Annotated in this window: 58 protein-coding genes, 5 tRNA genes and 1 pseudogene (1 of these 64 cut by a window edge); 28 read left to right on the top strand and 36 right to left on the bottom strand. The window is 67.2% G+C overall.

Annotated features, from left to right (window positions below; all coding sequences use genetic code 11):
- Nucleotides 1–925 carry the 5' portion of a DHA2 family efflux MFS transporter permease subunit gene (locus H7I87_RS06015; RefSeq protein WP_031354254.1) on the bottom strand. 692 nt of this gene lie to the left of the window's left edge, so the window shows 925 of its 1617 coding nt (coding positions 1–925); its start codon is at nt 923–925; its stop codon lies beyond the left edge, outside the window.
- Between the two features lie 127 nt (nt 926–1052).
- Between H7I87_RS06015 and H7I87_RS06010 the strand changes: the two genes are divergently transcribed.
- Together H7I87_RS06010 and H7I87_RS06005 are read left to right on the top strand one after the other, a co-directional pair.
- Complete coding sequence (locus tag H7I87_RS06010) at nt 1053–1757, top strand: DUF2334 domain-containing protein (protein WP_023861912.1); 705 nt, start codon at nt 1053–1055, stop codon at nt 1755–1757.
- Between the two features lie 48 nt (nt 1758–1805).
- A complete protein-coding gene (locus H7I87_RS06005) occupies nt 1806–3473 on the top strand; it encodes an FAD-binding dehydrogenase (protein WP_011723726.1) in 1668 nt (555 codons plus the stop codon).
- Nucleotides 3474–3484: 11 nt separating this feature from the next.
- Here H7I87_RS06005 and H7I87_RS06000 read toward each other — a convergent pair whose 3' ends face one another.
- Nucleotides 3485–4123 (bottom strand): MBL fold metallo-hydrolase, encoded by a 639-nt coding sequence (locus H7I87_RS06000; RefSeq protein ID WP_009974914.1) that lies wholly within the window; start codon nt 4121–4123, stop codon nt 3485–3487.
- Here H7I87_RS06000 and H7I87_RS05995 point away from each other — a divergent pair.
- From H7I87_RS05995 to purQ, 3 genes are all read left to right on the top strand, one after another.
- Nucleotides 4100–4834 carry an ATPase gene (locus H7I87_RS05995; protein WP_179295676.1) on the top strand — a complete coding sequence of 245 codons (735 nt, stop codon included), beginning with the start codon at nt 4100–4102 and terminating at the stop codon, nt 4832–4834. The genes H7I87_RS06000 and H7I87_RS05995 overlap by 24 nt on opposite strands.
- A gap of 62 nt (nt 4835–4896) precedes the next feature.
- A complete protein-coding gene (purS, locus tag H7I87_RS05990) occupies nt 4897–5136 on the top strand; it encodes a phosphoribosylformylglycinamidine synthase subunit PurS (RefSeq protein ID WP_003875786.1) in 240 nt (79 codons plus the stop codon).
- Nucleotides 5133–5807, top strand: a complete 675-nt coding sequence (gene purQ / locus H7I87_RS05985) for a phosphoribosylformylglycinamidine synthase subunit PurQ (RefSeq protein ID WP_023900284.1) — start codon at nt 5133–5135, stop codon at nt 5805–5807. Before purS ends, purQ begins: the two co-directional genes overlap by 4 nt.
- Before the next feature lie 11 nt (nt 5808–5818).
- On the opposite strand, the gene H7I87_RS05980 is transcribed toward purQ, so the two are convergent.
- The 5 genes and pseudogenes from H7I87_RS05980 to H7I87_RS05960 all read right to left on the bottom strand — a co-directional run bounded on the left by H7I87_RS05980 (nt 5819) and on the right by H7I87_RS05960 (nt 9590).
- Nucleotides 5819–6280, bottom strand: coding sequence for a hypothetical protein (locus H7I87_RS05980; protein WP_033719295.1), 462 nt, complete (start codon nt 6278–6280; stop codon nt 5819–5821).
- Nucleotides 6281–6364: 84 nt separating this feature from the next.
- The gene (locus tag H7I87_RS05975) at nt 6365–7186 is read right to left on the bottom strand and encodes an Rv0792c family HTH-type transcriptional regulator (protein ID WP_023900282.1); all 822 of its coding nucleotides are present in this window, start codon (nt 7184–7186) and stop codon (nt 6365–6367) included.
- A 120-nt stretch (nt 7187–7306) separates the two neighbouring features.
- Nucleotides 7307–7773 (bottom strand): annotated as a pseudogene (locus H7I87_RS05970) (cupin domain-containing protein).
- 6 nt (nt 7774–7779) lie between these two features.
- Nucleotides 7780–8577, bottom strand: coding sequence for a family 1 encapsulin nanocompartment shell protein (locus H7I87_RS05965; protein ID WP_003875791.1), 798 nt, complete (start codon nt 8575–8577; stop codon nt 7780–7782).
- Nucleotides 8574–9590, bottom strand: a complete 1017-nt coding sequence (locus tag H7I87_RS05960; protein WP_162014686.1) for a Dyp-type peroxidase — start codon at nt 9588–9590, stop codon at nt 8574–8576. Before H7I87_RS05960 ends, H7I87_RS05965 begins: the two co-directional genes overlap by 4 nt.
- A 37-nt stretch (nt 9591–9627) precedes the next feature.
- Between H7I87_RS05960 and H7I87_RS05955 the strand changes: the two genes are divergently transcribed.
- Together H7I87_RS05955 and H7I87_RS05950 are read left to right on the top strand one after the other, a co-directional pair.
- Complete coding sequence (locus H7I87_RS05955) at nt 9628–10935, top strand: M18 family aminopeptidase (protein ID WP_033726588.1); 1308 nt, start codon at nt 9628–9630, stop codon at nt 10933–10935.
- A 19-nt stretch (nt 10936–10954) separates the two neighbouring features.
- Nucleotides 10955–11302 (top strand): VOC family protein, encoded by a 348-nt coding sequence (locus H7I87_RS05950; RefSeq protein ID WP_003875793.1) that lies wholly within the window; start codon nt 10955–10957, stop codon nt 11300–11302.
- On the opposite strand, the gene H7I87_RS05945 is transcribed toward H7I87_RS05950, so the two are convergent.
- Nucleotides 11303–11524, bottom strand: coding sequence for a hypothetical protein (locus H7I87_RS05945; RefSeq protein WP_003875794.1), 222 nt, complete (start codon nt 11522–11524; stop codon nt 11303–11305).
- Between the two features lie 128 nt (nt 11525–11652).
- Between H7I87_RS05945 and purL the strand changes: the two genes are divergently transcribed.
- The 5 genes from purL to purM all read left to right on the top strand — a co-directional run bounded on the left by purL (nt 11653) and on the right by purM (nt 17841).
- Nucleotides 11653–13950: a phosphoribosylformylglycinamidine synthase subunit PurL gene (gene purL / locus H7I87_RS05940; RefSeq protein WP_019685434.1), complete on the top strand. Its 2298-nt coding sequence runs from the start codon at nt 11653–11655 to the stop codon at nt 13948–13950.
- Between the two features lie 19 nt (nt 13951–13969).
- Nucleotides 13970–14620 carry an Rv0804 family intramembrane glutamic endopeptidase gene (locus H7I87_RS05935; RefSeq protein ID WP_023869771.1) on the top strand — a complete coding sequence of 217 codons (651 nt, stop codon included), beginning with the start codon at nt 13970–13972 and terminating at the stop codon, nt 14618–14620.
- 12 nt (nt 14621–14632) lie between these two features.
- Nucleotides 14633–15022: a sterol carrier family protein gene (locus tag H7I87_RS05930; RefSeq protein WP_023861906.1), complete on the top strand. Its 390-nt coding sequence runs from the start codon at nt 14633–14635 to the stop codon at nt 15020–15022.
- Between the two features lie 137 nt (nt 15023–15159).
- Nucleotides 15160–16686 (top strand): amidophosphoribosyltransferase, encoded by a 1527-nt coding sequence (gene purF, locus H7I87_RS05925; RefSeq protein ID WP_003875798.1) that lies wholly within the window; start codon nt 15160–15162, stop codon nt 16684–16686.
- A gap of 60 nt (nt 16687–16746) precedes the next feature.
- Nucleotides 16747–17841, top strand: coding sequence for a phosphoribosylformylglycinamidine cyclo-ligase (gene purM / locus H7I87_RS05920; protein ID WP_003877203.1), 1095 nt, complete (start codon nt 16747–16749; stop codon nt 17839–17841).
- Between the two features lie 79 nt (nt 17842–17920).
- On the opposite strand, the gene H7I87_RS05915 is transcribed toward purM, so the two are convergent.
- Nucleotides 17921–18106 (bottom strand): DUF3073 domain-containing protein, encoded by a 186-nt coding sequence (locus H7I87_RS05915; protein ID WP_003875800.1) that lies wholly within the window; start codon nt 18104–18106, stop codon nt 17921–17923.
- A 146-nt stretch (nt 18107–18252) separates the two neighbouring features.
- Entirely contained in the window at nt 18253–19347 is a 1095-nt protein-coding gene (gene ygfZ, locus H7I87_RS05910) for a CAF17-like 4Fe-4S cluster assembly/insertion protein YgfZ (protein ID WP_063967016.1), read from the bottom strand.
- Between the two features lie 110 nt (nt 19348–19457).
- Between ygfZ and H7I87_RS05905 the strand changes: the two genes are divergently transcribed.
- The gene (locus H7I87_RS05905; protein WP_023861904.1) at nt 19458–20327 is read left to right on the top strand and encodes an aminodeoxychorismate lyase; all 870 of its coding nucleotides are present in this window, start codon (nt 19458–19460) and stop codon (nt 20325–20327) included.
- A 271-nt stretch (nt 20328–20598) separates the two neighbouring features.
- Here the strand turns inward: H7I87_RS05905 and H7I87_RS05900 are convergent, their stop codons facing one another.
- The 7 genes from H7I87_RS05900 to lmeA form a co-directional block, all read right to left on the bottom strand.
- Complete coding sequence (locus tag H7I87_RS05900) at nt 20599–21261, bottom strand: heme-binding beta-barrel domain-containing protein (RefSeq protein WP_009974934.1); 663 nt, start codon at nt 21259–21261, stop codon at nt 20599–20601.
- A gap of 145 nt (nt 21262–21406) precedes the next feature.
- Nucleotides 21407–21709 (bottom strand): DUF1416 domain-containing protein, encoded by a 303-nt coding sequence (locus tag H7I87_RS05895; RefSeq protein ID WP_003877205.1) that lies wholly within the window; start codon nt 21707–21709, stop codon nt 21407–21409.
- A 1-nt stretch (nt 21710) separates the two neighbouring features.
- Nucleotides 21711–22544, bottom strand: coding sequence for a sulfurtransferase (locus tag H7I87_RS05890; protein ID WP_003875806.1), 834 nt, complete (start codon nt 22542–22544; stop codon nt 21711–21713).
- A 36-nt stretch (nt 22545–22580) separates the two neighbouring features.
- A complete protein-coding gene (locus tag H7I87_RS05885; RefSeq protein ID WP_023861903.1) occupies nt 22581–23051 on the bottom strand; it encodes a DUF4395 domain-containing protein in 471 nt (156 codons plus the stop codon).
- A gap of 103 nt (nt 23052–23154) precedes the next feature.
- Nucleotides 23155–23244, bottom strand: coding sequence for an Ms5788A family Cys-rich leader peptide (locus H7I87_RS29140; protein ID WP_354000754.1), 90 nt, complete (start codon nt 23242–23244; stop codon nt 23155–23157).
- A 29-nt stretch (nt 23245–23273) separates the two neighbouring features.
- The gene (locus H7I87_RS05880; protein WP_009974936.1) at nt 23274–23693 is read right to left on the bottom strand and encodes a thioredoxin family protein; all 420 of its coding nucleotides are present in this window, start codon (nt 23691–23693) and stop codon (nt 23274–23276) included.
- Nucleotides 23690–24502: a mannan chain length control protein LmeA gene (gene lmeA / locus H7I87_RS05875; protein ID WP_003875809.1), complete on the bottom strand. Its 813-nt coding sequence runs from the start codon at nt 24500–24502 to the stop codon at nt 23690–23692. Before lmeA ends, H7I87_RS05880 begins: the two co-directional genes overlap by 4 nt.
- 174 nt (nt 24503–24676) lie before the next feature.
- Here lmeA and H7I87_RS05870 point away from each other — a divergent pair, with 174 nt between their 5' ends.
- The 6 genes from H7I87_RS05870 (at nt 24677) to pstB (ending at nt 30493) form a co-directional block, all read left to right on the top strand.
- Nucleotides 24677–25465: a winged helix-turn-helix transcriptional regulator gene (locus H7I87_RS05870; RefSeq protein ID WP_023861901.1), complete on the top strand. Its 789-nt coding sequence runs from the start codon at nt 24677–24679 to the stop codon at nt 25463–25465.
- On the top strand, nt 25462–26412 hold the full coding sequence (gene mshD, locus H7I87_RS05865; RefSeq protein ID WP_033726579.1) for a mycothiol synthase: 951 nt from the start codon (nt 25462–25464) through the stop codon (nt 26410–26412). The genes H7I87_RS05870 and mshD overlap by 4 nt, the downstream gene beginning before the upstream one ends.
- A gap of 161 nt (nt 26413–26573) precedes the next feature.
- Nucleotides 26574–27698, top strand: a complete 1125-nt coding sequence (gene pstS, locus H7I87_RS05860) for a phosphate ABC transporter substrate-binding protein PstS (RefSeq protein ID WP_063967015.1) — start codon at nt 26574–26576, stop codon at nt 27696–27698.
- Between the two features lie 51 nt (nt 27699–27749).
- Nucleotides 27750–28793 (top strand): phosphate ABC transporter permease subunit PstC, encoded by a 1044-nt coding sequence (pstC, locus tag H7I87_RS05855; protein WP_003877208.1) that lies wholly within the window; start codon nt 27750–27752, stop codon nt 28791–28793.
- Nucleotides 28790–29704: a phosphate ABC transporter permease PstA gene (pstA, locus tag H7I87_RS05850; RefSeq protein ID WP_009974941.1), complete on the top strand. Its 915-nt coding sequence runs from the start codon at nt 28790–28792 to the stop codon at nt 29702–29704. The genes pstC and pstA overlap by 4 nt, the downstream gene beginning before the upstream one ends.
- 12 nt (nt 29705–29716) lie before the next feature.
- Nucleotides 29717–30493 carry a phosphate ABC transporter ATP-binding protein PstB gene (pstB, locus tag H7I87_RS05845; protein WP_003875815.1) on the top strand — a complete coding sequence of 259 codons (777 nt, stop codon included), beginning with the start codon at nt 29717–29719 and terminating at the stop codon, nt 30491–30493.
- A gap of 186 nt (nt 30494–30679) precedes the next feature.
- On the opposite strand, the gene phoU is transcribed toward pstB, so the two are convergent.
- From phoU to H7I87_RS05820, 5 genes are all read right to left on the bottom strand, one after another.
- Nucleotides 30680–31348: a phosphate signaling complex protein PhoU gene (gene phoU / locus H7I87_RS05840; protein ID WP_023900272.1), complete on the bottom strand. Its 669-nt coding sequence runs from the start codon at nt 31346–31348 to the stop codon at nt 30680–30682.
- 58 nt (nt 31349–31406) lie between these two features.
- Nucleotides 31407–33419, bottom strand: a complete 2013-nt coding sequence (locus H7I87_RS05835) for an LCP family protein (protein WP_196243694.1) — start codon at nt 33417–33419, stop codon at nt 31407–31409.
- Nucleotides 33420–33717: 298 nt separating this feature from the next.
- The gene (gene dusB / locus H7I87_RS05830) at nt 33718–34851 is read right to left on the bottom strand and encodes a tRNA dihydrouridine synthase DusB (RefSeq protein WP_023861898.1); all 1134 of its coding nucleotides are present in this window, start codon (nt 34849–34851) and stop codon (nt 33718–33720) included.
- Between the two features lie 6 nt (nt 34852–34857).
- The gene (locus H7I87_RS05825) at nt 34858–35880 is read right to left on the bottom strand and encodes an acyl-ACP desaturase (protein WP_003875819.1); all 1023 of its coding nucleotides are present in this window, start codon (nt 35878–35880) and stop codon (nt 34858–34860) included.
- A 184-nt stretch (nt 35881–36064) separates the two neighbouring features.
- On the bottom strand, nt 36065–36679 hold the full coding sequence (locus H7I87_RS05820; protein WP_023861897.1) for a TetR/AcrR family transcriptional regulator: 615 nt from the start codon (nt 36677–36679) through the stop codon (nt 36065–36067).
- Nucleotides 36680–36828: 149 nt separating this feature from the next.
- On the opposite strand from H7I87_RS05820, the gene H7I87_RS05815 reads away from it, so the two are divergent.
- Nucleotides 36829–37821, top strand: coding sequence for an oxygenase MpaB family protein (locus H7I87_RS05815; RefSeq protein ID WP_084047292.1), 993 nt, complete (start codon nt 36829–36831; stop codon nt 37819–37821).
- Between the two features lie 16 nt (nt 37822–37837).
- Here the strand turns inward: H7I87_RS05815 and H7I87_RS05810 are convergent, their stop codons facing one another.
- Genes H7I87_RS05810 through H7I87_RS05800 form a run of 3 tightly spaced genes read right to left on the bottom strand, consistent with a single transcriptional unit; the run spans nt 37838 to nt 39076 of the window.
- Nucleotides 37838–38044 (bottom strand): hypothetical protein, encoded by a 207-nt coding sequence (locus H7I87_RS05810; protein ID WP_023861895.1) that lies wholly within the window; start codon nt 38042–38044, stop codon nt 37838–37840.
- A gap of 53 nt (nt 38045–38097) precedes the next feature.
- Complete coding sequence (locus tag H7I87_RS05805) at nt 38098–38499, bottom strand: ArsR/SmtB family transcription factor (RefSeq protein WP_024636831.1); 402 nt, start codon at nt 38497–38499, stop codon at nt 38098–38100.
- 43 nt (nt 38500–38542) lie between these two features.
- A complete protein-coding gene (locus H7I87_RS05800; RefSeq protein ID WP_170925556.1) occupies nt 38543–39076 on the bottom strand; it encodes a nucleoside deaminase in 534 nt (177 codons plus the stop codon).
- A gap of 54 nt (nt 39077–39130) precedes the next feature.
- Between H7I87_RS05800 and H7I87_RS05795 the strand changes: the two genes are divergently transcribed.
- Entirely contained in the window at nt 39131–40027 is an 897-nt protein-coding gene (locus tag H7I87_RS05795) for an SAM-dependent methyltransferase (RefSeq protein WP_023861892.1), read from the top strand.
- Between the two features lie 53 nt (nt 40028–40080).
- On the opposite strand, the gene H7I87_RS05790 is transcribed toward H7I87_RS05795, so the two are convergent.
- A tRNA-Lys gene (locus H7I87_RS05790) sits at nt 40081–40156 on the bottom strand.
- Between the two features lie 124 nt (nt 40157–40280).
- Here H7I87_RS05790 and H7I87_RS05785 point away from each other — a divergent pair.
- The 3 genes from H7I87_RS05785 to H7I87_RS05775 all read left to right on the top strand — a co-directional run bounded on the left by H7I87_RS05785 (nt 40281) and on the right by H7I87_RS05775 (nt 40562).
- Nucleotides 40281–40353, top strand: a tRNA-Glu gene (locus H7I87_RS05785).
- A gap of 29 nt (nt 40354–40382) precedes the next feature.
- Nucleotides 40383–40459: transfer RNA gene (locus tag H7I87_RS05780), tRNA-Asp, on the top strand.
- Nucleotides 40460–40485: 26 nt separating this feature from the next.
- Nucleotides 40486–40562, top strand: a tRNA-Phe gene (locus H7I87_RS05775).
- Nucleotides 40563–40594: 32 nt separating this feature from the next.
- On the opposite strand, the gene H7I87_RS05770 is transcribed toward H7I87_RS05775, so the two are convergent.
- The 5 genes from H7I87_RS05770 to H7I87_RS05750 form a co-directional block, all read right to left on the bottom strand.
- Nucleotides 40595–41752 carry a tyrosine-type recombinase/integrase gene (locus tag H7I87_RS05770; RefSeq protein ID WP_041787011.1) on the bottom strand — a complete coding sequence of 386 codons (1158 nt, stop codon included), beginning with the start codon at nt 41750–41752 and terminating at the stop codon, nt 40595–40597.
- Nucleotides 41753–41983 carry a helix-turn-helix transcriptional regulator gene (locus tag H7I87_RS05765; RefSeq protein WP_041787012.1) on the bottom strand — a complete coding sequence of 77 codons (231 nt, stop codon included), beginning with the start codon at nt 41981–41983 and terminating at the stop codon, nt 41753–41755.
- A 10-nt stretch (nt 41984–41993) separates the two neighbouring features.
- Nucleotides 41994–43340 carry a hypothetical protein gene (locus H7I87_RS05760; protein WP_014379116.1) on the bottom strand — a complete coding sequence of 449 codons (1347 nt, stop codon included), beginning with the start codon at nt 43338–43340 and terminating at the stop codon, nt 41994–41996.
- Nucleotides 43337–43759: a hypothetical protein gene (locus H7I87_RS05755; RefSeq protein WP_041787013.1), complete on the bottom strand. Its 423-nt coding sequence runs from the start codon at nt 43757–43759 to the stop codon at nt 43337–43339. Before H7I87_RS05755 ends, H7I87_RS05760 begins: the two co-directional genes overlap by 4 nt.
- A gap of 99 nt (nt 43760–43858) precedes the next feature.
- Entirely contained in the window at nt 43859–44653 is a 795-nt protein-coding gene (locus H7I87_RS05750) for a GntR family transcriptional regulator (RefSeq protein ID WP_014379118.1), read from the bottom strand.
- 78 nt (nt 44654–44731) lie between these two features.
- On the opposite strand from H7I87_RS05750, the gene H7I87_RS05745 reads away from it, so the two are divergent.
- Nucleotides 44732–45160: an NUDIX hydrolase gene (locus H7I87_RS05745; RefSeq protein WP_041787014.1), complete on the top strand. Its 429-nt coding sequence runs from the start codon at nt 44732–44734 to the stop codon at nt 45158–45160.
- 68 nt (nt 45161–45228) lie between these two features.
- Here the strand turns inward: H7I87_RS05745 and H7I87_RS05740 are convergent, their stop codons facing one another.
- The 3 genes from H7I87_RS05740 to H7I87_RS05730 all read right to left on the bottom strand — a co-directional run bounded on the left by H7I87_RS05740 (nt 45229) and on the right by H7I87_RS05730 (nt 50025).
- Complete coding sequence (locus H7I87_RS05740; RefSeq protein ID WP_041787015.1) at nt 45229–45828, bottom strand: TetR family transcriptional regulator; 600 nt, start codon at nt 45826–45828, stop codon at nt 45229–45231.
- A 156-nt stretch (nt 45829–45984) separates the two neighbouring features.
- Complete coding sequence (locus H7I87_RS05735; RefSeq protein WP_041787016.1) at nt 45985–46875, bottom strand: alpha/beta fold hydrolase; 891 nt, start codon at nt 46873–46875, stop codon at nt 45985–45987.
- A 72-nt stretch (nt 46876–46947) separates the two neighbouring features.
- On the bottom strand, nt 46948–50025 hold the full coding sequence (locus H7I87_RS05730) for an MMPL/RND family transporter (protein WP_196766655.1): 3078 nt from the start codon (nt 50023–50025) through the stop codon (nt 46948–46950).
- 790 nt (nt 50026–50815) lie between these two features.
- Here H7I87_RS05730 and H7I87_RS05725 point away from each other — a divergent pair.
- Nucleotides 50816–51511, top strand: coding sequence for a TetR/AcrR family transcriptional regulator (locus tag H7I87_RS05725; RefSeq protein WP_014379124.1), 696 nt, complete (start codon nt 50816–50818; stop codon nt 51509–51511).
- A 433-nt stretch (nt 51512–51944) separates the two neighbouring features.
- On the opposite strand, the gene H7I87_RS05720 is transcribed toward H7I87_RS05725, so the two are convergent.
- Entirely contained in the window at nt 51945–52316 is a 372-nt protein-coding gene (locus H7I87_RS05720; protein WP_044059196.1) for a hypothetical protein, read from the bottom strand.
- 107 nt (nt 52317–52423) lie between these two features.
- Complete coding sequence (locus H7I87_RS29135; protein WP_014379125.1) at nt 52424–53893, bottom strand: rolling circle replication-associated protein; 1470 nt, start codon at nt 53891–53893, stop codon at nt 52424–52426.
- 173 nt (nt 53894–54066) lie between these two features.
- Between H7I87_RS29135 and H7I87_RS05710 the strand changes: the two genes are divergently transcribed.
- Together H7I87_RS05710 and H7I87_RS05705 are read left to right on the top strand one after the other, a co-directional pair.
- A tRNA-Phe gene (locus tag H7I87_RS05710) sits at nt 54067–54134 on the top strand.
- A gap of 929 nt (nt 54135–55063) precedes the next feature.
- The coding region (locus H7I87_RS05705) for an IS256 family transposase (RefSeq protein ID WP_264002611.1) at nt 55064–56206 on the top strand (1143 nt) is incomplete at its 3' end.

Here is a 56206-nt window from a genome sequence, read left to right as displayed (position 1 = left end):
CGAAGACCAGCATCGTCACGTTGGCGTGGGTGAGCACCGGATTGCGGAACAGCCGCAGGTCGATCAGCGGATGATCGGCGCGATGCCAGGCGTGCCCGACGAACCCGGCGATCAGCGTCAGCCCCATCGCCGCCGGTATCAGCACATGCCGGTCCGCGACGGTGCCGCGGCCGGGGATGGAGGACACCGCGAACAGGAACGTCGCCAGGCCCGGCGAGAGCAGCAGCACGCCCACGGCGTCGAAGGTCTCGGAGCGGGCCGGGTGATCGCGGGGAAACACGACGGCGGCCAGGGCGACGGTGAGCAGCCCGATCGGCACGTTGATCAAGAAGATCCACCGCCAACTCGAGGTGTCGATCAGCCATCCGCCCAGGATCGGGCCGCCGATCGGGGCGAGCAGCATCGGGATGCTCAGGATCGACATCAGCCGCCCGAGCCGCCGCGGCCCCGCTTCCCGGGTCAAGATCATGAAACCCAACGGCAGCAACATGCCGCCGCCGATGCCCTGAACCACCCGAAAGACGATGAGCTGCAAGATGTTTGCCGCTAGCGCGCACAGCAGCGAGCCCAGCATGAAGGCCAGCACCGAGCCGATGAACAGTCGTTTGGTGCCGAACCGGTCCGCCGCCCACCCGGTGATCGGGATGACGGTGGCCAGGGCGAGCGTGTAGCCGGTCATCGTCCAGGCCACCACGGCCTGCGAGGAGGAGAACTGGTCGATGAAGGTGCGCTGGGCGACGCTGACGACCGTGACGTCCAGGATCGCCATCACGGTGGCCAAGATGCACACACCGGAGATCCGCAGCAGCGCGGCGTCCAGCTTGTCGGGGTATTCCCGTTCGGTGGCGCCCGGCTGCCCGGTCGGGGCATGCGGCGGCGTTTTGGCCGCTGCGTACGGGGCCTCATCCATGGCGTTGCTTAGCATATCGAACAGACCGGATTCGCCGGCCCCGGCGGCCGCCAATTCGGTTATCGCGCTGGGTGAGCGCATATACGCCTGCTGTCTGCGTGTCCTTCACCATTCCGACACCTGAGATCGTCAAACTGCTGGTGTGTCTGGAAAATTGATCGTCTCCGTCTCGGGCATCGGCGAACGCACCCTGCCCGACGTCGAGGCGTTCTGCGCACAAATGGACGCCCGCAACGTGCCGGTGTCATTGCTGGTGGCTCCCCGGCTGTCCGGCGACTACCGGCTCGACCGCGACCCGCGAACCGTCGAATGGCTGACCGGCCGCCGGGCCGGTGGGGACGCCATCGTGCTGCACGGCTACGACGACGCTGCCACCAAGAAGCGGCGCGGCGAGTTCGCGATCCTGCGGGCGCACGAGGCCAACCTGAGGCTGATGGCCGCCGACCGGGTGCTCGAGCATCTCGGGCTGCGCACCCGGCTGTTCGCCGCGCCCGGCTGGGTGGTGTCACCCGGGGTCGTCAAGGCATTGCCGGGCAACGGATTTCGCTTGCTGGCCGACCTGCACGGGATCACCGACCTGGTCCGGCACAGCACCGTGCGCGCCCGCGTCCTCGGCATCGGCGAGGGCTTCCTCAGCGAGCCGTGGTGGTGCCGGATGGTGGTGCTGTCCGCCGAGCGGATCGCCCGCCGCCACGGCGTGGTGCGGGTGGCGGTCGCGGCTCGCCATCTCCGCAAACCCGGCCCGTTGCAGGCCATGCTGGACGCCGTCGACCTGGCCCTGATGCACAACTGCGAACCGACGGTGTATCGCTGGCGCCCCGACCGGGCCGCCCTGGACGCCGCCTGACCAAGCGAGTCGCTGCGCGCGGCGGCCGGGGCACTACCCTGGTCCGACATGAGCGATTCATCGGTGGCGGCTTTCGGCGCGGATGCCATTGTGGTCGGGGCCGGATTGGCGGGCCTGGTCGCCGCCTGCGAACTGGTGGACCGCGGCCTGCGGGTGCTCGTCCTGGACCAGGAGAACAGCGCCAACCTGGGCGGGCAGGCCTTCTGGTCGTTCGGCGGCCTGTTCTTCGTCGACAGCCCCGAGCAGCGCCGGCTGGGCATCCGCGACAGCCATGAACTCGCGCTGCAGGATTGGCTGGGCACCGCGGCGTTCGACCGCCCCGAGGACTTCTGGCCGCGCCAATGGGCGCACGCCTACGTCGATTTCGCCGCGGGCGAGAAACGCAGTTGGTTGCGTGCCCGGGGGTTGAAGCTTTTCCCGTTGGTCGGCTGGGCCGAGCGCGGCGGCTATGACGCACAGGGACACGGCAATTCGGTCCCCCGCTTCCACATCACCTGGGGTACCGGCCCGGCGCTGGTCGAGATCTTCGCCCGCCGCTTGCGGGATCGCTCGACCGTGCGTTTCGCGCACCGCCATCGGGTCGACGAACTGATCGTCGAGGGCGGCGCGGTGACCGGCGTCCGGGGCAGCGTGCTGGAGCCCTCCGCCGCGCCGCGCGGTGTCGCGTCGTCGCGAAACACCATAGCGCAGTTCGAGTTTCGCGCCGACGCGGTGATCGTGACCAGTGGCGGCATCGGCGGCAATCACGAGTTGGTGCGCAAGAATTGGCCGAAGCGGATGGGCCGCGTCCCCGAACAATTGCTCAGCGGTGTGCCGGCACATGTCGACGGCCGGATGATCGAGATCACCCAGCGGGCCGGTGCGCGGGTGATCAACCCGGACCGGATGTGGCACTACACCGAGGGCATCACCAACTACGAGCCGATCTGGCCGCGGCACGGCATCCGCATCATCCCGGGCCCGTCCTCGCTGTGGCTGGACGCCAACGGCAAGCGGCTGCCGGTTCCGCTCTACCCGGGGTTCGACACCCTCGGCACGTTGGAGTACATCACCAAATCGGGCTTCGACTACACCTGGTTCGTGTTGAACGCCAAGATCATCGAGAAGGAATTCGCGCTTTCCGGCCAGGAGCAGAACCCCGACCTGACCGGGCAGAGCGTGCGCGAACTGCTGCGCAACCGGGCGCGCTCCGGGCCGCCCGGACCGGTGCAGGCGTTCGTCGACCGGGGGGTGGACTTCGTCAGCGCGAATTCGTTGCGCGAGTTGGTGACCGCGATGAACAAGCTGCCCGACGTGGCGCCGCTGGACTACGCCACGGTGGAGGCCGAGGTCACCGCCCGCGACCGCGAGGTGGCCAACAGGTTCAGCAAGGACGGCCAGATCACCGCGATCCGCGCCGCCCGCGGCTATCTGGGCGACCGGCTGGGCCGGGTGGTGGCGCCACACCGGCTGACCGACCCGAAGGCCGGACCGCTGATTGCGGTCAAACTACATATCCTGACGCGAAAGACGTTGGGCGGCATCGAAACCGACCTCGCCTCGCGGGTGCTGGGCGCCGACGGCACCCCACTCACCGGACTGTACGCGGCCGGCGAGGCGGCCGGATTCGGCGGCGGCGGGGTGCACGGCTATCGCGCGTTGGAAGGCACCTTCCTCGGCGGGTGCATCTTCTCCGGCCGCGCTGCCGGTCGCGGCGTCGCCGACGACATCACCTAAGAGGCCGAGCGCTAGAAGGTGACGGCGTCCTCTTCGGGCAGCACCTGGAAGTCGGTGCTGGTCATCTCCGAGAGCCGGCCGTAGTAGATGCCGCGCGCGTCCGGGGCGATGATGCCCTGGTGGATGGGGACGGCGCGGGCGGGCGCCACGGCGCGCAGGTAGTCCACCGCCTCGGACACCTTCATCCACGGGGCCGCGGCCGGGGTGGCCAGCACGTCCACCGGCTCGTCGGGCACGAACAGCGCGTCGCCGGGATGCATCAACCGGGCGCGATGGCCGCCGTCGCCCACCAGAAACGAAATGTTCTCTATCACAGGGATTTCCGGGTGGATCACCGCATGTTTACCGCCGACCGCGCGAACCGTCAGCTCGCCGATCTGCAGCTCGTCGCCGACGTGCACCGCCCGGCAGGGTGCGCCCAGTTGGGCGGTGGTCTGTGGGTCGGCGTACAGCGCGGCATCCGGGTTACCCTCGAGCAATGCCGGCAGCCGGGTGGCGTCGATGTGGTCGGGGTGCTGATGGGTGATCAAGATGGCGGTGAGGCCGGTGATGCCCTCGAAACCGTGTGCGAAGGTACCGGGGTCAAAGAGCACTCGGGTGTGGTCGAACTCGGCAAGTAGGCACGAATGGCCGAAATGCGTCAGTTGCATATCTACGATTGTGCCTTGATGGACAAGCTGCCGATGCGCGTCTTCCTGGCCACCATGGTGGTCGCCGGCAGCTTCGCGGTTGCCCTGATCGTCGTCATGCCTGCGTACGGCGAGCCCGAGACCTGCCCGGGGATATGCGACCGGATCCCCAACACCGCGTGGATCGATCAGCATGCGGTGCCGCTGGATGCGGTGTACCACTGGCCCGCGCTCGCCGGTCAGGCGGCGCACACCACCGGCGCGGCGCCCGGCCCGCGTTTCCGGTTCGAGGAGCTCTGCGGCGCGCCGGCCCTGCCGCAGGACCCGCGCGACTCGGCGGTGGTGGCGCGTTCGACGGTTGCCCATCCCGACGGGCAGTGGCAGCTGCAGGCGCAGGTGCTGCACTGGCGCGGCGACACCGCCCACGGCGGCGCCGTCGCGGCCACGGTGTTCGGCAACGCCGTCGCCGCGCTGCGCGGCTGCCAGCAGCGCGCGCCGCAGGAATCGCCGTCGCTGACCAGCGACGAGCCGACCCGGATGGCCGCCGTGATCAGCGGCCCGGTGGTGATGCACACCTATCTGCTGGCGCACCCGGCCAGCAGCACCATCAGCGAGCTGACGCTGTGGTCGTCGGCGCCGCCGCAGACGCCGTGGCCGGCGATGGCGGACGACCCGGTGCTGGGCGCCATGAACGCGTCGTTGTGCGAGGCCTACATCGCCTCGTGCCCGTGATCCCGAGCTGCGCTTTCGCCGGTAGAGTTGGCGCGGAAAACGCCAACACAGGAGGAGCGCCGGTGGCCCGGGTGATCGTGAGTGTGATGCCCAAAGCGGAGATCTTGGACCCGCAGGGTCAGGCGATTGTCGGCGCACTGGGCCGGCTCGGGCATTCCGGGATCTCAGATGTGCGGCAGGGCAAGCGATTTGAGCTCGAGGTCGATGACAGCGTCGACGATGCGGCGCTCGCCGAGATCGCCGAAACGCTGTTGGCCAACACCGTGATCGAGGACTGGACGATCAGCCGGGAGACGCAGTGACCGCACGCATCGGGATCATCACCTTCCCCGGGACGCTCGACGACGTGGACGCCGCGCGGGCGGCGCGACGGGTCGGTGCGCAGCCGGTCAGCCTGTGGCACGCCGACGCCGACCTCAAGGGCGTCGACGCGGTGGTGGTGCCCGGCGGCTTCTCCTACGGCGACTATCTGCGGGCCGGGGCGATCGCCCGGTTCGCCCCGGTGATGGCCGAAGTCGTCGACGCCGCCCGCCGCGGAATGCCAGTGTTGGGTATTTGCAACGGTTTTCAGGTGCTCTGCGAGGCCGGGCTGCTGCCCGGCGCGTTGACCCGCAACGTGGGTCTGCACTTCATCTGCCGCGACGTGTGGCTGCGGGTGGCCTCGACGTCGACGGCGTGGACGTCGAGGTTCGAACCCGACGCCGATCTGCTGGTGCCGCTGAAATCCGGTGAGGGGCGCTACGTCGCCCCCGCCGACGTGCTCGACGAACTCGAGGGCGAGGGACGGGTGGTGTTCCGCTACCACGAGAACCTCAACGGTTCCCAGCGCGACATCGCCGGCGTCAGCTCCGCCGACGGCCGTGTGGTGGGGCTGATGCCGCATCCCGAACATGCCATCGAGGCGCTGACCGGGCCTTCCGACGACGGCCTGGGCCTGTTCTATTCGGTGCTGGACGGCGTGCTCGCCGGCTGAGCGCCGGGACGTCAGCCCGCGTCGCGCAGCAATGGTGCGTGCGCCGGCGGTGCGGCGGGGTTCAACTCCTCGAAGAGTTCGGTCGCGTCCGCGATCGTCTCGTCGAGAAAAGCGGCGAAATCGGTGAAGCCGACGCCGTTTCGGATCCATTGCGACTTGCGCGCCGTGACGCCGATCCGCTGCGGATCCGACGAACCGTGCACGATCGCGGTGACGCGCCGGCCCAGACGGTTCCACCGGTCGGAAAAGTGGGTCAGCCACGGGCGGTCGGACGCGGGGAAGTAGTACCCCGGGCTGACCCGGATGATCAACACGTCGTCGTGCGCGGGCGAAATCTCGAAGCGGACATGCAGCCGCCGCGGAGCGGCGGTGACGAAGAAGTATTCGCCGTCGTGGTGGCCGCGAAAATACCGCCGGCCGCGCGTGCGCAAGTAGCGCTCCACCAGGTTCGCGCAGCTCTGCTCGTTCGTCATGACGAACATGCTGCCGCCGGCGAATTTGCGGACGCTGGGAGCCAACCGGTGCGCCACCGAAGAATCTGTTGAGAATTCGCTGAGTCAGCCACTCCGCTCCACGATCCCGGCGCCGGGTCCGGGCACCGTGCGCGGCAGCGTGACCGAAAACCGGTACCGCTCCGGACGATAGTGGAATTCCACCACCTCGAGCGGGGTGTCGTCATGGCCGTAACTGGTGCGTTCGAGCACCAGCACCGGCGACCCCAACGGCAGATTCAGGGCGCCGGCCACTTCCACGGAGGCGCCGGCGGCGTGGATCTCGTAGCTGGCTCGGGCGATCGGGGTGTCGAGTCGCCGCTCCCACATGGTGTAGGTGCTTTCCATCGCCCGCCCGGTCTGCGTGTCGGTCGCGCTCTTCAGCAACGGTTCGACGGCCTTGCCCAACCCCGGCGGCAGGTAGGCGATCATCAGGGCCAGCGGCTGCTCGCCGTCGCGGAAACGCCGGTGCACGCAAAGGACTTTGGTCAGGTGCAGCGTTTCGGCGATGCGTTGCGGGGCGTCCTCGACGCGATGCGACAGCACGTCGACGTTCGGGGTGATGCCCGAGGCGGCCAGCACCTCGGTGATGGTGCGCACGCCGGGCCCGAGTTCCTGCTTGACCGGGTTGGCCACGAAGGTGCCCAGGCCCTGGCGGCGCACCAGCCAGCCCTGGCGTTCGAGCAGCCCGACCGCCGCGCGCACGGTGACCCGGCTCACCCGGGTGCGATCGACCAGCTCTCGCTCGGTGGGCAGCCGCGCACCGCGAGGCAGCCGCTGTTTGACGATGGCCGCCTTGAGCGCTTCGGCGAGCTGGGTGCTGGCGGGCACGCTGCCCCGGGAGATCCGCAGGTCGGCGGCGTCGAGGTCGAGCTGGTCGGGGACCACGAGATGTATTAAAACGTCTCATTTGCTGGCCGTAAAGCGCGAGCACCGCAAGCACGACCGCCGTCGCCAGCCGGGTAGGCGGAAATATTGGCGTACAACGGGTTTCGGGTCGCCGTGGCGTCAGTCGGGATCGGTCAGCGGATACAGCGCGGGCAGGTTGACCACGATGGCCTCCTGGGTGCTGCGCGCGATTACCACCTCGGCGGTGGTGTGCGGGTCGGGGTTTTCCTCCCGGTGCGGCAGGTAAGGCGGGATGAAGACGTAGTCACCGGGCGCGGTGGCGATGCGGACTTCGTGGACACCGTCGTGAAAGACGAACTCCGGGTTGCCGGTTCGCACATAGATCGCCGTCTCGGATTCGCCGTGGTGGTGGTTGTCCGACGCCGATCCGGGAACGCGTGCGTCTCACCCATCCACAGCTTTTCCGACCCGACCGAGTTGCCGGACAGCGCGGCGAAGCGCCGCAGGCCCTCCGACTGTGCGGTATCGGAGCTGAGCTGTGACGCCTTGACGTGATACACGCGGTTGCGCGCGACGTGCGGTGTCGCGTCGTCGAAGTCCGGGTGAAATCCGTCCGCGGTGGCCATTGGTTCTCACGAGGTGAGCGGGACGGCGGCCTCGGCGGTGTAGCACAAGAAGGTCAGCGTCTCCTGCAGGTACAGCTGCACGGTGTCCGCGTCGTGACTGGTGTAGCCGATCGACACGTCGGTCCCGAGTTGCAGGTCGAAGTCGCCGCCGCGGGTGGTCAGCACGAAAGCACCGTCGATGGCCGGCGCCCAGATGATGTCGCCGGGAACCAGCCGGTCGATGTGTTCGAGGATCGGATAGCCGTGTTCGGTGGTCTCGCTGACCTTGGTGTAGACGTCGGCGGACAGCAGCACCGAGTAGGGGCCGTCGACACCGGCCAGCCGGAGTTCGGAGATCGCCTGGGTGATCACGTCCGGAATCTCGCGGGGGTCTGCCGGCAGGGCCAGCGGCTTGTTCGAGCTGGCCGAACGGATGCCGTCGATCGACGCGGCCGCGTAGCCCTCGAAGATGGCCCGGTCTTCCACGAACGCCAACTTCTTGGCGGCCTCCTTGACCGGATCCCAGTCGGAGTCGTTGGCGCCGCGCTCGACGTTGTCGATCTCGTAACGCGACAAGGTGAACGGAACCCGCAGCCGGACAAGGGGTTTGCTGGCCCGCAGGTGGGCCACCACACCGTTGGTGGGTGCCTCGACGTCGATCAGTCGGCCGGTGCTGACCGCCGCGGCGGCCGGACCGCCGGGCTCGCTCACGTCGACCACCCGCCGGCCGGCGACATGGCGCTTGAAGGTCCGGCTGGCCTCCAATTCGATTTCACCCCAAGCGGCTTCGGTGACCGGTGCCAGATCGCGGTAGAGGTTGTTCATCGAGTTGTTCCTTTCAAGCTGCCGATCGACAGTGAGCCGTTCCGCGCCGGGGGTGCCGCCGGCGTCCCAGGCGCGGGCAGGGGTGGCGGGTCGTCGAGGAAATCGACGGTGGGAGAGAAGAACAGTCCACCGGTGACCGCGGTGGAGAAATCGAGGATGCGATCGGTGTTGCCGGGCGGGTCGCCGAGGAACATGTTGCGCAGCATCTGTTCGGTGACTCGCGGGGTGCGCGAGTAGCCGATGAAATAGGTGCCGTATTCGCTCTTGCCGAGTTCGCCGAAGGGCATGTTGTGCCGGACGATTTTCAGCTCGGTGCCGTCGTCGTCGGTGATGACGTTGAGCGCGATGTGGGCGTCGGCGGGTTTGACGTCGTCGTCGAGTTCGATGTCATCGAGCTTGGTGCGCCCGATCACGTTCTCCTGCTCGGTGACCGACAGCGCGGTCCACGCCGACATGTCGTGCAGGTACTTCTGCACGTGGACGTAGCAGGAGCCGGCGAAGTCGGGGTCCTCGTCGCCGATCGCGGTGGAGCTGACGGCCAGTGCGCCGTCGGGGTTTTCGGTGCCGTCGACGAACCCGAGCAGGTCGCGGTTGTCGAAGTACCGGAAGCCGTGCACCTCGTCGACGACGGTGACGGCGCCGGCCATCGATTTCAGGATCCGGTCGGCCAGTTCGAAACAGACGTCCAGGCTTTCGGCCCGGATGTGGAACAACAGGTCCCCGGGTGTGGCGGGAGCGGTGTGCCGCGGCCCGTGCAGCTCGACGAAGCGGTGCAGCTCGGCGGGGCGCGGCCCGGAGAACAAACGGTCCCAGACGTCCGAGCCGATCGAGGCGATCGCCGACAACCGTTTCTGCGGCTCGCGGAAACCGATCGCGCGCACCAGCCCCGAGATGTCCTGCAGCGCCTCGTGCACGGTCGCCTCGCCGCCGTCGTCGACGGTCAGCACGAGGAAGATCGCCGCCGGGGTGAGCGGCGCGAGGATGGGCTGTGGCTGGACGGGGGGCACGTGGATGACCCTAACGTGAACGCCGTGACGGCGGACAGCCATGATGTTCACCATGTCCGGCGGGCCTCGAAACCAGACGAAGTCCTCAGCGAGTGCGCAAGGGCTCTGCGAGTTCATCGACGCCTCTCCGTCGCCGTTTCACGTCTGCGCCACGGTGGCCGCTCGGCTGATCGCTGCCGGGTACACCGAACTGGACGAGGCTAAACACTGGCCATCGCAGCCCGGCCGCTACTTCACCGTGCGGGCCGGCTCCCTGGTGGCCTGGGATTCAACCGGCGCCGACGGCCCGTTCCGGATCGTGGGCGCGCACACCGACAGCCCGAACCTGCGGGTCAAGCAGCATCCCGACCGGACGGTCGCCGGGTGGCGGGTGGTGGCGCTGCAGCCCTATGGCGGCGCCTGGCTCAACTCGTGGCTGGACCGCGACCTGGGCATCAGCGGACGCCTGTCGGTGCGCGACGGTTCCGGGCTCAGCCACCGGCTGGTCCGCATCGACGAGCCGATCCTGCGGGTGCCGCAGCTGGCCATCCATTTGGCCGAGGACCGCAAGTCGGTGACGCTGGATCCGCAGCGGCACCTCAACGCGGTGTGGGGCGTCGGCGAGTCGGCGCGGTCGTTCGTCGACTACGTCGCGGCACGGGCCGCGGTGGCGCCGGGCGACGTGCTGGCCGCCGACCTGATGACCCACGACCTGACGCCCTCGACGCTGATCGGCGCCTCGGAGAACGGAACGGCCGACCTGCTCAGCGCGCCCCGGCTGGACAACCAGGCCAGCTGCTACGCGGGCCTGGAGGCGCTGCTGGCGACCGAGCCGAGCGGGCCGCTGCCCGTCCTGGTCCTCTTCGACCACGAGGAGGTCGGGTCGTCCTCGGACCACGGCGCGCACTCCGACTTGTTGAGCACCGTGCTGGAGCGAATTGTGTTGGCGGCCGGCGGTACTCGGCAGGACTACCTGTCCCGGCTGCCGGCCTCGCTGCTCGCCTCGGCGGACATGGCACACGCCACCCACCCCAACTACCCGGAGCGCCACGAGCCCGGCCACCCGATCGCCGTCAACGCCGGACCGGTGCTCAAGGTGCACCCGAACCTGCGCTACGCCACCGACAGCCGCACCGCCGCGGCCTTCGCGCTGGCCTGCCGGCAGGCCGGGGTGACGCTGCAGCGCTACGAGCACCGGGCCGACCTGCCGTGCGGGTCGACGATCGGTCCGCTGGCCGCGGCGCGCACCGGCATCCCGACGGTCGACGTGGGCGCGGCGCAGCTGGCGATGCACTCCGCGCGCGAGCTGATGGGCGCGCACGACGTCGCCGCGTACTCGGCCGCGATGCACGCGTTCCTTTCTCCCGGTTAGCGGCATAGGCTCGGCCGGTATGGGGCTCAACGTGGAGATGGTGACCTTCGACTGCCGGGACCCCGCGCGGCTGGCCGGCTGGTGGGCCGAGCAGTTCGGCGGAACGACGCACGACATCCTCGCCGGCGAGTTCACCGCGGTGAGCTTCCCCGAGGGGCTGCGGCTGGGGTTTCAGAAGGTGCCCGATCCCACGCCCGGGAAGAACCGCGTGCACCTCGATCTCGGTGTCGCCGATCTCGACGCCGAGGTGTCGCGGCTGACGGCGGCTGGAGCGAACGAGGTCGGCCGGCACCAGTTCGGTGAGAGCTTTCGCTGGGTGGTGCTGGCCGACCCCGAGGGCAATGTGTTCTGCCTGGTGCGCCCGTAGCTAGAGGCGCTTGGCCAACAACTGCTCGGCCATCTGGGCGCCCTTGCGGCTGTCCGACTGCGCTTTACGGAACAGCTCGGCGACGTCGTTGTCCCCGTCGCGCTCGGCGTCCTGAATGTAGGTTTCCAGCCGCAAGGCGTTGTCGAGACACTTCTCGGTGAACCAAATGAGGTTGTAGTTCTTGTCTTTGGTGCCGGTGACATGTCCGGTTTCGACTGTCATTGTCTCCTCCGTTTTGCGTTCGTCCTCGGACACAGGGCGGCTACCCGCCCACCCTGCGGACAAACCTTCGCCGCGGGCTGGCCCCGGCAGCGGCGCCGGCAGGGCCGGTGCGCCATAGACTGGCGGGCGTGACTGTCTCCCCGACGAGTGCGCCCACCCAGGCGATCGACACCGTCGAGCGCGCCGCGACCACCCCCGACGAGCCGCAGCCCTTCGGCGAGTTGGGCCTCAAAGACGACGAATACCAGCGCATCCGCGAAATCCTGGGCCGCCGGCCCACCGACACCGAGCTGGCGATGTACTCGGTGATGTGGAGCGAGCACTGCTCCTACAAGTCGTCCAAGGTGCACCTGCGCTACTTCGGGGAGACCACCACCGACGAGATGCGCGCCGGCATGCTGGCCGGCATCGGCGAGAACGCCGGCGTCGTCGACATCGGCGACGGCTGGGCGGTCACCTTCAAGGTGGAATCGCACAACCACCCCTCCTACGTCGAGCCCTATCAGGGGGCGGCCACCGGCGTCGGCGGCATCGTGCGCGACATCATGGCGATGGGCGCGCGCCCGGTGGCGGTGATGGACCAGCTTCGGTTCGGCGCCGCCGATGCGCCGGACACCCGCCGCGTGCTCGACGGCGTGGTGCGCGGCATCGGCGGCTACGGCAACTCGCTGGGCCTGCCCAACATCGGCGGCGAGACCGTCTTCGACGCCTGCTACGCCGGCAACCCGCTGGTGAACGCCATGTGCGTCGGGGTGTTACGCCAGGAGGACCTGCACCTGGCCTTCGCCTCCGGCACGGGCAACAAGATCATCCTGTTCGGCGCCCGCACCGGGCTGGACGGCATCGGCGGGGTATCGGTGCTGGCGTCGGACACCTTCGATGCGGAGAACTCGCGCAAGAAGCTGCCCTCGGTTCAGGTGGGCGACCCGTTCATGGAGAAGGTGCTCATCGAGTGCTGCCTGGAGCTCTACGCCGGTGGGCTGGTGGTCGGTATCCAAGACCTGGGCGGTGCCGGATTAGCTTGCGCCACTTCTGAATTGGCGTCCGCCGGGGACGGGGGGATGGAGGTCCGGCTGGAGGCCGTGCCGCTGCGCACCGCCGGCATGACGCCCGCGGAGGTGCTGTGCAGCGAATCCCAGGAGCGGATGTGCGCGGTGGTCACACCGGAGAACGTCGACGCCTTCCTGGCGGTGTGCCGCAAGTGGGACGTGCTGGCCACCGTGATCGGCGAGGTCACCGACGGCGACCGGCTGCGGATCACCTGGCACGGGCAGACGGTGGTCGACGTGCCGCCGCGCACCGTCGCCCACGAAGGCCCGGTGTACCAGCGACCGCTCGCCCGCCCCGACACCCAGGACGCCCTGAACGCCGACAGCTCGGCACGGCTGCCCCGCCCGGCCACCGGCGCCGAGCTGCGGGCCACTTTGCTTGCGCTGCTTGGCAGTCCGCACCTGTGCAGCCGCGCGTTCATCACCGAGCAGTACGACCGGTATGTGCGCGGCAACACCGTGCTGGCCGAACACGCCGACGGCGGCGTGCTGCGCGTCGACGAGACCACCGGCCGCGGCATCGCCGTGTCCACCGACGCCTCGGGCCGCTACACCATGCTCGACCCCTACGCCGGTGCGCAGCTCGCGCTCGCCGAGGCCTACCGCAACGTCGCCGTCACCGGCGCCACCCCGGTCGCGGTGACCAACTGCCTCAATTTCGGCTCGCCCGAAGACCCCGCGGTGATGTGGCAGTTCGCCCAGGCGGTACGCGGGTTGGCGGATGGCTGTGTGGCCCTGGGGATTCCGGTGACCGGCGGCAACGTCAGCTTCTACAACCAAACCGGGTCGGCGGCGATCCTGCCCACCCCGGTGGTGGGAGTGCTCGGCGTCCTCGACGATGTGAGCCGACGGCTGCCCACCGCCCTGGGCGCCGAGCCCGGCGAAACCCTGATGCTGCTCGGCGAGACCCGCGACGAGTTCGACGGCTCGGTGTGGGCACAGGTGACCGCCGACCATCTGGGCGGTCTGCCGCCCAAGGTCGACCTCGCCCGCGAGAAGCTGCTGGCCGAGGTGCTGCGCGCGGCGTCGCGCGACGGCCTGGTGTCCGCGGCGCACGACCTGTCCGAGGGCGGCCTGGCCCAGGCCGTCGTCGAGGCTGCCCTGGCGGGCGAAACCGGTTGTCGCATCGTTCTTCCCGAGGACGCCGACCCGTTCGTGACGTTGTTCTCCGAGTCGGCGGGCCGGGTGCTGGTGGCGGTGCCGCGCACCGAGGAGAGCCGGTTCCGTTCCATGTGCGAGGCGCGGGGACTGCCGGCGGTGCGCATCGGCGTCGTCGACCAGGCCTCCGACGAGGTCGAGGTGCAGGGGCTGTTCACGGTTCCGTTGGCCGAATTGCGGCAGACCTCCGAGTCGGTGCTGCCTCGGCTGTTCGGATGAACATCCGCCGCCAAACCTGATGCGGCCCAGCGTTTTTCGTCGAACCGCCGCGCTGTCGTTGGCCGGCGCCCTGGTCGGCTGGAGCTTCGCCGGCCCGCGGCTGCCGGCCGGGGCTCGCATGGTGCTGCAGGCCGGGATGGGTGCCGCGCTGGTGGTGCTGACGCGGGCGCCGCTGGGCCTGCACCCGCCGCGGCTGTGGGCCGGGTTGCGGTGCGGGGCGGCGGTCGCCGGCTGTGCGGCGGGCGCGGTCGCCGCGACCACTCTGGTGCCCGCGGTGCGCGAGTCGATGGCCGGGCGCGAGCCGCCGGCCCCGGCGCCGGACTGGCTGCTGCTGCGCATACCGGTGGGCACCGTCTGGTCGGAAGAGGCCGCCTTTCGCGCGGGGCTGACTACCGCCGGCTCCGCCGCGTTCGGCAGACGCGGCGCAATGTTGTTGCAGGCCATAGCCTTTGGGCTCTCACACATCGCCGACGCCCGTGCCATCGGCGAGCCGGTGGCCGGCACCGTGTTGGTCACCGCCGTCGGGGGCTGGTTCTTCGGCTGGCTCACCGACCGTTGCGGCAGCCTCGCCGCCCCCATGCTGGCGCACCTGGCCGTCAACGAGGCCGGGGCGATCGCGGTGCTCGCGGTGCGGCATCGTTCCGGGCGAAACGCGGCCCCACGAATCTGAGACCCTGGGTCTATGGCGCCCCGCGACAAGCCCGACCCGGCCAAGACCCGGCATGCGGTACTGGCCGTCGCGCAGTGGCTGCGGGACGAGTCCGCTCCCGAGCCCGCCCGCGACGAGGTGGCGACGGCCGTTCGGCTCACCGCCCGCACCCTGGCCGCGGCGGCGCCCGGCCGCAGCGTGGAGCTGCGCATCCCGCCGTTCGCCGCGGTGCAGTGCATCCCCGGGCCCGCCCACACCCGCGGCACGCCGCCCAACGTGGTGGAAACCGAACCGCGGACCTGGCTGCTGCTGGTCACCGGCAAGCTGGCGTTCGCCGACGCCAGGCGCACCGGTGCGCTGCGCCTTTCCGGCTCCCGCGCCGGTGAGATCGAACACTGCCTGCCCCTGTTCGACGTGGGCTGAACATAACCCTGAAGTGCAGGTTTACCCCGGCGGGCCGGGATTTCGCCGGTCAACACGCCCGGCGGATTCGGCGGCGCGGCCGCGCTGCCCGTAGACTCCGTTACGTCACCAACCGTTCCCCGGGGAGCCGCCCAATCGTGACCGTCGCCGAACCCGAGCAGGACTTCAACGCACCCCGCGAGGAATGCGGTGTATTCGGGGTCTGGGCCCCGGGCGAGGAAGTCGCCAAACTCACCTACTACGGCCTCTACGCGCTGCAGCATCGCGGGCAGGAGGCCGCCGGCATCGCCGTCGCCGACGGATCCCAAGTGCTGGTGTTCAAGGACCTGGGCCTGGTCAGCCAGGTGTTCGACGAGCAGACGCTGGCCGCGATGCAGGGCCACGTCGCCATCGGGCACTGCCGCTACTCCACCACCGGCGACACCACCTGGGAGAACGCGCAGCCGGTGTTCCGCAATACTGCGGCCGGCACCGGAGTTGCGTTGGGGCACAACGGAAATCTGGTCAACACCGCCGAGCTGGCCGCGCGGGCCCGCGACGCCGGGCTGATCGCCAAGCGCGCGCCGGCCCCGGCGACCACCGACTCCGACATCCTGGGCGCGCTGCTGGCGCACGGCGCCGCCGACTCCACCCTGGAGCAGGCCGCGCTGGACCTGCTGCCCACGGTGCGCGGCGCCTTCTGTCTGACCTTCATGGACGAGAACACGCTCTATGCTTGCCGCGATCCGCATGGGGTGCGGCCACTTTCGCTGGGACGGCTGGACCGCGGCTGGGTGGTGGCCTCCGAGACCGCCGCGCTCGACATCGTCGGCGCCTCGTTCGTGCGCGACATCGAACCGGGCGAACTGCTGGCGATCGACGCCGACGGGGTGCGCTCCACCCGGTTCGCCAATCCCACCCCCAAGGGCTGCGTCTTCGAGTACGTCTATTTGGCGCGACCGGACAGCACCATCGCCGGCCGGTCCGTGCACGCCACCCGGGTCGAGATCGGCCGGCGGCTGGCCCGGGAACGCCCCGTCGAGGCCGACTTGGTGATCGGCGTGCCCGAGTCGGGCACCCCCGCCGCCGTCGGCTACGCCCAGGAGTCCGGCATCCCCTACGGGCAGGGGCTGATGAAGAACGCCTACGTGGGGCGCACCTTCATCCAGCCGTCGCAGACCATCCGTCAACTCGGTATCCGGCTCAAGCTCAACCCACTTCGCGAGGTGATCCGCGGCAAACGGCTCATCGTCGTCGACGACTCCATCGTGCGCGGCAACACCCAGCGGGCGCTGCTGCGGATGCTGCGCGAGGCCGGCGCCGTCGAGGTGCACGTGCGCATCGCCTCGCCGCCGGTCAAATGGCCCTGCTTCTACGGCATCGACTTCCCGTCGCCGGCCGAACTGATCGCCAACGCGGTCGAGGACAAACACGAGATGCTCGAGGCGGTGCGGCACGCCATCGGCGCCGACTCGCTGGGCTACATCTCGCTGCGTGGCCTGATCGCAGCCTCCGAGCAGCCGGCGTCGCGGCTGTGCACCGCCTGCTTCGACGGCCAGTACCCGATCGAACTGCCCGGCGAGACGGCGTTGGGCAAGAACGTCATCGAGCACATGCTCGCCAACGCGGCCCGGGGCGCCGGGCTCGACGACCTGGCGGCCGACGAAGTGCCCGTCGTCCACTGAGCGGCTCGTTCGCCGACGTTTGATACCGGCGGTCAGCGCCGACCGGTAGCCTTTATCGCGATGACGGATCCCGGAAAAAGCCCCGGACGCCACTCGGGCAGTCAGGGCATCACCTACGCGTCGGCCGGGGTGGACATTGAAGCCGGCGATCGCGCTGTCGAATTGTTCAAGCCGCTGGCGACCAAGGCCACGCGACCCGAGGTGCGCGGCGGCCTGGGCGGATTCGCCGGCTTGTTCGCGCTACGCGGCGAATACCGCGAGCCGCTGCTGGCGGCCTCCACCGACGGCGTCGGGACCAAGCTGGCGGTCGCCCAGGCGATGGACAAGCACGACACGGTCGGGCTGGACCTGGTGGCGATGGTGGTCGACGACTTGGTGGTGTGCGGCGCCGAGCCGCTGTTCTTGCAGGACTACATCGCGGTGGGCCGCACGGTGCCGGAACGGTTGAGCGCCATCGTCAGTGGCATCGCCGAGGGCTGCGTGCGGGCCGGCTGCGCGCTGCTGGGCGGGGAGACGGCCGAACACCCGGGCCTGATGGAACCCGACCACTACGACATCTCGGCCACCGGCGTCGGCGTGGTCGAGGCCGACGACGTGCTGGGGCCGGATCGGGTCAAACCCGGCGACGTCATCATCGCGATGGGCTCGTCGGGTCTGCACTCCAACGGATACTCGTTGGCCCGCACGGTGTTGCTCGAGATCGACCGGATGAACCTGGAAGGCTATGTCGAGGAGTTCGGCCGCACGCTGGGCGAAGAGCTGCTCGAACCCACCCGCATTTACGCCAAGGACTGCCTGGCGCTGGCCGCCGAAACCCACGTGCGCACGTTCTGCCACGTCACCGGTGGGGGACTGGCCGGCAACCTGGCGCGCGTCATCCCGCACGGGCTGGTCGCCGAGTTGGACCGCGGCACCTGGACCCCCGCGCCGGTGTTCGCCATGATCGCCCAGCGCGGCCGGGTGACCCGCGAGGAGATGGAGAAGACGTTCAACATGGGTGTCGGCATGATCGCCGTCGTCGCCCCCGAGGACACCGACCGGGCCCTGGCCATCCTGACCGCCCGGCACCTGGACTGCTGGGTGCTGGGCACCGTGGGCAAAGGCGGCAAGGCGGGGCCGCGGGCCAAACTCGTGGGCCAACACCCGAGATTTTGAACGAGATTTTGAAATAGCCGCGCCGCGGTAGAACCAACGCGGCGCCGGTGCAGTACGCATCGGCGCCGGATTGTCGCTGTTAGCCTCGCCAGCCGTCCTGGTCGTCCCAGGGTTGGTCGGAGCCGTCGGTGTCCAGGTCGTTGGAGTCGTCCGAACCCGTTCCCGACAGCTCGCGCTGAAGCCGCTGGAAGTCGGTCTGCGGAGAACTGTATTTGAGTTCTCGTGCAACCTTGGTCTGCTTTGCCTTAGCCCGGCCGCGGCCCATGGGGGAACCCCCTCGCGCAATAACGGAGCGGCCTAACGAGTAGGCGGCTCCGATCTCCTGGTGTCGTATTGTCCTGTCGACAGTTTACCGTGCCTCGCCACTGGGCGTCGGCGCCCCCTGCTCGCTGTGGCGGACGTTACCGTTCATTATCCCGCACCGCCCCGCAACCGTTCAACGGCCAACCGCCCGGCGCCGATCTGCTCGGCTGCAGGCAGCGAATCGGGGTCGATCACCGCGGCCACCGCGGCCTGCGGGCCGGTTGCCAGCGCGGTGTCGGCGGGCAGCCCGCGCTTGAGCAGCGCCAGGGCGATCGGCCCGAGATCGACGTGGTCGACCACGGTGCCCAGCCGGCCGACCGCGCGCCCGCCGGCCTGCACCGGATCACCCGTCGCGGGCCGATCCACCGAGCCGTCGAGGTGCAGCAGCACCAGCATGCGGGGCGGTCGGCCCAGGTTGTGCACCCGCGCGACGGTCTCCTGCCCGCGGTAACAGCCCTTGTCCAGGTGGACGGCGCCCCGGCCGGGGCCGCCGATCCAACCCACTTCGTGCGGGATCGTGCGCTCGTCGGTGTCCACGCCGAGCCGCGGCCGCCGGGCGGCCACCCGGTGGGCTTCGTACGCCCATACGCCGCCGGGCCGTACTCCGGCCTGCGCCAAGCGATTCCGCCAGTCGGCGGCCTCGGCGCGCGGAACCACGAGGTCCAGTTCCAGCCGGCCGGCGGGGCCGGCCGGCATCCGGCGCAGGAAGCCGCCGCGGGTGGGCACCGCGGCCGCCTCGGCGGGCAGCGCATCCACCCCGAGCGCGTCGAGCACGGCCCGCTCCGCCAGCTTCGGGCCGAGCAGCGAGAGCACCGCCAGATCGGCGGCGGCCGGGGTGACGTCGGACCAGAACACCATCTTGCGCAGGTAGTCCAGCAGCGGCCCGGCCCGCCACGGCTCGGTGTCGAGGTAGGTGGTGCCCGCCAGCTCGGTCTGGATCCAGTGGTCCTCGACTCGGCCCTGGCCGTCGAGGCTCAGGTTCTGGGTGCTGGCCCCCTCGGGCAGGTCGCTGACGTATTGCGTCGAGATGCTGTGCAACCAGGTCTGCCGGTCGGCGCCGGTCAGCGTGAGCACACCGCGGTGTGACCGGTCGATGACCAGCGCCTCGGTCTCGGCCGCTCGCTGCTCGCCCAAGGGGTCGCCGTAATGCCAGACGGCGCCCGCGTCGGGTCCGGTGTCGGGGGCGGGGACTGGGTGGGTCACGAGTCAACTCTACGGACCGCGCGCGGCCCGCCTCGGGTGTGCGGCCGGCTTCACACTCGGCGGGCGACCGCGAGCCGATAGGCTTCACGACCATGGCTGGCCGGACGGGAGTGATCGTCACGCTGGACGGCGAGGTGCATGCGCCGGACGCGCCGCTGCTGCACGCCGACGACCTGGCGGCGGTGCGCGGCGACGGTGTCTTCGAGACGCTGTTGGTGCGCGACGGCCGGGCCTGCCTGATCGAATCGCACCTGCAGCGGCTGACCCAGTCGGCCGCGCTGACCGAGCTGCCGGAGCCGGATCTGCCGCGCTGGCGGAGCGCGATCGAGGCGGCCACCCGGCGGTGGTGTGCGGGCGGCGCCGACGAAGGCGCGATGCGGTTGATCTACAGCCGCGGCCGGGAGGGCGGTTCGGCGCCGACGGCCTACGTCATGGTCACCGCCGTCCCCGACCGCGTCACCGCGGTCCGGCGCGACGGGTTGGCCGCGATCACCCTCGATCGCGGGCTGCCCGCCACCGGTGTCGACGCGATGCCGTGGCTGCTGGCCGGCGCCAAGACGCTGTCGTACGCGATCAACATGGCGGCCCTCCGTCACGCCGCCCGCCACGACGCCGGCGACGTCGTCTTCGTCAGCACCGACGGCTACGTCCTGGAAGGCCCGCGCTCGACCGTGGTGATCGCCACCGACTCCGAGGCGCCCGGCGGCGGCCCGTGCCTGCTGACGCCGCCGCCGTGGTATCCGATCCTGCGCGGCACCACCCAGCAGGCGCTGTTCGAGGTGGCCCGGGCCAAGGGCTACGACTGCGACTACCGGGCGCTGCGGGTCGCGGATTTGTTTGCCGCCCAAGGTGTTTGGCTGATCTCCAGCATGACGTTGGCCGCAAGGGTGCACACCCTCGACGGGCGCCCGCTGCCGCGCGCGCCGATGGCGGCCGAGTTCGCCGAGTTGGTCGACGCCGCCATCGTCAGCGATCGCTGAGCGCTGAATTCTGTTGTCGGCTCGCCGATCCGCGGGTACGGTCGGCCGTACACAAGGAAGGAGGTGGTCCGCGAAATTGATAGCTTCATGGACATGTGAGGTGGCTGCGCGCTAGCTGCGCCGGCTTTCGAAGAGCCGGCGTTATTTGTGCGCTGGCGAATTCCCCGTAGTCACCCGGCCCCCGAGCTTCCGGTTTTTGTCCGACCAGGAACACGGCTCGGGGGCCGCTCCATGTTCGGGGCGGATGTGCCTGGCCCAGACAGGCCGGCCGCTACCCGGCGAACCGGGACAGTCGCGCCGACAGATGCGGCACCAGCCCGCCGTCGGCATCCACCCGTTCCTCGACGTAGGCCAGATCTCCGCCTTCGACGATGCCGTAGAGCCGTTTGGCGCCGCCCACCAGCACACCGGATCGGCTGCGGGCCAGCGCATCGGTCACCAGCTCCCACGACGACTGGGTGCGCGGGCGCCCGTAGAACAGTTCGACGTAGCCCGCCGAATGCGCCAGCAGCAGTTCGATCGCCTGGGATTCGCTGGGATCGTCGGGATCGCGGACAAACCGCCAGAAACCGGTCTCGCGCAGGCCGCGCTCCTGGTAGTCACCCGTCTCGTTCAGCCGCCAGGACCTGGCCTCCCAATTCAGGTAGTCGCCGCCGTCGTGGGAGACCACGATCTGCTGCCCGAACCGGTAGTCGCCGTCATGGCCCCGTCCCTCGCCCTCGCCGCGCCACACCCCGACCAGCGGCAGCAGCGCCAGCAGCGCGTCGCTGAGGTTGGCGCCCTCGCGCAGGTTGGCGGTGTCCGCGGGCAGGGGCAGGTCGTCGAAGGACGGGATGTTACGCCCGGCGGTCAGCTTGGCGCGCTCCGCGGCGGCGGCCACCGCCCGGTCGCCGGAGCCCGCCGGCCCCGACGGATCGTCGCCGGCGGGAGTCACGACTCGTCAGTGATGAGCCGGTACAGCGTGTAGAGCGCAAACCAGGAAATCACCACGACCGCCACGACCAGCATGATCTCGAAGAACAACACCACGGGGACAAGTCTATTCGTCCCCCGCTGTCCCGATCGGGTCAGCCGGTGCGTCAGGCGATCTTGACGTCGACCTCGTGGATGCCCGCACCCGACGGGGTGACCACGGCGTTGCCGTTACCGGCCGCCGAGAGTGCGCGCAGCGTCCAGGATCCCGGAGCGGCGAAGAAGCGGAAATCGCCGGTGGCCGACGCCACCACCTCGGCGGTGAACTCGTCGGACGAGTCCAGCAGGCGCACGAACGCGCCGCCCACCGCCTGGCCGTCGCTGTCCACCACGCGGCCGGTGATCACCGTTTCCTTCTCCAGGTCGACGCTGGCGGGCAGCGTCACTCCTTGCTTCGGTGCAGAGCACATATCAGCTTCCCAACTCGATCGGGGCACCCACCAGGGAGCCGTATTCCGTCCAACTGCCGTCGTAGTTCTTCACATTCCGATGCCCGAGCAATTCATAAAGAACGAACCAGGTGTGCGACGACCGCTCGCCGATCCGGCAGTAGGCGATCGTCTCCTTGCCGGTGTCCAGGCCGGCCGCGGCGTACAGCGCGGCCAGTTCCTCGTCGGACTTGAAGGTGCCGTCCTCGTTGGCGGCCTTGCTCCACGGCACGTTGATGGCGCCGGGGATGTGGCCGGGCCGCTGGCTTTGTTCCTGCGGCAGGTGCGCCGGCGCGAGGATCTTGCCGGAGAACTCGTCCGGGGAGCGTACGTCGACCAGGTTCTTGACGTTGATCGCGGCGATCACCTCGTCCCGGAACGCCCGGATGCTGTTGTCCGGTGCGGCCGCGGTGTAGGAGGTCGCCGGCCTGCTGACGGGGTCGCTGGACAGGGTGCGGCCGTCCAGCTCCCACTTCTTGCGGCCGCCGTCGAGCAGCTTGACCTTCTCGTGGCCGTACAGCTTGAAGTACCAGTACGCGTAGGCGGCGAACCAGTTGTTGTTGCCGCCGTAGAGGATCACGGTGTCGTCGTTGGCGATGCCCCGCTCCGAGAGCAGCTTGGAGAACTGCTGCGCGTCGACGAAGTCGCGTTTGACCGGGTCCTGCAGATCGGAGCGCCAGTCCAACTTGATGGCGCCGGGGATGTGCCCGGCGTGATAAGCGCTGGTGTCCTCGTCGACTTCGACGAAGACGACGCCCGGGGTGTCGAGATTGCTCTCGGCCCAGTCGGTGGAGACCAGGACGTCGGAGCGTGCCATGGAGTGGATCCTTTCGATCGCTTTGGTTACGGCGGGTCAGGTGGAGCGCGCCGGGCGCCGGAAGCGGGCCACCAGCGGGTAGAGCTGGCAGCCCAGGCAGATGCCGAAGGCGGCGTTGAGGAACGCGGCGGCCAGGGCGGCGGCGGTGGCGGCGAGGCCGAACAGCGAAGCGCCCGCGGCGAATCCGGCGGCTCCGAGCACCGCGAAGATCAGGCCGACGAGTTGGGCGAACTTCAACGGCGGGATGGGCTCGCGCTCCCGCACCGGGCCCAGCCGCGGCGCGACGACGGCGGCGAATACCCGCCCGTAGGGGTGCTTGCGCGGTCCGCCGACCGCGCCGATCGCGAAGACGACGGCCTGGACGGCCAGGATCACCGCCGCGGCGGGCGGACTGACCGCCGACACGGCCAGGGCCAGCACCAGCACTGCGGTGGTGACCCAAGCGGCGAATCGCGGTCCACGCACGTCGACCAGGTCGGGCTGCGTGGTGGTGTTGCTGCTCGGCAAGGTACTACTCCTCGATGCCCTGTTGCTCACGGAAACGATGATGGGAGAGACGCCACGGTCGGGATCCGGGGCCGCTCCGAGTGCTACGCGAAAGCGCGGCCACTCAGCAGCAACAGCAACAACAACAGCCCGCGGTGCGGCGCAGGTCGACTGCGCGGCGCTTGGTGAGCATGGGCTCGAGGCGGGCTAACACGTCGGTCAGCTTACCTAATGACACCGTGGTCAGGCCAACAGCGGTTTCAGGGCGGAGCGCAGGTCGGCGGCGCCGGGCACTCCGGAGCTGCGGTAGCGCTGCCGGCCGTCGGCGTCGAAGATCAGCGTGGTGGGCAGCGACAGCACCGCATAGCGGCGGGCGGTGTCGGGGTGGGCGTCCAGGTCGATCTCGACGTGCGCCACGCCGCCCAGGTCGGCGCAGACCTGGTCGACCACCCGGCGCACCCGATCGCACGGCCCGCACCAGGGCGCGCTGAAGTGCACGACGGTCGGTCCGTCGCGGGACAGCCCCAGCGCGGCGACGTCGTCGCCGGTGTCGCGCTGCGGCCCCGCGTCGATTTCCCGGATGCGTCCGGAGCGACGGGTCAACAGCCAGCCGGCCAGGGTTGCCGCGGCAAGCACCGCGAGGATCACGACGAGGGTGGTCATGATTGTTTGAACTCTTCGAGGGTCACGGTTACTCCGTACGTGATGCCCTCGATGATCACGTCGGAGCCGCGGGCCCCCTCGGTAGTGGGCGCGACGCCGAAGGGCAGCCGCTGATTGGGCAGCCTGCCGCTGAAGGCGTGCAGCACCGCGTCGTGCTTGTCGGCCGGCACGCTCTGGTCGGCGGTGTCCGATCCGGTCAGGACACCGGTCGGGGTGAACACCAGGGTCGCGGGGTCGTCGGGGGCGATGGACAGGTCGACCGAAACGCTCACCCGGTGGTCGAAGCCGGCCGATTTGGGGGTGCCGGTGAACACCAGCCCGTGACTGCCGGAGATGCCCGAGGCGGTGATGCCGCCGGTGGCGGTGTTGGTCTCCTTGGGCGGCGCCTCCACCATCAGGTCGCTGATGTTCAGATACCGGCCCAGGTGGGTGGAGTCGATGATGATGCGGCTCTCCAGCTTACGCACCGCGAGCTTGGCGTCGGGTGCGATCAGCCAGGACGCCTGCGCCAGGTCCACCGAGTACATGGTGGCTTCCAGGGTGGCCTTGCCGGTCATCGCATGGCTGACGGCGTTGGCCTTGATCTCCAGCTGGTTGTAGTTGCCGCGCAGGGCCTGCGGAAGGAACGGAAACGCGACGATCGCCACGAACGGGTCGGTGCCCAGGTCGGCGGCCCTGCGCACGCTGGACGACAGCCGGTATTCGGCATAGATGCTGGTCCCGTAGTCGACGCCGATCGCGCCGAGGGCGACCACGGCCACCAGGATCGCCGTCGCGGCCACACCGATCAGCACCTTGCGCACCCGCATATTGTGGCGTAACACCCGGGAGACGGTCGCCGGCGGACCGCCGGTGGCAGGGCTCACACCGGCTCATGTGCCACGCGAAAAAACCAGGTGACACGTTATCGTTAGATGAAGATGACCTGGTCATGATGGCGTTGAGAATTGGGAGATGCCGTTCCCCCGAACTGGAGGGACTAGTTGGAGCTACTACTGCTGACCCCGGAGCTGCATCCCGATCCGGTCCTGCCGTCGTTGTCGCTGCTGGCGCACACCGTGCGAACCGCCCCGCCCGAACCTTCCTCGCTGCTCGAGGCCGGAACGGCCGACGCCGTCATCGTCGACGCGCGCACCGATTTGTCGTCGGCGCGCGGGCTGTGCCGGCTGCTGAGCACGGCCGGCCGGTCGGTTCCGGTGTTGGCGGTGGTCAGCGAGGGCGGGCTGGTGGCCGTCAACTCGGACTGGGGTCTGGACGAGATCCTGCTGCCCACCACCGGGCCCGCCGAGGTCGATGCGCGGCTGCGGCTGGTGGTCGGGCGCCGGGGCGGGCTGGCGGACCAGGAAAGCGCCGGCAAGGTCACCCTGGGCGAGTTGGTGATCGACGAGGGCACCTATACCGCCCGGTTACGTGGCCGCCCGCTTGACCTCACCTACAAGGAATTCGAGTTGCTCAAATACCTGGCCCAGCACGCGGGCCGGGTGTTCACCCGCGCTCAGCTGCTGCACGAGGTGTGGGGATACGACTTCTTCGGCGGCACCCGCACCGTCGACGTGCACGTGCGTCGGCTGCGGGCCAAGCTGGGGCCCGAGTACGAGGCGCTGATCGGCACCGTGCGCAACGTCGGCTACAAGGCCGTGCGCCCGGCCCGCGGCCGTCCGCCGGTGGCCGAGGCCGACGACGCCGAGTCCGAGTCCGAGTCCGACTCCGCGTCCGAATCCGACGCCGAGGACGTCCACGATCCGCTGGTCGATCCGTTGCACACTCAGTGACCGCGGCTGACTGGCGCCGCACGCTGAATCCGCAGGAGCAGCGCGAGGTGCGCGAACTCGTCGGTGCGGCAACCGAATTCGATGCGGTGGCGCCCGTCGGCGAGCAGGTGCTGCGCGAGCTCGGGCACGACCGCACCGAGCACCTGCTGATTCGCGGACCGGTGTCCGAGGACACCGCCGACGCCGTCGTCGGCTACCTCAATCTCACCCCGCCCCGCGACGCGCAGCCCCAGATGGCCGAACTCGTGGTGCACCCGCGGGCCCGTCGGCGCGGCATCGGATCCGCCTTGGCGCGCGCGGCGTTGGCGAAAACCGGTGCGGCCAACCGGTTTTGGGCGCACGGCACGCTCGAGCCGGCCCGGGCGACCGCGGCGGCGCTGGGCCTGTCGCCGGTGCGGGAACTGATGCAGATGCGACGCTCGCTGCGCGACCTCCCCGACAGCGTGCCCGCGGTGCCCGGGGTGCGCATCCGCACCTACGCGGGCCCGGCCGACGACGCCGAGCTGCTGCGGGTCAACAACGCCGCGTTCGCCTACCACCCCGAGCAGGGCGGCTGGACCGACGTCGAGCTGGCCGAGCGGCGCGCGGAACCGTGGTTCGACCCGGCGGGCCTGTTCCTCGCGTTCGGCGACGACGACAGCGATCGGCCGGGCCGGCTGCTGGGCTTCCACTGGACCAAGGTGCACCTCGACCAGCCCGGCCTGGGGGAGGTGTACGTCGTCGGCGTCGACCCCTGCGCGCAGGGCCGCGGGCTCGGGCAGGCGCTGACGGCCGTCGGGATCGAATGGCTGGCGCGGCGGCTGGGTGCCGGCGACTCCGCGGCCGACCCCACCGTGATGCTCTACGTGGAGGCGGACAACGTCGCCGCGGTGCGCACCTACCAGCGCTTGGGCTTCACCACCTACAGCGTCGACACCGCATACGCGGTCCCACCGGCGGCCAACTGACCGCGGCTACGAACCCCGGCCGCCCAGATCGTTAATCTGGTCCTTACTACCCAGACGTTGCTTGCGCCGCGTCGGCGCATATTTTCGCCGCGAGTTGGCAACCTGACAGTCATGCCCGCGGCGCCCGCACGCGTCGGTGAACGTGTCAAGAAAGCGAGATCGTGAGGCTGGACAGGCAGGGCGGGGCGCTGGCCGCCGCGGCGTTGGCGACGGCACTGGGCGCCGCGGCGCTGACCGGCTGCGGGAGCGACGAGAACCACCGCGGGACCGCCGCGCCGAGCATCAGCGGGACCACCGGCACCGCGGGCTGCGGCGGCAAGAACAAGCTGACCGCGGAGGGCTCGACCGCGCAGGAAAACGCGATCACGATGTTCAACCAGGTGTGGGGCCAGTTCTGCCCGGGCAAGGGCCTGGCCTACAACCCGACCGGGTCGGGCGCCGGCCGCGAGCAGTTCATCGCCGGGCACGTGGATTTCGCGGGCGCGGACTCGCCGTTGGTCGCCGACCAGATCGGCCCGGCCGCCCAGCGCTGCGGCGGCAACCCGGCCTGGGACCTGCCGCTGGTGTTCGGGCCGATCGCGATCACCTACAACCTGCCCGGCAACCCGGCCCTGGTGGTCAGCAGTGACGCGGTGGCCAAGATCTTCACCGGCAAGATCACCAACTGGAACGACCCGATCCTGGCGGCCCTCAATCCCGGGGTGGCCCTTCCCGACACCAAGATCACCCCGATCTACCGGACCGACTCGTCGGGAACCACCGATAACGTGCAGAAGTATCTGACCGCCGCCGCGCCGCAGAGCTGGGCCAAGGGCGTAGGCACCGAATTCCAGGGCGGCGTCGGCGAGGGCGCCGCGAAGTCGGCGGGAGTCATCCAGGCGGTGCGGGCCACCACCGGTGCCATCGGCTACGTGGAGAAGGGCTTCGCCGACCAGGCCGGCATGCCCTACGCCAAGATCGCCACCCGCGGTGGCGTGGTCCCGCTGACCAACGAGACCGCCGGGAACGCCGTCAACGCGGCCAAGTTCCTGTCCGAGGGCGACGACCTGGTGCTCGACCTCCACGCCATGTACGGCTCCCAGGAGCCGGGCGTCTACCCGTTGCTGCTGGTGACCTACGAGATCGTGTGTTCGAAGGGGTACGACCCCGAGACGCTGGCGGCCGTGAAATCGTTTCTCGGCGTGGCCGCCACCAGCGGGCAGGACGGCCTTTCCACCGCCGGCTACATCCCGCTGCCCGATAAGGTCAGGCAACGACTGGTTACCGCGATCAATGCGTTGCAGTAGCCGGCGGGCCGGGGTTTCAGGGAGCGACGGCAGGACTGTGGTGGGCGCACCGTGACGGGGTTTTCCGGGCCGAATCCCACCGACGCGGGCTCGGGCGCGGTGGTCGCCGCGCCGTTCCCGGAGCCGTCGGCGACCCCCATCAGCCCCTGGGGGCAGGGGCGACCGCATGCGGGGGACCGGATTTTCCGCCGGCTGGCGCAGGCCTCCGGGGTGCTGATCGTGCTGGTGATCGCCGCGATCGCGGTGTTTTTGCTCGACCGCGCGGTGCCGGCGCTGCAGCGCAACCGCGAGAACTTCTTCGGCTACGGCGGTAACTGGGTCACCACCGACACCTCGGCGATGCATTTCGGGATCGCCAGCCTGCTGCCGGTCACCGTGTTCGTGTCGCTGTTCGCGTTGATCCTGGCGATGCCGGTGGCGCTGGGCGTCGCCATCTTCATCACCCACTACGCGCCGCGCCGCGCCGCCACCCCGCTGGCCTACGCCGTCGACCTGCTGGCCGCGGTGCCCTCGATCATCTACGGCGCCTGGGGCCTGTACGTGTTGGCGCCGCAGCTTCGACCCGTCGCCACCTGGCTCAACCACTCGATGGGCTGGTGTTTCCTGTTCGCCGACGGCAACACCTCGGCGGCCGGCGGCGGCACCATCTTCACCGGCGGAATCGTGCTCGCGGTGATGATCCTGCCGATCATCACCGCCGTCACCCGCGAAGTGTTCATCCAGACCCCGCACGACCAGATCGAGGCCGCGCTGGCGCTGGGCGCGACCCGCTGGGAAGTGGTCCGCACGGTCACGCTGCCGTTCGGCCGGTCCGGCTACATCAGCGGCGGGATGCTGGGGCTGGGCCGCGCCCTGGGTGAGACGGTCGCGCTGCTGATCATCCTGCGGGGCACCCAGTCGGCGTTCGGCTGGTCGCTGTTCGACGGCGGCTCCACCTTCGCCACCAAGATCGCGGGCGCCGCGGCGGAATTGGACGACCGCTTCAAGGCCGGCGCCTACATCGCGGCGGGGCTGACGCTGTTCGTGCTCACCTTCGTGGTCGACGCCCTGGCGCGCGGCGCCGTCGCCGGGGTGGGCAGGCGGGCGGGCCCATGACCTCGATGCTGGACCGCCCGCTCAAGTCGCGGACGTTCTCGCCGCTGTCCCGACGCCGTCGAGCCGCGAATTCCGTTGCGACCGTGCTGGTTTCGTTGTCGTTGCTGGTCGCGGTGACCCCGCTGGTGATGGTGCTGTGCTCGGTGGTCGTCAAGGGGTTCAGGGCGATCACCTCGACCGTGTGGTGGTCGCACTCGCAGGCCGGGATGACCGCGTTCGTGACCGGGGGCGGTGCCTATCACGCGCTGGTCGGCACCGTGCTGCAGGGATTGGTGTGCGCGGCGATCTCCATCCCGATCGGCCTGATGGTGGCCATCTATCTGGTCGAGTACGGCGGCGGCACCCCGCTGGGCCGGCTGGCCTCGTTCATGGTGGACATCCTGAGCGGGGTGCCCTCGATCGTGGCGGCGTTGTTCGTCTATGCGCTGTGCGTGGCCACGCTGGGGCTGCCGCGCTCGGAGTTCGCGGTGTCGCTGGCGCTGGTCCTGCTGATGCTGCCGGTGATCGTGCGGGCCACTGAGGAGATGCTGCGGATCGTCCCGGTGGATCTGCGCGAGGCCAGTTACGCGCTGGGCATCACCAAGTGGAAGACCATCGCCCGGGTGGTCCTGCCCACCGGGCTGTCCGGCATCGTCACCGGCATCTTGCTGGCGATGGCCCGGGTGATGGGGGAGACGGCGCCGCTGCTGATCCTGGTCGGCTATGCACAGTCGATGAACTTCGACATCTTCAGCGGGTTCATGGGGACGCTGCCCGGCATGATGTACAACCAGGCGTCGGCCGGCGCGGGCATCAACCCCATCCCCACGGATCGGTTGTGGGGTGCCGCGTTGACCCTCATCCTGGTGATCGCCACGATCAATATCGTGGCCCGGGTGATAACCAAGTTCCTTGGCGCCAGAAAGTCATAGGCAGGAGCACGAGTGGCCAAACGGTTGGACCTCAAGGGTGTCAACATCTACTACGGGTCGTTTCACGCCGTCGCGGAGGTGACGCTGTCGGTGCTTCCGCGCAGCGTCACGGCGTTCATCGGCCCGTCGGGTTGCGGCAAGACGACGGTGTTGCGCACCCTCAACCGGATGCACGAGGTGGTGCCCGGCGGGCGGGTCGAGGGAAGCGTGCTGCTCGACGACGAAGACATCTACGGCCCCGGTGTCGACCCGGTCGGGGTGCGCCGGGCCATCGGCATGGTGTTCCAGCGGCCGAACCCGTTCCCCGCCATGTCAATTCGCGACAACGTGGTCGCGGGCCTGAAGCTGCAAGGGGTCCGCAACCGCAAGGTGCTCGACGAGACGGCCGAGTACTCGCTGCGCGGCGCCAACCTGTGGGACGAGGTCAAGGACCGGCTGGACAGGCCCGGCGGCGGACTCTCGGGCGGGCAGCAGCAGCGGTTGTGCATCGCGCGGGCCATCGCGGTGCAACCGGATGTGCTGCTGATGGACGAGCCGTGCTCGGCGCTGGACCCGATTTCGACGATGGCCATCGAAGAGCTGATCAGCGAGCTGAAGCAGGACTACACTATCGTCATCGTCACCCACAACATGCAGCAGGCCGCCCGGGTCAGCGACTACACCGCGTTTTTCAACCTGGAAGCCGTCGGAAAGCCGGGACGACTGATCGAGGTCGACGACACCGAGAAGATCTTCTCCAACCCCAGCCAGAAGGCGACGGAGGACTACATCTCGGGCCGCTTCGGTTAACTGAGCCCGGCGACGAAGCAGCTCGCGTAGCAAGGTGTGAGGAGTGGGGCAATCGGACCCAGCCCGGCGACGAAGCAGCTCGCGTAGCGAGGTGTGAGGAGTCGGGCAATCGGACCCAGCCCGGCGACGAAGCAGCTCGCGTAGCGAGGTGTGAGGAGTCGGGCAATCGGACCCAGCCCGATTCGCTTACTGCGAGGCGGGTTTCGTCTCTTCCTCGGGCAGTCTGCCGGTGGCCTGGAAGATGACCCGCCTGGCCACCTCGACGGCGTGGTCGGCGAAGCGTTCGTAGAACCGGCCCAGCAGCGTCACGTCGACGGCCGCCGCGACGCCGTGCTTCCATTCACGGTCCATCAGCACCGAGAACAGATGCCGGTGCAGATCGTCCATCGCGTCGTCCTCTTCGCGGATCCGGGCCGCCTTCTCCGGGTCGCGGGACAACACCACCTCTTGGGCGCTGTTGCCCAATTCGACTGCGATGCTTCCCATTTCGGCGAAATAACCGTTCACCTCTTCGGGCAGCGCGTGCTGGGGGTGGCGTCGACGGGCGATCTTGGCGACGTGCAGAGCCAGCGCGCCCATCCGGTCGATGTCCGCCACCATTTGGATGGCGCTCACGATGGCCCGCAGATCGCCGGCCACCGGCGCCTGTAATGCCAACAGTACGAAGGCGGTTTCCTCGGCGCGGGCGCTCATCGCGGCGATCGCTTCGTGGTCGCTGATCACTTGTTCGGCCAGCACCAGGTCGGCCTGCAGCAGCGCCTGGGTGGCCCGCTCCATGGCGACCCCCGCCAAGCCGCACATCTCGCCGAGCTGCTCGGACAACTCCGAGAGCTGTTCGTGGTAGGCGGTTCGCATGTGGTCCAGCGTACGTTCTTTGCACCCGAAACAGTCGGCGGAACGCCGTCAAAACCGGTTACTCGCAGGTGGTGTCGGCGGCGTTGGTGACCGTCAGGTCCTCGGGCAGCTTGGCCGGCGCGTTGCTCGAGCCGCGTTCGATTTGCAGGCTCATCGTCGAGCCGCTGGGCGAGGGAGCGGAGACCGACTTGAAATCGGGGCCCAGCACCACCTGCACGACCCGTCCGTAGCCGGACACCCGCTGCACCTTCGCGTTGGCGAACGAGGACGCCACCGTCGCCGCGGCCTCCTCGTTGCCCGGCGAGAACAGCACCGTCGTCGTGTTCACCGAACTCGGATAGTCGTCGGGGGTCATCACGTTGAAGCCGTCGCGCTTGAGCTGGCTGGTCGCCGTGGCCGCCAGCCCGCTCTGCGTAGTCGCGTTGGAAACCCGCACCGTCACACCGCTCGGCGAGGTCGTGGTGACCTGCTCGCGCTGCGCCTCCGGCGTCGGGGTGGGCGACTTGCGGGTGGTGGGCGCCTTCGGCGCGCCGGTGGTCGAACCGGAAGCGCTCAAATTCTGTGCGTTCTGGTCGTTTTCCTCGGGCAGTGGGTCGTCGTTTATGATGGCATCGAACAGCGCGCGCATGTCGGACATCCGGGGCGGCTCGTCGCCGTTCTGGTCGGTGACGCCGGTCGGCACCGTCACGAAGGTGACGTGGCCGGCCGCCATGCCCTGCAACGACTGGCCGAGCTGGACGAGGTCCTTGGACTTCACGTTGTCGACCACGGTGTCGTTGATCACGAGGTTGACGACGTTGTTGAGCTTGTTGAGGTCGAGCAGGGTGTCCGCGGAGATCAGTGACCGCAGCAGCGAGGACAGGAACAACTGCTGGCGTTTGATGCGGCCGTAGTCGCCGTTGACCTCGGTGGTGACCTGGCGGGCCCGCACGTAGTTCAGGGCCGTGTCGCCGTCGAGGACCTGGCGCCCGCCGTGCTCGAGCACCGTGCCCAGCTCGTAGTCGTGCAGCGGGGTGCTCGAGCACACCTCGACACCACCCAGGGCGTCGACCATCTTCGCGAACCCGGCGAAGTCGACGGCGATGAAGTGGTTGATGCTCAGACCGGAGAGCTTCTGGATTTCCTTCACCAGACACTTGGGGCCGCCGAACGCGAACGCCGAGTTCAATTTGGTCTCGGTGTAGACCATCTTCGGGCCCCAGCTCTTGGTCTTCGGGTCATAGATGGGCCCGTACTTGCCGGTGCTGGGGTCCCACGCCTCGCACTGCATCGGGGTGATCGCCAGGTCGCGGGGGAACGACACCGCCACCACGCGTTTGCGGTTGGCCGGGATGTTGACCAGCATCACGGTGTCCGAGCGGGCGCCGTCGGCGTCGTCGGTGCTGCCGGCACCCATGTTGGCGTTGTCGCCGGCGCGCGAGTCCAGGCCGACGATCAGAAAGTCTTCGTCGCCGTACTGTCCGCCCGGGTCCCGGATGTCGCTGGAGTTGCGGTCGAGCGCGTTGATCGTGTTGAGCCGGGCGTTTTTCGACGCGCTCCACTGCCACGCCCCGCCGGTCGTCGCCAGGGCGAGCACGGCGGCCAGGGCCGCCACCGACCGCCCGGCCATCAGCATCGGACGGCGCCGGCGCCGGGGTTCCCCGGCGGCCGTATCGGCGGCGTCGGCGCTCTGCTGGTCGGAGTCCCCGTCGTTGGGGTAGTCGGTGGCCATCAGCTCGCGAAGCTCGGAGACCGCGTCCACCGAGTAGGCCAGGTCGTCGATCACCTGGGTCTGCTGCAGCTCGAGCGGCAGCCCCGACGCGGGCCCGGGCGGCTCGGGCTCGGGTTCGACAGGCTCGGGTTCGAACGGCTCGGTCTCCTCCCGAGCCGCGCGACGGTGCACGGGCCGGTTCGGGGCGCCGACCTTGGCGATCAGATCGGCGACGGTGACGCCGCCGCCGGTGTGGCATCCGCCCGGCTCGTCGTCGTCCTCGGGTGCGGCGACGGGCTCGAGGGCGGCGTCCGGTCGCCATCGGTGCAGGCGGTCGTCGGGCGGGGGTTCGAAGAAGCGCTCCCAGGGAGCGGCGGCCAAGCTGGGCGACGGGCCGACCGGGATCGGTTGAACGCGAGCCGCGCCCGGTCCGTGCCGACCGTTACGAGTGCCGTCGCTCTCGGCGTCACTCATGTCCTACCGGCCTCCGAAGCTCTGATGCAGACGTCAGCGTGTTGGCGTGCCCTCAGCGCGGCACCGCATCCCCGGTGCCGCCGCTGGTGCCACCCTTTTCGTCGCGTTCGCCCGGTGCGTGCCAACCTCATCCGCCACCCATGCGCATGCAACAAAGCCCACATCGTACTGAGTTCTCGGTCCGGACGCGATTCCGCGCGGTGACTCAGCCGCCGGAGTGCATGACGTCGGCGCCGGCCGGCACCGTGCAGTCGTCCGGGTCGTCGAGCCAGCCCTCCGGCAGCACCACCCGGGCGGGTGAACCCTGCCGCCCCCGGGGCCCGGTCGCCTCGTCCGGGAACGGCACCGAGCCGTCCAACCGGTCGAGCAGGCGGTCCAGCTCGTCGAGCGTCTTGACCATCGCCAGCGCGCGCCGCAGCTCGGAACCGGCCGGGAAGCCGTGCAGGTACCAGGCGATGTGCTTGCGGATGTCGCGCATGCCTTTGTCCTCGCCGAAGTGGGCGGCCAGCAGCCGCCCGTGCCGGCGCACGATGTCGGCCACCTGCCCCAGGGTGGGCGGCGTGGGCGGCGGGCTGCCGGTGAACGCGGCCGACAGCTCGGCGAACAGCCACGGTCGGCCCAGACAGCCGCGGCCGATGACCACGCCGTCGCACCCGGTGGCGGCCATCATGGTCAGCGCGTCGCTGGCGTCGTAGATGTCGCCGTTGCCCAGCACCGGAATGGTGCGCACCTGCTGCTTGAGCAGGGCGATCTGTTCCCAGTCCGCGGTGCCGGAATACCGCTGCGCCGCGGTGCGGGCGTGCAGCGCGACCGCCGCGGCACCCTCGGCCTCGGCGATGCGCCCGGCATCCAGATGCGTGTGGTGCTCGTCGTCGATACCGATGCGGAACTTGACGGTCACCGGTATCCCGGTGCCCTGCGTGGCGCGCACCGCCGCGGCCACGATCTGCCCGAACAGGCGTCGTTTGTAGGGCAGCGCCGAGCCGCCGCCGCGCTTGGTGACCTTGGGCACCGGGCAGCCGAAGTTCATGTCGATGTGATCGGCCAGGCCCTCGTCGGCGATCATCTTGGCCGCCGCGTAGGTGGTGGCCGGGTCGACGGTGTAGAGCTGCAGCGACCGCGGCGACTCGTCCGGGGCGAACGTGGTCATGTGCATGGTGGCCGGGTGCCGCTCGACGAGCGCGCGTGCCGTCACCATTTCGCAGACGTAGAGGCCGCTGACCGTCCCGACCAGCTCCCGCTCCAGCTCACGGCACAGGGTGCGAAACGCGACGTTGGTGACCCCGGCCATGGGAGCCAGCACCACCGGGCTGGCCAGCTCGATGGGGCCGATACGCAACGCTGGTTACCGCCGGCTCATGGTCAGCGTGCCCGCGGTGGTGTGCAGCTCCAGCGCGGTGGTCCGCTTGCCGGTGCGGGCTTCCCGCTCGAGCTGGCGCCGCTTGGAGATCTCGAACTTGTCGCACGTCGTCTCGAGCTCCTTGATCAGCAGCGCCAGGTCGTCGCGCAGCGCGGCGGCCTCGCCGGTGAAGTCCTCGCGCTCGAAGATGCGCCACTTCTTGAGCACCGGCATGACGACGTCGTCGAGGTGGATGCGCGGGTCGTAGACGCCGCCGACGGCGATCATCACGGCCTTGCGCCGGAACTCGGGCACCTGGTAGCCGGGCATCTGGAAGTTGCGCAGCACCTTGTGCAGCGACTTCATCGCCTGGTTGGGCGCGATCGCGAAGCCGGCCTCGCTGACGTCGCGGTAGAAGATCATGTGCAGGTTCTCGTCGGCCGAGATCTTGGCCAGCATCTGGTCGGCGATCGTCTCGTTGCAGGCCTTGCCGGTGTTGCGGTGCGAGATCCGGGTGGCCAGTTCCTGGAAGGTGACGTAGATGACCGAATCGAACAGGCTCTCGGCGAACAGGTCCTCGCGCACCTGGTGGTTCTGGCCCGGGCTGAAGCCACGGTTGACCACCTCGATGCGCAGCTTCTCCAGCTCGACCGGGTCGACCGCGCGGGTGACCACCAGGTAGTCGCGCAGCGCGATCCCGTGCCGGTTCTCCTCGGCGGTCCAGCGGTTGACCCACTGCCCCCACGGGCCGTCCATGCCGAAGTTCATCGCGATCTCGCGGTGGTACGACGGCAGGTTGTCCTCCGTCATCAGGTTCTGCACCATCGCCACCTGGGCGACGTCGGAAAGCTTGGACTGGCCGGGTTCCCAGTCCTGCCCACCGAGCGCGTAGAAGTTCTTGCCGTCCGACCACGGGATGTAGTCGTGCGGGTTCCAGTTCTTGTGCATGCTCTCGTGCCGGTTCAGGTATTTCTCGACGAACGGCTCGAGCTCCTGCAGCAGCTGTAGGTTTGTCAGCTCGGCTGACATAAGGCCTCCAGTTATCTGTGTCGATGGGTAGCACTCAATATATCTGTGTACCTCAGTAGCATCAAGTTCCTCGTCCGGCGCGGCAAGCGGCGATTTTGGTGCCGGTTTCCGGGCCAGTCCGGCCCCGTGCGGCCGTGCCGGGCCCAGCGATACGGCTTGCCGATCCGGCCGAGATGCAAACCCGCTACTGCGATTTGCCGAGCTCGCCGGCCGACACGTACGGGGCGGCGGTGATGTAGAGCATGTTGGTGCAGTAGTCGATGAACTGCTTGCGGGTGGCTCCGAGCTGACCGTGCAGGTAGGCGGTGAACAGGCTGGACAGCCCGCCCACCAGGCTGGTGGCGATCATCTTCTGCAGCACCGCGTCGCCGATCCGGGACAGCTTGCGCTGCAGCAGGTCGATGAAGTTGGGCATCCACTCCGCGCCGGAGCGAGTCAGCACCGGTTCCACCGCCGGCGCCAGCAACAACACCCGGCCGCGCACCGGGTCGTCGACCATCAGCTCGACGAACCGTTCGACCGCCTCCCGCGGGGTGGTCGCCGACGTCAGGGTGTTCATCGCGCGGGTGCACACGTCGTCGTAGACCGCGCGCACGAACTCGTCACGGTCGGTGAAGCTTTCGTAGAAGTAGCGCTCGGTCAGCGCGGCCTTGCGGCACACCGCGCGCACGGTCAGCGCCGGGCCGCCGGAACCGCCGAGCAACTGCACCCCGGCGTTGATCAGGTTGTCGCGGCGAAGCGCGAGGCGACTCTCCAGGGGCACGCCGGTCCAGCGGCCCCGTCGTTGACCCGTCTGCACATCGCTCCTAAGCTGAAAAATTGACAACGGTTGTAGTCAAAAATTCACATACCCACAGGAATCCAATAGTGACTCAAGATACGTCCGCATCGCGCCCCCTGACCAGCGACGTAACAGGCAGCGATGCGGTCGGTCGCACTGAGCAGTCGATTTCCGCCCGGCCGGCCGATGCCGGCGCCCCGGTTCCCGGCGGCTGCCCGGTTTCGCCGCTGGGCTATGAGGCCCCGCCCGCGCCGCTCGGCCCCGACTCGCTGACCTGGAAGTACTTCGGGGACTGGCGGGGCATGCTGCAGGGCCCGTGGGCCGGGTCGATGCAGAACATGCACCCGCAATTGGGCGCGGCCGTGCTGGACCATTCCACCTTCTTCCGCGAGCGCTGGCCGCGGCTGCTGCGCTCGTTGTATCCCATCGGCGGCGTCGTGTTCGACGGCGATCGCGCTCCGATCACCGGCGCCGAGGTGCGCGACTACCACACCGACATCAAGGGCGTCGACGAGCAGGGCCGGCGTTATCATGCGTTGAACCCCGACGTCTTCTACTGGGCGCACTCCACCTTCTTCGTCGGCACCATCCATGTGGCCGAACGGTTCTGCGGCGGCATCACCGAGGAGCAGAAGCGGCAGCTGTTCGACGAACACGTGCAGTGGTACCGGATGTACGGCATGAGCATGCGCCCGGTGCCCAAGTCGTGGGAGGAGTTCCAGGCCTACTGGGATCACATGTGCCGCAATGTGTTGGAGAACAACGAGGCGGCCCGGGCCGTGCTGGATCTGACCGAGTTGCCCAAACCGCCGTTCGCGCAATGGCTTCCGGACCGTCTGTGGGCCGCGCAGCGCAAACTGTTGGCGCCGTTCTTCGTCTGGGTGACGGTCGGCCTGTACGACCCGCCGGTGCGGGAGCTGATGGGCTACCGGTGGTCGGCCCGCGACGAGTGGTTGCACCGGCGCTTCGGCGACCTGGTTCGTATCGTGTTCGCCTTGGTGCCCAGCAGATTCCGCAAGCACCCGCGCGCCCGCGCCGGACTGGACCGCGCCAGCGGCCGGATCCCGCTCGACGCCCCGCTGGTGCAGACCCCGGCGCGCAACCTGCCGCCCGAGGACGAACGCGGAAATCCCAAGCACTACTGCCCGATGGTGTCGTAGCCGGGCGCCGACGGGCTTAGGCGTGGGCGTGCTGGTGCACGTCCTCGAGGCCCGCCTGATGCACGTGCCGATGGGTGTGTTCGGTGCCGTCGGTGTGCGCGTGGGCGTGCTCGTGCTCGACGTGGTCGTGCTCGTGCGTGGTGTGCGCGTGCGCGTGCGTCACGCCGCTGTGCTGATGTTCGTGCGTGTGCGGTGCGTCGTGGGTGTGCTGTTCGCTCATCATGTTCTCCGTTGCGTGAAATACCTTGCGTGAAATACGTTGTGCCGCCGGCTGACTCAGCGCACGGCGCCGCGCGGCCGGTGGCGTGACGATGCGGCCACCGACTTGAGCCCGCCCTCGCCGCGGTGGTGGCCCGGCACCCCGGGACCGGCGTGCTCGGCGTTGAACACCGCGTCGATCACCAGCTGGCGAACATGCTCGTTCTCCAGGCTGTAAAAGATCGTGGTGCCCTCCCGGCGGGTGCGGACCAGACGGGCCATCCGCAGCTTGGCCAGGTGTTGGGACACCGACGGTGCCGGCTTGCCCACGTGCTCGGCGAGTTCGTTGACCGACATCTCGCGGTCGGTCAACGACCAGAGCACCTGCACGCGAGTGGCATCGGCCAGCATCCGGAAGACCTCGACGACCAGACGTACCTGGTCGTCGGGCAGCCGGCCTGCACTACTATCTGCATGCATACGCAAATACTAGCGAAGCTCGGCCGGCCTGCCAAGGCGCGGCTCAGTCCGACGGCACCACCGTCGACCGGCGCCGGCCGCCGTTGCGCTCGTTCCACAGCCGGTAGACGTCCACGGCGTCCGGGTGCGGCCGATAGCGCATCGGAAGCCGGCGCTCGTCGAACGGCTTGGCGAATTCGGCGTAGAAATTCGACAATTCGAAGTACTTGCGGTCGTCCACGTAATACGGCTCGTAGCTTTCCCGGGTGGTCAGAAAAACGACTTCTCTGGGCGAGCAGTAGTACAGCGCGCCCAGGCACATCGGGCACGGATGCGCCAGCACATAGATGGTGGCGTCGACGAGATGCTCGGTGCCCAGCTTCAGACAGGCCGCACGGATGGCCAGGATCTCCGCGTGGGCGGTGGGGTCGTTGGTCTGGGCCGCCTTGTTGGCGCTCTCGGCGAGGACCTCGCCGTCCTGGACGATCACCGTGGCGAACGGGCGGCCGCCTTCGGCCACGTTTTGGCGGGCCAGGTCGATGGTCCGCCGGGCGAAATCGGTCACGAATTGCAGGGTAGTCCGCGCGGCCTCGTGCAATCGGCCCTGTTTTACTGACTAGATCGTCTATTCAAATCCGGGATGAGGAACACCATGGCGCGCACCGACCGTGATCGTTGGGACCTGGCGACCAGCGTCGGGGCGACCGCGACCATGGTGGCGGCCCAGCGGGCGCTGTCCTCGGATGCGAACTTGATCGACGACCCCTACGCCGCGCCGCTGGTGCGGGCGGTCGGCATCGACGTCTACGTCCGGTTGGTGGACGGGGAGATCCAGCCCGGGACGTCCGAGTTCGACCCGCATCGCATGGCGAAGGGGATGGCTTGCCGGACAAGGTTTTACGACGACTTCTTCCTTGACGCCGCCCGCGCCGGCGTCGGCCAGGCGGTGATCCTGGCCTCGGGACTGGACGCGCGCGCCTACCGCCTGCCCTGGCCGGCCGGCACCGTCGTCTACGAGGTCGACATGCCCGACGTGATCGAGTTCAAGACCCTGACGCTGGCCGACCTCGGCGCGCAGCCGACCGCGCAGCGGCGCACGGTCGCGATCGACCTGCGCGACGACTGGGCCGCCGCGTTACGGGAAGAGGGGTTCGACCCGCAGGCTCCCGCCGCGTGGAGCGCCGAGGGCCTGCTGGTGTATCTGCCGGAACAGGCCCAGGACGCGCTGTTCGACAACATCACCGCGTTGAGCGCCCCGGGCAGCCGGCTGGCTTTCGACTTCGTGCCCGACACCGCCGTTTTCGCCGACCCGCGCTGGCGCGCCCACCACGACCGGATGAGTGAGCTCGGGTTCGAGGTCGATTTCAATGACCTGGTCTACCACGGCGAGCGCAGCCACATCGTCGACCACTTGAGCGGGCGGGACTGGCGGGTCACCTCGAGGACGATCGCCGAGCTGCATGCGGCCAACGGCTTCCCCTACGCCGCCGACGACGTCGCCGCGGCCTTCGCCGACGTCACCTACAGCAGCGCCGTGCTCGGCGGGTAATACCGAGGCCGCCGGCGTGCAACTGTCACGCATCAGCCGACGTCATATACGTCTGGTGCCCCCACTAGGACTCGAACCTAGGACCTGCGGATTAAAAGTCCGTAGCTCTACCAACTGAGCTATAGGGGCCGCGGAGTTTCAGGATACTTGGACCCAAAACCGGGCTCGTTTGAGGATTGGGCCCACGGTGACCTAAGCTGACGTGGCTCCCAACGAAACCACGTTGCGAGTACCCCGGAGAGATTCGGTTCTGGCCCCCTTCGTCTAGCGGCCTAGGACGCCGCCCTTTCAAGGCGGTAGCGCGGGTTCGAATCCCGTAGGGGGTACGCAACGCGGCGACGCGGAGCAGCAGCAAGGCCCTGTGGCGCAGTTGGTTAGCGCGCCGCCCTGTCACGGCGGAGGTCGCGGGTTCGAGTCCCGTCAGGGTCGCCAGCGCGGCGAGGCACTCGCTGCCTTCCGGCCAGGTAGCTCAGTCGGTACGAGCGTCCGCCTGAAAAGCGGAAGGTCGGCGGTTCGATCCCGCCCCTGGCCACCAGTCTTGAACTGCACGGACGCGGTGACAGCACTCTATGGATATTTCGGTGTGTCCGGTTCCTGTCCGTTCGCCTGGTCTTTGGCGACGTCATTGAGCCGGTCGAGATTCGTAGCGACGTGGTCGAGTTCGTCTGAGTAGAGGTCGCTGTAGATGTTGGCGGTGACAGTCGGCGTCGAGTGCCCCATGGTCTTCTGGACGTAGCGGAGGTCGGCCCCGGATTTGCGGGCGAGGCTCGCGTAGGTGTGGCGCAGGTCGTGGATCGTCAACGGCGCCAAGCCGGTTTGCTTGAGGGCTTTGTTCCAGTGGGTGTGTCTGCGCCAGTTGTTTGATCTGAGAAAGCCGCCGTTTGGTGAAGTGATCGCTTGTTCTTTAGGTGAGCGGTTTTCGATTCGTGGCTCGAGCGCGTCGATGACGATTTGGGGGAGTGGGACGGTTCGGACGGCGGCGCGAGTTTTCGGTGGCCCGACGATAATTCGGCCCTCCACGTCCGGGGCGGCTTGGCGGACGTAGAGGCGGCGTGCTTTGAGGTCGATGTCGCCGACGCGCAGGCCGACGAGTTCGGACCAGCGCAGACCGGTAAAGGCCAGGATTGTGACGATGTCGCCTTGGCCGCCGCAGGCGGTTGCTAGGGCGGCGACTTCCGTAGCGGAGAGGTAGCGGTGACGTTCCCGCGCCGGCATCCGACCGGATGACACACCTTGGGCCGGGTTGATGTGAATTCGGCCGTCCTCGCGAGCCATGTCGAGAATCGAGCGCAGCAGCCGGAGCGTGGCGAGTCTGGCCCACGGGCCCACGGTGAGGCCGCCGATGAACTGCTGCACATCCTTCCGGCTGACCTCGTCGACCGGGACATGGCCGAAGCGCGGGCTGATACGCAGTTCCCAATGCTGCACGTAGCCGCTCCACGTCTTGGGGGAAACGGCCGGCTGCTTCGACGCGCTGTATTGCGTCCAGATAGCGGAGAGGCTGGCGCGGCCAAGTCTGGGGTCGAATCGTCGGGCGCCGATCGCCGACTCGCCGTCGCGATCCGCCTTGAACGCGCGCGCTTCCCGCATGGTGGCAAACGTCGATGATGTCTCGACCCATCCTGACGGGGAGTTTGGATCGCGCACCAGGTAGCGCACTTGGTAGCGCGCCTGGCCGGCTGAATTGGTCCGCTTTCGGATGCCGCGCGGTACTGATCCGGCCACTTAGCGGTGCACCTGCTTGAGCCACGCGCGGACTTCCGCTGCGTCCCAACGTCTTACGCGATCAGATAGCGTGTAGCAGGGCGGCCCCACATCTGCGCCGTGTTCCCGTAGCGCGCCCCATCGGCTCACGGTGGCAGTGGACACGCCAAGCAGCTCCGCCACCTGTTCCGCTGTCAGAAGCTCTGGAAAGGTCGCTATCTTGGTGGTGGCGTTGATGCCAAGAGTTGCCATGCCGCTGTCCTCAGTTCTCTGCGGGACCAGTAGATCTTTGGCTCTTGAACCCGTATTCTTGTGCAACAGAACGGATTAACGAATCTGGCCAGTAGTCGGCACGTACTCGCATCGTTGATCCGTCTTCTGCGATGACGTATCCGGTCCCAGGTTCACTCGGGTTGATGCGGTGCGCGGGTGCGGCATCAGCGAGGCCATCACCCAGAACCATCGCGACTTCGTCGCGTGAACGCAGCCGCAATGCAACGGTCTGGGTGAACAACCCGCGCATGGGCAGAATCTCCTTGCGGGGGTCCTGCATGAAGGCGGTGGCCACGAGGCCTACGGCCCTGCCCTTTGTCAGGATGCGTGAGAGCGAGGCTGCAACTTGCTTCTTGAGGGCGACGTCTGTCATGTAAGCGGTCAAGCCCGCCAATTCATCGATGAGCAGCACCACGAGCGGTTCGGCGGTGCTCGGTGTGTGCGAACGCGCTTGGCCGGCCATCCTGCGGCCACGGCAATCCAGCAGCTCCTCCAACTTGTTGAGCAGGCTCGCGGCCTCGACCTCGGTCGTCGCGATCTTGCTGAATAGGGCGGAGCCGACTGACACTTCGATCCCGTACTTGAGGTCGACGGCGAAAAGCCGCACGGTTCCTGACCTGATGGCCGGGCCTAAGCCGCCTGCAATGCCCCAAAAAATGGAGCCCTTGCCCGCTCCTGAGCACCCGACAGTGAGGGTGTGGAGGCCAGCGACGCGGAGAATCCAAGCCGAGCCGTTCTCCCGTCGGCCAATCTTAACGGCAGTTGCCTCGGTGCAGGCTGGCCGTCTAGCAGTCTTGATGGCCGACAGCTGTTGTCGCATAACAAATTCCATGCGAACCGTCCCGGGTGCTACCACCGTGGAACGGGCGGAATGTGCCCCGACAGCGTCGCGGATCGCGGGGACCGCGTTTTCGAGGTCATCGACTGTCTGGCCCGTTCGTGTGCGGACGGTCATGTGCAGGCAGTGATCGGAGATGCTCACCCCGAGAAGGCGAGGGTGGGTCCAGACTGTCTTCGTCGTGGTCTTGCCCTGCGAGTCCGTACGTGCGACGCGCTCGGAAGTCGACAGCCCGCAGGCCTTGGCAACTCGCGGCCAAGAGGTCAACGCCCATAGCAGCCATCGGATCCGCCGCGCAGGGGTTGCGACATAGCGCCCAAATGTGGCGGGCGAACGCAGTCTCCAAACGACGAGCGAAAGGGTGACCACGCCGGTCACCGCGGTGAGCCATGTGGCGCCGACCGTCAGTAGGTGCGTGAGGTCAAAGAGGTCCGTCCCGGCGTCGGGATCTGGAATCGAATACGGATCGCTAGGTACTACGGGGTCGTACGGACTCATGCTGACGCCCGGTCTGCCGCTGAGGACCCCGCCTTGCCAGTGTCCGCGGTCATGCTCGAGGCCCGAAACGACCACGCAATGCGGCCGGATTCGCTCGAACGGTCCACGTACGGCAACACGCACAACTCTTCGAAAATCACTGGTGTAAAAGGCATTCCGGCAGTGTTCTGTGGGCACACAGGCTGCTTGGGCGTTGCGAACTTGACGGTCAGGGTGCGTGCCCGCTTGCTCGCGGCCGGATCACCGTCGAGGACTTCCACCTGCCACAACGGCAGGCCTGATTCTCGATCAGTCGCCTGAACCTTGTTGTCTTTCGTTGACCGCTCGTAATCGATCACCGGCGTCACATCTGACACCACGAACGCTTTGTGTGGGAAAACCTGCTGGTGGGACAGCTTGAGCCACTTCGGCACAGACACTTTGTCGACCTTTCGTAGAACTGCTCTAGACAAGTTGAGGGTACATAGTCGTCTAGAGGAGTGCAACGGGCGACGCGTGATTCGTGTGAGACTTTGCGCTCAGCGGGCCGGGAACTCGTATTCGAGCAGGTAGGCGGAGGCCACCTTCACGGTGTCGCAGACCTCCACCGCCACGTCATCGGTGTCGTAAGCGGTTCGCAACACCGTAAGCACCGGAACTCCTGAGTCAAGCTCCAGCTGCCGCCGTTCTTCAGGAGTGGGCATCCGAGCGGCGACTTCTTCAGTGAAGCGAGCAAGCACATGACCGTGCTCTTCTAAGCGCGCGTAGATACCACCGGGTCCGGTATCCAGCTGCTCGATCCTCGTGCCTTCGGCAAATGCCGCCGGAATGTACGAGACGGCCGTCTCGACGGGTCGCCCATTCGCCAGGTAACGCCTCGATCTCACGACAATGTCATCGCCGTCTGAAACTCGAAGGCGCTCAGCCACAAACGAATTCGGCCTCTCTCGGCTCACAACGATGTTGTCCACCTGCGGCGCGAAATCGGATTTCTCCGCCTCGACGGTAAATGCAGCCTTGCCCTCGGCGCGGTGCTGTCGTGCGAATCGATCAGACGCTAGTCTGCGGATTCGAGGTTCCGGGCGGACGAACACCCCGCGGCCGTGTTGTGAGATGACCAATCCGTCGGAACGAAGCTCCTGCACCGCTTGTCTTACAGTCATGCGCGCTACACCGAAATGTTCGATCAGTTCCGCCTCGGACGGCAGTCGCTCCCCGGGTGCGAGCCGATTGGAACTGATCGCCTCTCGCAGTATGCCCGCGATTTGCCGATATGGCGGTTTGTCATCGCCTCGATCGATTTGTCCAAGTTGCAGCACCCGCGAGCCTTCCATTACATGTCTAGACGACTAGTCTAGGAAGCCAGTCAACCCGTGTCACCTCCGACGGCATCGAACAATGGAGACCGAACGATGGGAACCACTCCTAAACACTCAGTCAGTGTCGCCGGCATCGTCGTACGTGGCGATGATCGCATTCTCGTGATCCGGCGAGATGACAACGGCCACTGGGAAGCCCCCGGTGGCGTACTCGAACTGGACGAATCCTTCGAGGATGGTGTGCGGCGGGAAGTCCTCGAGGAAACTGGATTGAAGGTCACGGTGCAACGTCTTACCGGCGTCTACAAGAACCTCAAGCAGGGGATTGTCGCGTTGGTCTACCGCTGCAGTCCTGCCGCTGGCGACACGCACCCGACTGCCGAAGCCCGGGAAGTCCGTTGGATGGCGAAAGAAGAAGTTCAGTCTGAGATGAGCCCTGCTTTCGCCGTGCGCGTTCTGGACGCATTCGACGAATATCCGCACTCGCGTGCCCACGATGGAGCCAACGTTCTTTCAGAGTAGAGACTGTGACGGGGCCACATTGCGTTTAGCCGGCCAACCGTATGCCCCGAGTTCAAAGCGGTCTACTTTCAATCGAATCCAGCCAACGTGACTCTCAAAGCTTCTTTCAACTGAACGTGCAGCGGTGGCTTCGTTTCAGTGTCTGAGCTCAGCCAGCGCCGAAGTATGAATTGTGCGGTGGCCAAACCCGTGTGGACCAGCAGCGAGGGACGGATGTCGGATGCCGCATCGACGCCCATCCTTGTGGCGACGAGTTCGACGAGCTTGCGGTCATCGTTGTCGCTGATCAGTACCGATTCGCTCAGTAGGTGGGGGGCGGTCAGTATGGCTCGTTGCCAGTAGTGCGGGTTCGGATTGGTTTTGTCCCAGGCGGTTTCGGCAAACAACGCGATCAGCGCCTCGGCTGCCGATTGGTCCGACGGCTGAGCGCCGTAGGCACCAACGATTTCGGCGACCGCCTGCCGCAACGGCGCGACAAGAAGGTCGTCCTTCGTAGGCGCGTAACGGAAGTAAGTACTGATGGATATCCCGGCACTGGCAGCGATGTCCTCAGTGGTCACAGCAGCAAATCCACGTTCGGCAAAAAGTTGGTGCGCGGTGCCCTGGATCTGCGAGAGCAACTCGGCACGGCGTCGGTCCCTTAACGAGCCAGTATTTGCGGAGGGCATGACATCGCCTTCGTCAATCCGACATTCCCAGATGCTTCCTGAGTTATGGTACGAACAGTAGCGTAGCGAAACCAACAGTACTAGGGGGGTTCACTTGCTGGTCTCGCAGTGTTGGGGGCCCAGCAGGCGACGCGGGTTTCACGGGAAAAGACCGTCTCACAAAAATACGCGGCGGTCGAGGAAGTCGGTGACAGCGCTGGTGAAGGCGTCGTTGTCGTCGCCGGCAACCATATGACCTGTGCCCGTCACGTCAGTTGTTTCGGCGTGCGGGACGAGTTCGAGGAATTCGTTGACCGTTTCCTCGGAGACGACGTCTGAAAGCGCGCCCCGCACTAACAGCGTCGGGGCCGTGATTCGACGTGCTCCTTCGGCGAGAAACCCGCTGATCGCCTCGAACTCCTCGGTGTCGGTCATGAGTTCGCCTTGCAGGACATCGAAGTTGGAGCTGATGAAGGCTGGGTCCCAGCGCCAGACCCATCGACCGTCGCTACGTTGGCGCAGAACTTTGTGCAGACCGTCGAGATTTTCGGGTCGCGGTCGGCGCGGGTTGTATTCGGCGATGATGTCGGCGGCATCGGTGAGTGTGCCGAAGCCGTCGGGGTGGGCGGCCATGAACGACACGATGCGACGGGCCCCGTGGAACTCCATCCTCGGGGTGATGTCGACGAGAATAACGGCTGCCCACAGCCCGGCTGGGGCCAGCAGGTGGGTTGCCAGGATGGTTAGCCCACCCAGCGACGCGCCAACGAGGGCAGGGGGACTCTCGGTGCCGACGTGTTCTCGAACCGAGAGCAGATCGGCGACGAACTTTTCGACGTCGTATTGTCCGCTCGGGTCCCAGTCGCTGTCGCCGTGGCCGCGGGTGTCGTACGCGATGACGGTGTAGCCATGGGCGTGGAGGCGACGAGCTGTGGTGGCCCAGGCGTGGCGGTTTTGGCCGCCGCCATGGAGGAGCAACACCACGGGACCAGTCGTGGGGTGCCGGTAGCAATCCGCCACGAGAGTGATGCCGTCGCGCGTGTGGATGCGCTCCTGAGTAAGTGTCATGTAATCCGCGCCCCTTTGGGCGCAAGGTCCACGCCCGTCACGCTGCGTTGTCCCTCAGGTGACATGTCATCGTCAGCGTGCTCTGGCGCGCGGGGCCAAGGGCTTCCGTTGAGGCCACCAGCTGGCCTCACCGAGCAATGTGGCGATCGCGGGAACCGTGAGGGTGCGGACCACGAAGGTGTCCAGGAGTAGGCCGCAGCCGATGATGAGTCCGGCTTGGAGCATGATCGCGACGGACCCGACCATAAGGCAGAACATGCTGGCCGCGAAGATGAGCCCGGCCGAGGTGATGACTGAGCCGGTGTTCGCGACCGTGCGCAGCACGCCGACGCGAATGTTGTGAGCGGATTCCTCGCGTAGCCGCGAGATCAGCAGCATGTTGTAGTCGGCGCCCACCGCGACCAGGATGATGAACGCCAAAAGCGGAACGGGCCAAGCGATTTGCTTGCCCAGGCCGTATTGGAAGACCAGTGTGCCGATGCCCAGTGCGGCTGCGTAGTTGAGTACGACCGTACCGAGCAGGTAGAGCGGGGCCACCACGGCACGTAGCAGAACGACGAGGGTCAACCCGACGATGACGAGTGTGGCGATGGCCAGTAGGTGAAAGTCGGCCGACAGGAGGCGCTGGATATCGGAATTGACGGCGGGGAAGCCGGCCATCGATATCCGGGCGTGAGCCAGCGAGGTGTTGGGGCGTGCGGCATCGGCAACGTGCGTGATCTTCTGCGCGAGATCCATCGCTTCGCTGCTGTAGGGGTTGTAGCTAGATTCGATGGCGAAGCGCGCGGTCTTGCCGTCAGCGGATAGAAAGTGCTTTGCCACATCGGAGAACTGGCGATTCTCGAAGGCGTTAGCGGGAAGGTAGAAGCCGCTGGAGTTGTCCGAACCGGCGCTGGATCGCGCGGAATTCTGTAGCTGGGTGGCGATCTGACTCATGCCGGACAACATTTCGATGTTGCTGTCGGCGAGGGTGTGCACACCGGTGGCTAGGGCTTGTGCTCCCGACGCGAGCTGGCTGATGCCGTTTTGAAGGCGGCCGATGTTGCCGGCCATGTCGGCGGGATCGCCAAGCGCTCCGAAGGCCTTGTCCAGCGAAGTGACTGTGCGCTGCAGGTCTGCCACGGTGCCGCCTGCATTATTGGCATCGGGCTGGTACAAATCGCCGAGGTCGGCGAGCTGGCTGAAAAAGCCGCCATCGCGCAAAGTCACCAAGATCCGTACCTGGTCGCGGATCTGGGCACACTCGGGGGTGGTGGCACACCAGGGGGAGGTGTTGAGCGCACCGACCAGCGGGTCGATGGTGGCGATCGCTTGTTGGGCTTGTTGAGCTTCTTGGCGTAGCCCGGGCCCGGTTCGAATAGCTTGGTCGACGGTCGGTGTGGTAGCCGAAAGCTGCTGCAGCAGCTGGCGAAAGCGCTGAAATTGTGGCCCGCTGGACTGGGCTTGGGTAAGGATCCCGGTCAGCGGAGTCAGCGCCGTGCGCAGGGTGGTGTCAAGTTGCGCCAGGCCGCCCGCGAGTTGGTCGGCGCCACCGGTGAGTTTGGTGAGATCGGTCTTGTGGGCGTCTCCTTTGGCGACGGCATCGGCCATCTTGGTGCCGATCTGGCCGTTCTGCCAAGAAAGCTGTGCCTGGTCCAGTCGCGCCCCGGTAGGCCGGGTGACGCCGGAAACTTTGGTGACACCTGGCAATTGCGACACGCGAGACGCCATTTCGTCCAGGTCGGCCAGGCTTTTACCGGTGCGCATATCGGTCGGTGATTCGACGACCATGAACTGCGTGATAACGATATCTTTGCGAAAGTGCCTGTCCAGCAGATGATAACCCTCGTTGCTGGCGGTCGTTTCCGGCTGGCCTTGACGGTCGTCATAGCTCATGCGCATGGTCAGCGCCACAGCAGCTAGCCCTAACACGAGAGCCAGGCTGGCGGCCAGCAATGGGCCGGGCCGGCGGACTACGGCCACCGCGATCCAGTTCCAGTAGCGGCGTGTGCGGTCGGCTTTGGGCTCGCCGATGCCGCGTTTAGCGGCCAGCGCCAACACCGGTGGGAACAACGTCACGGTGGCCGCGACTCCGACGAAGACGGCTATCGCACACGCTGGGCCCAGCGCGCCAAAAACGCTCAGCTTTGCAAACACCATGGCCAAAAATGCAAACGCCACAGTCGCCGCGGAGGCCAGGATTACGCGCCCGATGGTGGCGGTCGCATTGATCACCGCGAGGTCGGGCGAGACCCCCTGGCGGCGTTGCTCGTGATACCGGCTGATCAAAAACACCGAATAATCGGTGCCGGCGCCCAACAGAATCGCCGTCATGAACGCGATGGTGAATTGCGACACCGGCATCCCCGCTTCGCCCAGCCCCGAGAGCACTCCGCGCCCTACCCCAAGACTGACGCCGATAACCACCAGTGGCAGCAACGCGGTAAACAATGACCTATAGATGACCAGCAAAATCAGCGCAATCAGCCCCGCGGTCACCACAGAAATGACAATCAAATCCTGCTCAGCCGAATCAATTTGATCGCTGAACGTCGCGGGAGGGCCGGTTACGCGAACCGTCGTGGACGTACCGTTAAACGACTGGGCGGCGATAGCGCGCACCACCTGGACGGATTCTGCCGCCTTCGGATCGCCGAGTGTGCCCGCCACCCCGACCGGCAGATACCATGCCTTGCCGTCCTGGCTCACCGCCTGACCGGCAGTAACCGGGTCGGCCAACAGATCCTGAACCAGTCGCACATGCTTGGAATCGGCACGCAACCGCGAAACCATCGCGTTGTAACGCTGACGCACCGGCGCAGTCAGGCCCGTCGGGTCCTCTACCGCGACGAAGACGGTTGTCTTGGATCCCTGCTCGCCGAATGCGATCCCCATCCGGTCCACGGTTTGCAGCGAGGGCGCATCAGGAGGGATGAGATTCACCGACTGCTGCTTTACGACGATCTCCAATTGCGGGAACAGCACGGCTAAGACGCCGGCAGCCACCACCCACGCGGCGATGACCAGAACCTTGTGCCGGATACTGAACCGCGCTAAGCGGGCAAGCCGGTCGCTGTAAACGCCCTCACCAGCGGTGACCTTGCGGAGTTGTTCCCGGACCGGCCGACTCAAGGTCGCCACGCCCGACGAAACCCACCCGGTATCTACCATCCCCCGTCTCCGCTACGTTGAAAGAAACTAACGGTATCGCAACAGTACTACCGGTACCCTTTCATGGTGTCGGTGAAACTGCTACCGACAGGCGTGCCCATTCCACTGCGGCGGCACCGATCGGCCCTGGCGCTCGACCTCGATGTCCTGTCGCCGGTTCCGTACCTCGGATACGTCAGTACGTAATCCATTGGTATGCAGATCATTTGACGTTGGGCATGGGTCATCGCTGGCTGCTGACAAGCTCACGAACGCCGTAGGCGAAATGCCAGCCGGGAACTCAGCCTGATCGGCTCATCGCGAACATGATCGTGCATTTCCCGACTCATCAGATCGTCGTCCAGGTACGAGCAAGTGCGAGGGGGATAGTGACGTGGACGAACGCGGCCCTGGTCGACCGGGCGTCCTTGGTGTGTGCGCTTGGCAATACCGCGACTGGCCAGCCGGATATCCCGAACCGCACGCCTCCAGAGGTGGGTTTTCGTCAGCGAAATCGGCACATTCATCAGGATTTGACGTCTTTCGTCCGTGAGGTCGCCGCGCCGAGGCAGAAGCTGGATCCTTCGATAGCCACGCGGCCGGCCGACTGGGGGCAGCACCGTCGACTCCCCCGGGTCCCGAACCGCTCGACCGGTTGCCTGATCACCAATCCTCCTTCGGTGCTTGGCCTACACCGCCAAAGTGTACTCATAGTATCGCTACGATACTACTAGTATCGTTCGACGGATTGAATGGCTTCCCCGGTGCAATTCGCTGCGGGCCAGGTTCGTGGGGGGTTTACGGTGACTACGTGGAGCGTGACGCCGAAACCTCGGTAGATGAAGACGACGACGTCGACCCACGCCGCCTTCGGTCACGGACCCGATTGCTGGATGCGGCGACTAAACTCCTCAATGCCGGTGGCATCGAAGCCGTCACCATCGACGCGGTCACCAAAGCCTCCAAGGTCGCACGCACCACGCTGTATCGGCACTTCACCAGCTCCACCCAACTGCTGGCCGCCACATTTGAACGGCTGCTACCGCAGGTCACCCCACCACCTGCTACGGGATCATTACGCGACCAACTGATCGAGCTGTTGAGCCGACAGGCGACCCTCTTTCAAGAAGCGCCGCTGCACGTCACCACGCTGGCCTGGGTCGCGCTCGGGCCAACACCGGACGGCACAGAGGAAACCTACGATCGCAACGCGCTCCGAACACGGATCATCGACCACTACCGCCAACCGTTCAACAGCCTCCTAGAAGGCCCTGAAGCCCGAGCCGGCCTCGACGACTTCGATCTAGAACTGATCCTGTGCCAACTCGTCGGCCCGGTGGCGTTCGCTCGACTCACCGGGCTGCGCGCAGTCGATCGCCGAGATTGTGAACGTATAGTCGACGATTTCCTCACCGCGCACCGCCGCCCGGCAGACACACCCCCTTCGCGGCCCTCGGCCCGGAAATCCTCGTCCGGCATAAGCCATTCCGATCAAGGCGGCAACTAGCTCGGCAGACGGTCGACGATGCATAGCCCGGATCGGGCTCGCGCACACTGCGCAACTAAAAAGTGTCAACGGCAAGCGAAAACTGATCAGCTTGCCGCGCAGTGGTCAGTATTCAGTTGCCGCCGACAAAAAGTCGATTCCCAGTCGGTATGCGGGCCCGCAGGGCACGAAACGCTATCCGCGCCAGCGACGCATCGAGACAGAAGTGAACGACCCGATCGAAGTGCGGCGTGACGGTAGGTGTTCACCCCGATGTCAACCACAGGACCGGGAACACGCGTTCGCCACGATCGGACAAGCCGGAAGGCAGCAGCACCGAATCACCGGGATACATCATGCTGTCATGCACATCGCATCACACCGGCGTTGGGGGACATCCACCCTCAGCGACCCACGTGTCTTTCGTGGCCAGCTTAAGAGCAGACTCATTGCCTCAGTCAGCATCAGTAACACGTTCGGCGCCAGCGGCTTTTAGCAGCTGGTCGCGCGCTTCATGAAGCCTATCGAGGGCGCTCTTCAAGTCGAGAGCGGCGTCGGCCAATTCAGAGCGGGCCGCCGGGTCGCCGTGTGAAGCAAGGCTCGCGGTCGCCGACGTGAGCGCCCTAACGTGGCGCATGACATCAATGGTGTAGCGAGCGGTCCGCATCGCGGTGGCACCCTCGGTTCGCTGGAGATGATCTCTCATGAGACCTAGCCAATCATCGATCGTGTATCGATCGAAGTTGTACATCGCGTTGAGCACCCAGCGTTGCCAGGCCGGTGGGCGTTGTGATGACGTCCGGAGCAGGACCGGAGGAGTAACCATGATCGAAATTTTAGGGCGCGAAACCGGCGTTTTCGACGGTCAGAATAAAGAATGTATGACGTGACGAACCCGAGTGCGCATTGTGGCAATGGATGAGTTCGGCTGCTTTATCTAGGTGACGCCCCCGACACTGCGGCAGCTAGGTTGGACGCAAAAGCCGGACCGTCATTCACTAGTGCGTATCCGCCCGCGAGGCCTCCTTGGCTGCAGAAGGCTCGTCGTCGGCGCACCCTCCGGAAGGTCACGACGCCCGTGTACTGACCAACGCGGGGGACCAGGCGAGTGGCCGTGCGCGGCACGACGGCGGTGGGGAAGCTGCTGCCGGGATTGCCGTATATCGCTTGGCTACGTGACCAGCGTCGCACGATCCGGCGCGCAGCCAGGTATGCGTCCTGAGCTACCTCTACAACCGCAATGGCCTTCTTGAGTCCGCAGACACCCCAGAATCGGCCGGGTCCGCGCCCAGGTTGCTGCCACAAATTGGGCACGATATGCTGATATTCCTTGTCGCCGTTGATGTTTGGCGATGAGTGTTTGGTGAAGTAGATAGCCAGGCGTTTCGGGTCACACGCACGTAATCCGTTGCGAACATCGATGGCCGTGCCAGCGAGCAAATGGCGCTCGCGCTGCTCGGGATCCGGATGGCCGACGATCTCCGCCCATTCGCGCGAGAGCCAGTCGCGGAATTTGACGCCGGATCGGCCTACCGCATGCGGCGGAGCCATCCAGAGGTGAATGTGCGGAGCGCCGCGGCGTTGAAATTCCAGCTTCCAGATGTAGCGGGCCGGTTCACCCCATTCCCGTTGAAAACGTTTGCGCCACAGCATCATATGCCGCTTTACGCTAGCCCCATCAGGTGCTACAGATTCCCAGTCGCCGGGGTAGGTCAAGGTGACCATTGCAGGGACACGGTCGCACTCCACCAGTGGCGTGTAGTCGAGCTCGGCGAAGGTGCGACACATTGCCGCGCGCGACTTGCGAGACCATTCGGTGATCGCACGGGCTGCCGAGTCGGGAATGTTGCGACCGGCCTCAATGCGATCAACCTCTGCCGTCACATCGAGGCGGTGTCGTTTGACTGCACGCTCAGATGCCTTTTCCGGACGCACCGGGTTGGTCCAGCCGAGTCGGACTACACCGGGGCCGATCGTGATCCGAAATCGGCCGGACTCAGGTTCTACGCCCAGCCGGCCCCGCCCTCGCGCCCACGGCCCCGCCGGTTCAAAGAGTGCTGCCGCCGAGGCCACCAGCTCGGGCCTTGGGAACCGCAGTCCGAGGGCATCTGCCGCCGATAACTGCGCATCAACACCGCCCTCGGCGGCATCGCGGACACTTTTGGCACATATAACAAGCCCGTTGGTCCCAGCCGGAACACGGCCTACGCCGCTCCCGCCGTCCGACCGACCGCTACCGCTCTCGCGCCCTGCGGCCCTGGCGGCCTCGGGCACTCGCGGCCTCCCGGCGTCCGCGGCTCCGTCCGTGTTCCGGCTGGCCGTTCGGCTTGTGTCCGGCCGAAGAGTGGGTCGCTCCGCGGTCGTGCTCGTTGGACGGGCGGTCGACCTCGTGATGCTGGGCATCGCGCATCTGCTCCCCGGGAGCCCTCGGCGCGCATCACTGAGTGAAGGGCGATGAAGGGGTCCCTGTCGGGAGTGCTGTCACCGTGTCCGGTTTGTGTCCGATCGTCGGACGGGCAGCCTGCGTCAGACGCGCTCAGCGCGCCGCATTTGACGCATGAACGACGTTAAACCGCAGGCCAGTGGCCATTCCGTCCGCCTGAAAAGCGGAAGGTCGGCGGTTCGATCCCGCCCCTGGCCACCAGGTTGTTTATGCAGGTGAGAAGCGTATCAGGGTGTGAATGTGGCGCCGGGGAGACGGCCACGCGGTCCTGTTGTAGGGCCATATGGGGCCAGGTTGGGGCCACACGATGTGGTTCATGTCTGACGGAAGGTCAGCCAGCGAGTCAGACGCATGGCGATGTCGTCGAATTGCTCGTCGGCATAGGTGTCGGCGATCACCGTGATTCCGGTATGGCCCATCGCCCTCCGGCAACGGTTTGAGGTCGGCGCTGGCCCTGCGTGAGAAGCGACGTGGACACCACATTGTTGTGGTCGGCAAGGGGGACATCAGCAGTGAATGTGCAGTTGTATTCTGAGCGCCACGGGAGTCTCGCGCCTGAACTCAAGAAACAGCGAGACAAGTGAACGGACTGATCCCTCTATCCGAGGTGCGTGGTGGGTTCCGCTATTCACCCGCCGCGAACCAGATCGAGATCGACGGTGCGCGCGCCCATAGTGGGTTAGCTACCGCCCCAACCTGATTGGCGCAGCGGACCCCAATCTTGTCCAATACTGATCGGTCTTTCGCCAGCAGCAGCTGACATCACGCGGTCCAAGTTGCCACCACCTACAGCACGATGAAACCTAATGCAGCACAGAGGGAACGATATGCAGAACCCTGTGGGCAAATCGCCGCATGCGAATCCGCCGTATTTCTGCGGGTCCGGTGGGGGAACGTCCCGGGGCGTGGTGTAAATAGTGGCGGCGTGTCGGTGCTGATGTAGAGGGCCATCGCGTGAGTCTCTGTGGTGAAACGACCAAGGATCACTACCGAGAGGAACATCGCGATGGCCGGGGAACGTCCCGGGGCGTGGTGTAAATAGTGGCGGCGTGTCGGTGCTGATGTAGAGGGCCATCGCGTGAGTCTCTGTGGTGAAACGACCAAGGATCACTACCGAGAGGAACATCGCGATGGCCCTGGANCAGTCTGCCTTGCTGGAGGTGCTGGACGCATTACGCAATGCCGATGCCGCTGATCGGATCAAGCAGGCCGCCGAGACGATTNATCAGGCACTCATCGATGCGGAGCTGACGGCGGTGATCGGCGCCGGTCCGCATGAACGGAGCGCATCACGAACCAACCAGCGCAANGGGTCTCGGCCGCGCACACTGTCGACGATCGCTGGCGATTTGGAGTTGCGGATTCCCAAGCTTCGGTCGGGCTCGTTCTTCCCGGCGCTGCTGGAGCGGCGCCGCCGGGTCGATCAGTGCTTGTTCGCGGTGGTGATGGAGGCCTATTTGCACGGCACCTCCACCCGCAAAGTCGACGATTTGGTTAAAGCCCTCGGCGCGGACGCCGGCATCTCCAAAAGCGAGGTCTCCCGGATTTGCGCCGATCTGGACACCGAGGTAGGCGCCTTTCGGGACCGGCCTCTATCCGAGCAGCACTTCCCGTATGTGTTCCTCGACGCCACTTACTGCAAGGCTCGGGTCAATGACGGACGCCGTGAAGTGCTCGGCTTCGACGTCGGTGACTCCGAGGACGGCGCGTTTTGGACGGCGTTTCTGCGCTCACTGAAAACCCGCGGCCTGTCCGGGGTGCAGCTGGTGATCTCTGATGCCCACACCGGGTTGCGCAGCGCCATCGAGGCCATCCTCATCGGCGCATCTTGGCAACGATGCCGGGTGCACTTCCTGCGCAACGTGCTCGCCCAGGTGCCCAANGGATCAGCCGAGATGGTCGCCGCAGCGATCCGCACCATCTTCGCCCAACCCGACGCCGAACATGTGCGAGAGCAACTCGACACCATCGCCGGCATGCTCGGCCGCCAACTGCCCAAGGTCGAAACGATGCTGCGCGAGGCCGCCGACGACATCACCGCATTCGCCGATTTCCCTGTCCTGCACTGGAAAAAGATCTGGAGCACCAACCCCCTCGAACGACTCAACAAGGAGATCAAACGCCGCACCGACGTCGTCGGCGTCTTCCCCAACCCCGCCGCGCTGCTACGGCTGGCCGGCTCCGTTCTCGTCGAAGCCCACGACGAATGGCAAGTCGCCGAAAAGCGCTATCTCTCCGAGACCACCCTGGCCCTATTACATCCCCGCTCCGAT

Origin of the sequence: Mycobacterium timonense (genome assembly GCF_025821985.1) — a bacterium.
Taxonomy (GTDB): domain Bacteria; phylum Actinomycetota; class Actinomycetes; order Mycobacteriales; family Mycobacteriaceae; genus Mycobacterium; species Mycobacterium avium.
Note: the sequence above shows the minus strand (reverse complement) of the source record. Positions and strands in the feature narration are given on the sequence as shown.

Excerpts from the sequence above, each read along its gene's own strand:
- H7I87_RS06005 (WP_011723726.1), top strand. The coding sequence starts at position 1,806 with ATGAGCGATTCATCGGTGGCGGCTTTCGGCGCGGATGCCATTGTGGTC.
- H7I87_RS05795 (WP_023861892.1), top strand. The coding sequence starts at position 39,131 with ATGGCGCGCACCGACCGTGATCGTTGGGACCTGGCGACCAGCGTCGGG.
- H7I87_RS06000 (WP_009974914.1), bottom strand. The coding sequence starts at position 4,123 with ATGCAACTGACGCATTTCGGCCATTCGTGCCTACTTGCCGAGTTCGAC.
- H7I87_RS05980 (WP_033719295.1), bottom strand. The coding sequence starts at position 6,280 with ATGACGAACGAGCAGAGCTGCGCGAACCTGGTGGAGCGCTACTTGCGC.
- H7I87_RS05750 (WP_014379118.1), bottom strand. The coding sequence starts at position 44,653 with ATGGAAGGCTCGCGGGTGCTGCAACTTGGACAAATCGATCGAGGCGAT.
- H7I87_RS05880 (WP_009974936.1), bottom strand. The coding sequence starts at position 23,693 with ATGACCACCCTCGTCGTGATCCTCGCGGTGCTTGCCGCGGCAACCCTG.
- H7I87_RS05765 (WP_041787012.1), bottom strand. The coding sequence starts at position 41,983 with ATGGCAACTCTTGGCATCAACGCCACCACCAAGATAGCGACCTTTCCA.
- lmeA (WP_003875809.1), bottom strand. The coding sequence starts at position 24,502 with ATGCGGGTGCGCAAGGTGCTGATCGGTGTGGCCGCGACGGCGATCCTG.
- H7I87_RS05825 (WP_003875819.1), bottom strand. The coding sequence starts at position 35,880 with ATGTCAGCCGAGCTGACAAACCTACAGCTGCTGCAGGAGCTCGAGCCG.
- H7I87_RS29135 (WP_014379125.1), bottom strand. The coding sequence starts at position 53,893 with ATGCCCAGCATCACGAGGTCGACCGCCCGTCCAACGAGCACGACCGCG.
- H7I87_RS05760 (WP_014379116.1), bottom strand. The coding sequence starts at position 43,340 with ATGAGTCCGTACGACCCCGTAGTACCTAGCGATCCGTATTCGATTCCA.
- H7I87_RS05935 (WP_023869771.1), top strand. The coding sequence starts at position 13,970 with ATGCGGCCCAGCGTTTTTCGTCGAACCGCCGCGCTGTCGTTGGCCGGC.
- H7I87_RS05955 (WP_033726588.1), top strand. The coding sequence starts at position 9,628 with ATGTTCACCATGTCCGGCGGGCCTCGAAACCAGACGAAGTCCTCAGCG.
- purM (WP_003877203.1), top strand. The coding sequence starts at position 16,747 with ATGACGGATCCCGGAAAAAGCCCCGGACGCCACTCGGGCAGTCAGGGC.
- pstA (WP_009974941.1), top strand. The coding sequence starts at position 28,790 with ATGACCTCGATGCTGGACCGCCCGCTCAAGTCGCGGACGTTCTCGCCG.
- H7I87_RS05745 (WP_041787014.1), top strand. The coding sequence starts at position 44,732 with ATGGGAACCACTCCTAAACACTCAGTCAGTGTCGCCGGCATCGTCGTA.
- H7I87_RS05730 (WP_196766655.1), bottom strand. The coding sequence starts at position 50,025 with ATGGTAGATACCGGGTGGGTTTCGTCGGGCGTGGCGACCTTGAGTCGG.
- H7I87_RS05890 (WP_003875806.1), bottom strand. The coding sequence starts at position 22,544 with ATGGCACGCTCCGACGTCCTGGTCTCCACCGACTGGGCCGAGAGCAAT.
- H7I87_RS05810 (WP_023861895.1), bottom strand. The coding sequence starts at position 38,044 with ATGATGAGCGAACAGCACACCCACGACGCACCGCACACGCACGAACAT.
- H7I87_RS05950 (WP_003875793.1), top strand. The coding sequence starts at position 10,955 with ATGGGGCTCAACGTGGAGATGGTGACCTTCGACTGCCGGGACCCCGCG.
- H7I87_RS05805 (WP_024636831.1), bottom strand. The coding sequence starts at position 38,499 with ATGCATGCAGATAGTAGTGCAGGCCGGCTGCCCGACGACCAGGTACGT.
- H7I87_RS05740 (WP_041787015.1), bottom strand. The coding sequence starts at position 45,828 with ATGCCCTCCGCAAATACTGGCTCGTTAAGGGACCGACGCCGTGCCGAG.
- phoU (WP_023900272.1), bottom strand. The coding sequence starts at position 31,348 with ATGCGAACCGCCTACCACGAACAGCTCTCGGAGTTGTCCGAGCAGCTC.
- H7I87_RS05915 (WP_003875800.1), bottom strand. The coding sequence starts at position 18,106 with ATGGGCCGCGGCCGGGCTAAGGCAAAGCAGACCAAGGTTGCACGAGAA.
- H7I87_RS05945 (WP_003875794.1), bottom strand. The coding sequence starts at position 11,524 with ATGACAGTCGAAACCGGACATGTCACCGGCACCAAAGACAAGAACTAC.
- H7I87_RS05930 (WP_023861906.1), top strand. The coding sequence starts at position 14,633 with ATGGCGCCCCGCGACAAGCCCGACCCGGCCAAGACCCGGCATGCGGTA.
- H7I87_RS05720 (WP_044059196.1), bottom strand. The coding sequence starts at position 52,316 with ATGGTTACTCCTCCGGTCCTGCTCCGGACGTCATCACAACGCCCACCG.
- H7I87_RS05735 (WP_041787016.1), bottom strand. The coding sequence starts at position 46,875 with ATGACACTTACTCAGGAGCGCATCCACACGCGCGACGGCATCACTCTC.
- H7I87_RS05895 (WP_003877205.1), bottom strand. The coding sequence starts at position 21,709 with ATGTGCTCTGCACCGAAGCAAGGAGTGACGCTGCCCGCCAGCGTCGAC.
- H7I87_RS05965 (WP_003875791.1), bottom strand. The coding sequence starts at position 8,577 with ATGAACAACCTCTACCGCGATCTGGCACCGGTCACCGAAGCCGCTTGG.
- H7I87_RS05995 (WP_179295676.1), top strand. The coding sequence starts at position 4,100 with ATGGCCGAAATGCGTCAGTTGCATATCTACGATTGTGCCTTGATGGAC.